This is a genomic window from Fundidesulfovibrio terrae (genome assembly GCF_022808915.1).
GTDB lineage: Bacteria > Desulfobacterota > Desulfovibrionia > Desulfovibrionales > Desulfovibrionaceae > Fundidesulfovibrio > Fundidesulfovibrio terrae.
On the sequence record NZ_JAKZFS010000004.1, the window covers coordinates 115,343 to 170,945 of the forward strand.

A 55,603-nucleotide genomic window follows, 5' to 3' on the forward strand; every position below is an offset into this window, starting at 1 on the left:
ACGAGAGCATCCGCGGGGTCATCAACTTGCGCGGGCGCGCCGTGCCCGTGGTGGACGTGCGCCTCAAGTTCGGCATGGCCGAGACCCAGCGCACCGTGGACACCTGCATCATCATCGTGGAGGTGTCCCTGGGCGGCGAGGACACGGTCCTCGGCGCCCTGGCCGACTCGGTGAAGGAGGTCATGGACATCGAACCGGGGGACATGGAACCGGCTCCCCGGATGGGCACGTCCATCAAGGCCGACTTCATCCGGGGCATCGGCAAGCAGGGTGACGAGTTCATCATCGTGCTGGACATCGACAAGGTGTTCTCGGAAGAGGAAATCGGCGACGCCGTTGCAGTGGCGGGGGACGCCCGCGCCGAGGACTGACGGCACTGACCGTGCGGACCGAGGGAGCTGGCAGGCGACGGAGTCTGCCTCCTGCGCGCGTTGCGGCGCGTCAATGAGAGCCGCTTCGACCGTTTCATTGCCGGACCCTAAACTCCCGGGGCGAAACTGCCGAAAGGACAGGTGACGTGTCCGGCCTCTGCGGCCCCTGAGGCCGCGGAGGCCGGGCATGAAACCATAGACGCGGCCCACGGCCGCGCATGAGGCGGATCATGACCAGCCCCAGCGAACCACCCAGAATTCCGGACGCCATCGAACTCAACAAGGTCATCCTGGAATTCATGATCGCCAGGTCGCACAAGCGGACCGCGGAGATAGACGCCTTCGTGAACGGCTCCAACAGGACGGACATGCTCGTCATGGAGGTCTTCAAGGGCCTCATCGCCAGCGCCAAAGCCTAACTTTCCGCCGGACCGGTCCGCACGGGACTCGCCCGGTCGCATCCTCAAGAAATCCCGTCCCACGAATATCGCGCCCTGGCCCTAGCCGGTCAGGGCATTCCTGTCCTGGACGCCCCGGCGTCCCCCGCCTCCCGCAACTCATACGGATTAGAGCTATCCGGCCGACGGTTTCCGGAAACCGCCCCAAACGGGTGGCGCTTGACAGAGGCCCCCCTCGCGTTCATGAGAAATCATCGGCGATTCCCTATCCGCCCGGGCCGGTCACGCTCGGGCGGTCTTTGGAGGTTTCCATGAGTGATCGCAGTGACGGCGGCCTGACCCGCAGAGAGTTCAACGCCCTCGCCGCCTCGGCCGTCGCAGCAGCCGCTTTCGGCGCGTTCTCACCCCAACCGGCCCATGCGCAAGGAGCTCCCGTGTTTCCCATCCCTGTGTTGCCCTTTCCGGAAGATGCCCTGGAACCTGTGATTTCCGCCAAAACCATCTCCTTCCATTACGGAAAGCACACCAAGACGTATTACGACAACATGAACAAGATGCTCGAAGGCAAGCCCAGCGCGGGCATGACCCTGGAGAAGGTGTTCCTGGACGCCTCCAAGGACGCAGCCGCCGTGGGCCTGTTCAACAACGCCGCCCAGGCGTGGAATCACACTTTCTACTTCGCGGGCCTGAAAAAGGGCGGAGGCGGCGCTCCCTCGGGCAAGCTCGGCGACGCCATCAAGGCCGCCTTCGGCGGTTTCGAGGAGTTCAAAAAGGCCTTCATCGACGCGGCCGTCACCCAGTTCGGCAGCGGCTGGGCCTGGCTGGTGGAGGACGCCGGAACGCTCAAGGTGGTCAAGACCCCCAACGCCATGAACCCCATGGTCAACAACCAGAAGCCCATCCTCACAGTGGACGTCTGGGAGCACGCCTACTACCTCGACTACCAGAACCGCCGGGCCGATTACGTCAAGGACGTGCTGGAGAAACTGGTGAACTGGGACGTGGCGGCGAAGAATCTGGGCTAGCCTCCGGACGCTCGGGCGCGCTGCCGTCCGAACGTCCCATGCCGATGGCCGCGGCCATATGAAACGCGTTAAATCGGGCCGGGCCTGGAGCCATCCGGGGCCGGCCAGCCTCATTTTCCCCCTGCTGACGCTTATTTTCGTTGAAACGACGTTGCCCGGCGGCTATATGGAGGCGAGAATCCCAAAAGCCAGGAGACCTCGCCATGAAAATCGACGACATCGCCAAGCTCCTCGGCGGCGAAGCCGCATCGCTGCTGGAACACACCTGCACCACCGTCTCCAAAAAGCAGCTGCATCTGCCCGGCCCCGACATGGTGGACCGCATCTATTCCCAGACCGACCGGCCCGTGCCCGTGCTGCGCAGCCTCCAGGCCCTGTACTCGGCCGGACGTCTCGCCAAGACCGGCTACGTGTCCATCCTGCCCGTGGACCAGGGCATCGAACACTCCGCCGGGGCCTCCTTCGCGCCCAACCCCGTCTATTTCGACCCGGAAAATATCGTGAAGCTGGCCATCGAGGCCGGATGCAACGGCGTGGCCTCCACCATGGGCGTGCTGGGAGCGGTGGCCCGCAGATACGCTCACAAGATTCCCTTCATCCTCAAGATCAACCACAACGAACTGCTCACCTACCCGGCCAAGGCAGACCAGATCATGTTCGCCCAGGTGGAGCAGGCCTTCTCCATGGGCTGCATTGCCGTTGGCGCCACCATCTACTTCGGCGCTCAGGAATCCACCCGGCAGATCCAGGAAGTCTCCAAGGCTTTCAGCCGCGCCCACGAGCTGGGCATGGCCACCATCCTGTGGTGCTACACGCGCAACCCCGGCTTCGTGAAGGACGGCGTGGACTACCACGCCTCGGCCGACCTCACCGGGCAGGCCAACCACCTGGGCGTGACCATCGAGGCCGACATCATCAAGCAGAAACTGCCCGTCAACAACGGCGGCTACACGGCCATCAAGTTCGGCAAGACCGACAAGCGCGTCTACTCCGAACTGACCACCGATCATCCCATCGACCTGTGCCGCTACCAGGTGCTTAACTGCTACTGCGGCCGCATGGGGCTCATCAACTCGGGCGGACCGTCCGGCGGCGCGTCGGACCTGGCCGAGGCCGTCAAGACCGCCGTGGTCAACAAGCGAGCGGGCGGCATGGGACTCATCTCGGGGCGCAAGGCGTTTCAGCGGCCCATGAAGGAAGGCGTGGAGCTTCTGCGCGCGATTCAGGACGTGTATTTGTGCAAGCAGGTGACCGTGGCGTAGCTCCCGGTTTTTTGAGGCGTAGGAGCGAAGGGAAGAAGCAAGACGCCTCCGGCGGCCAAAGGGACCAGTCCCTTTGGAAACCCCTATCGCTTCGCGTCGATCGATGTGAAGTCAGGCGGGTGCGAAAGAAGGCCGGAAGCGCGCAAGGCGCGCTTCCGGCCTGTTTGTTGAGGGGAGGCTACCAGCCGGGGCGGTAGCCGTGGGGCATGTGGTGCCAGGGCCTGCCTTGCTGGGCCGGGATATACGTGTAATGGCCCAGGCGTCCCGGATGGATGTGCGGCGGCAGCGGCCCGAGAACCCACGACCCGTACTGGTACGACCAGTACTGGTGCGCCATGGGGTCCCAGTAGATGTTCCAGGCCGGGTAGTACACGTATTCCACCACCGGAACCTGATAGACGGGCGGCGGCGGAGGAGGGGGCGGCGGAGGCGGCGCCGGGGCGGGCACCACCACGACCGGCGGCGGAGGCGGCGCGGGAACTCCGATGCTTATGGAGATGTCCGGGCCTCCCCGGTACGCCCAGGACTGGGCGCTTACCAGCAGGCAGCATGCAGCCAGCAGGACGGAAACGGCTTTCTTCATGACGGGCCTCGATTCGAAGCTGTGGCCGCGACAGGGGGAACGTCCCCGGATCACGGCCTGTTTTGCCTCGACCCAATAGAGTCATACGGCCCCCATTTCACGTTACAAAATATTCACCTCAAAACACAAAAAATGGGCATGAGGCGCGGTTTTGCGCGCTTCATGCCCCGGCCATCCTCGCATCGATCGGCGCGAAGCCATACAGGATTCCAAAGGAACGAAGTTCCTTTGGCCGCCGGAGGCTCTTAAACGCTTTCCTCTTGGTCTTCTCTTCCGATCAATCTTCTGAACATGTCCTCGATCTTCCCGTGGTGCGACCCGGCCCAGTAGACCTTGCCGCAGCCGGGACAGCGGGAGAACTCCTCAAAATATCTCTTGGTCCTGGGTTCGAGCAGGTGCATGACGTCGGCCTTGGACGTGCTTTCGAGCAGCCCGTTGCAGCGCAGGCAGCGCCTGAAAGCCTCAGCCTTGCGTGCGAGCCCAAAGAACCGCACCACGTCGCGGGCCTGCTCCACGGGGTCGTTGGCGCGCACCAGGCGTCCCCAAACCACGATCCTGCGCCGCAGCACCCCCCGGTCCCGGGTGAGCAGGATGCGCGCCTGACTTGCGGCCAGTCGGGCCACGTCGGCGTCCTGGAAATGGCGGTCATAGAGCGTGTCGAAGCCCAGGAGGCGCAGGTAGGTGGCCAGGCGTCCCACGTTGGCGTCTGCGATGAAGCGAACCTGCGCGAGGGCGGGGCGTTCCAGGTGCGCCATGGTGACGTCCACCGGAGGCATCGCGGGGAAAATGTCGACGGCTTCGCCGCCGGCCGGAATGTGGCCGAAACCGGCGGGTTGCCCATTCACGCCTAGTCCGTATACTTCGGTGTGCGGCACGCCGAGCGATTCCACCGCGTCCTTGACGGACGCCCGGCGCGCCGTGGGAAAGTCCACGCGGCCGCTTCCCGCCAGGGAGGCGAGTTCGCCGTGAAAATGGAGTGTGGCCGTGTTCATGAACGGTTTCGTTGTTGCGATCCTGGTTTCGATGTTCGTTGTGTCCGCCATAACAGGGCTGGCCCGTTGGCTCAACGTGCGCGGGCTGACGGGCGTGATGCCGTGCGAGTTCGAGGGGGTGTTTCCCGAACAGGAGTACGTCCGGTCACGCGAGTACCTGCGGGCCGGGGCCGGCCTGGAGTGGGCGCGCGAGGGTTTCGATCTGCTGGTGGTGGCCGCATTCGCCATGGCCGGGGGCTTCGGCTGGCTGGACGCCTGGGTGCGCACGCTCGGATTTGGCGAACTGGGTTCGGGCCTGGTGTTCCTGGGCGCTTTGGCGGCCGCGCAGGGCGTGCTGGGCCTGCCTTTCGACGTCTACGGGACGTTCGTGCTGGAAGCCCGCTTCGGCTTCAACGCCACCACGCCGGAAGTGTTCATCCTGGACAGGATCAAGGGCGCTGCGTTGGGTGCGGTGCTCGGGGGCGGACTGCTTGCGGCGGTGTTGTGGGCCTACGGGCGGATGGGGAGCTACGCCTGGCTTGGCGCGTGGGCGGCTATCGCCGTGTTCACGGCGGTGCTGATGGTGGTGGCCCCGGTGTGGATTCTCCCGCTCTTCAACCGTTTCTCGCCGCTCGAAGAGGGATCGCTTCGCCGGTCCATCGAAGAGTACGCCGCGGCCAAGGGTTTCAGCCTGGACGGCATCTTTGTCATGGACGGCTCCAAACGGTCCTCCAAGGCCAACGCCTTTTTCACGGGCCTCGGCAAACGCAAGCGCATCAGTTTGTATGACACTCTGGTTGACAAGCTGTCTACGGACGAAGTTGTGGCCGTGCTGGCTCACGAAATGGGCCATGCCCGGCTCGGGCACATCCGCAAGGGGTTCATGCTGGCCATGCTGAAGATGGGGCTGACGCTCTGCGTGCTGCAGCTTTTTCTGGGCGCGTCCGGGATGCAGGAGGCGTTCGGGGTGGGGAGGCCGTCGGCCTACGTGGGGCTTGCGCTCTTCGGGCTGGCCTACCAGCCCCTGGCCCTGGCGCTGGGGGTGGTTGCCAACTGGTTCTCGCGGCGTTTCGAATTCGAGGCGGACGCCTATGCGGCGGACGCACCGGGCGGGGGGGCGGCCCTGGCCTCGGCGCTCAAGTCCTTAAGCGTGGCCAACCTCTCCAACCTGACGCCGCACGCGCTCACGGTCTGGCTGCACTACAGCCATCCGCCGGTGCTTCAGAGGATCAGGCGGCTTACGAACTCTTGCGGGTGAAGGAGGCGGCGAATTCCATGGCCTGGGAATAGCTCTCGGCGGCCAGTTCGGCGGGGATGTCCAGGGCGACGAGGGCGCGCTCCAGGCCGGCCCAGTCCCCATGCTCGAAGCAGTGGGTCATGGTAAGCCAGGGCGCGAGGGGGCCGGTGCGGGCAAGCAGGGCCTCCTTCACGCGGGCGTCCAGGGGCAGATTGCCCAGAAGCTCCTCAATGGGCGACTGGAGCATGGCGTCCAGCAGGGAGAAAAGTCCCAGGGTGAAGAGGTTGTCGACCTGTTGCTGGTCCAGGCCCTGCCCTGTGCCCGCCAGTTCGAAGAACCGGGCCCGCTGCAGGGACAGGAAGGCCAGCTCCCCGGCCTTGCCGGAGGGCGAGATGTCCGTGAGGGCGATGACCCGCAGCCAGTGCCGGAGCTGGGTCCAGCCCAGGTACATGATGGCCCTGGGGATGGAGAGCTTCTCCATGCGCTGCCCGTGCAGGGGTGAATTCAGATAGCTGAGCAGGCGGTAGGTGAGGGACACGTCGGAGCGGATGGCCTCGGCCAGTGAGTCGGCATCGGGCTGGTCGGACTGGGTGAGGCGCAAGAGCTTCAGCCGGGCGATCTCGTTGGAGGCCAGGCGCCGTCCGGCCACTACCTCGGGTTTCTTGAAGAAATATCCCTGGAACAGGCTGAATCCCAGCTTTTTGGCAGTGGCGAAGGCGTCTTCGTCCTCGACCTTCCTGGCCATGGCCGTGATCTTGCGGTCGTGCAGGGGCTTGAGGATCGGGGCGAGGCTTTCCGGCGTTTTGCCCAGCACGTCCACAATGGCCAAATCGGCCAGTTCCAGCAGCGGAGCCGCATCCGGGCGGGCCTGGAAGCCATTGACGGCGATCTGAAAGCCCTCGGCCTTGAGGGCGTCCAAGGCGGCCAGCAGGGGATCGTCCAGGAGGATGCCTTCCTCCACCTGCACCACGGTCTTGTCCGCGGGTAGGGCGTAGGGGGCCTTGTCCAGGATGGTCCTGCGCCCGAAGTTCACCAGGATTTTCTGGCTGCCGGAGAGATCTCCGGGCTGGAGCTGGAAGGCTCCGGCCACCACGGTGAGGGTGGCGGCGTCCAGGTCGGCGAACACGGCCTGGGTGGAGGCCAGACCCTGCCGATAGAGCAGCTCGTGCCCGAAAACGCGCAGATCGGCCGTGAAGACCGGTTGGCGGGCGAAAAGGGGTGGGGCGGCCAGGGCCTGGTATCCAAACATCGTAGGCGTACCCTATCCGGCTTGGCACGGGGTTGCAACAGCGCGGGGCGGTCCTGCGGGCTCAGTCGATCATGCAGAACCCGTCGGTGATGGATTCGCACTCCTTGAAGACCTTGGCTTCGCAACGGCAGCAGATGGAGTAGTCGATGTTTTTCAGCACCTCGCGGATGGCCTCGGCCTTGGTGTCGAACACGGAGTCCTTGCCCAGGCCCTGCATGCAGCCGCACAGGCGCAAGGTGTCCAGCACCTCCTGCTTGAGCGAACACAGGTAGAGCCTGCGCCCCTCCTTGCCCAGGGTGGTCTCCTGCTGGAAGACCATCTGGCAGCCGGTCACGTCGATGAAGTTCACCCCGCTGGCCACCAGGATGACGTGCTTCTGCTCGGTGTCCTGCAGGATGTGGTGCAGCTCCTCGGAGATGTGGTTCACCGCGCCGAAGAAGATGGAGCCGTCCAGGCGTAGGATCTTCACCTGGGGGCATTCCAGCAGGGGCTTGCGGGCGATGTTGGCCAGGTGGCGCTTGCGGCCGGCCGGGTCCGGGGCCAGGGTGATGAAGTGGGGATGCGAGGTGCGGTTCAGGTAGAACAGAAGCGACAACATGACCCCGGAGAACAGGGCGAACTCCAGGTTGACCGCCAGACACGACACCGCCGTGATGCCCATGACCACGGCCTCGTGGCTGCTGGTGCGCACGATGCGGTGGATGTCCCGGCCGTGGATGAGCCCGCCGGCCACCACCATGAGCACCCCTGCCACCCCGGCCATGGGCAGGTGGGCGGTCAGCGGGGCCACCAGCACCCCGGCCAGGGCCACGGCCACGGCCGAGAACACCGCCGCCAGGGGCGTCTTGGCCCCGGACTGCAGGTTCACCCCGGTCCTGGTGAAGGAGCCGGACGAGGCGTAGCCCGAGAAGAAGCTGCCCACGAGGTTGGAGATGCCCTGGCCCATGAATTCCTGGTTGTTGTCCAGGCGCTGGCCGCTGGCGGCGGCCACGGCGCGGGCGATGGCCACGGCCTCGGCCAGCCCGAGCATGGCCACGGCCAGCGCGCCCGGCACCAGGTCGCTTATGGACGAGGGCTCGGCCAGGGGCCAGGAGAACGGCGGCAGGCCTCCGGGCAGGGCTCCGGCCATCTTCAGCCCCCGCGCGTCTCCCCCCAGGGCCCAGGCCATCAGGCTTGCGGCCACCATGGCCAGGAGCAGGCCGGGCAGCTTGGGATACTTTTTCCGGAAGAACAAAGCCGTGCCCAGGGCTGTAGCGCCCACGGCCAGGGCGGCCGGATCGGACTCGAGGGAGGCCGCGGGCAGGGCTGCCAGCAGTTTCCATCCGGAGCCCTTGGGCAGGTCCACCCCGAGCAGGTGGCTCAGCTGGCCCAGCGCGATGAGCACCGCGGCCCCGGCTGTGAACCCGGTCATGACCGAGCGGGACACGAAATTGATGAGCGCGCCCATCCTGGCCATGCCCAGCGCCAGCTGGAACAGGCCGGTGAGGAAGGTCAGGGTCAGGGCCAGCTCGATGTAGCGCGGCGAGAAGGGCTCGGCCATGGCCGAGATGTTGGCGAATACCACGATGGAGATGGCCGTTGTGGGTCCGGAGATCAGGTGGAGGCTCGATCCGAACACAGCCGCCAGGATGGTGGGCACGATGGCCGAATAGAGCCCGTACTGCGGCGGCAGCCCGGCGATGAGGGCGAAGGCCAGTCCCTGGGGCAGCACGATGATGGCCCCGGTGAGCCCGGCCATGAGGTCCGCCTTGACGGCCTGGCGGTCGAGCTTGCCGCGCCAGGCACAGCACGAGGGGAGTTGGATGGAGTTTCTGGCCAGTTCGGCGAGGTCGTGCAGTGCGGACATGGTTTCTCCGGGAAGGATTGCCACCAAGCATACGCCCCAGGGGGCGTTATTGGCAACACTCGGGCAGTCCTGGACAATCCCTCTTCGGTGGCTGCCCAGGTTCCATCGAGCCTGCGATGACGAAGAACAATGCTCAACGCCGATGAGCACGGCCCAGTATCCTCGCCGTTGTTTTAAAGAAGCGTTCCCAGGTCGGGTGGAGCAATGACGGATGGCTCCACGTGGCGCACGATGTCATATCCGGAGGTGCCGCTTTCCGCGCCCAGGCGCAGGGTTTCCACGCGCCTGGGCTTCACGGGCAACCCTTCCGCATTGCGGAAAATGGTCATGAAGGGATTCAAGGGGCGGGCCGGGTCGTGGCCCGTGACCACCGCATAGCAGCCGTTGCGCAGTTGCACCACGCTGGAGGCCGGGTAGACTCCGACGCATTTGACGAAGCGGTCCAGCACGTTCTCGGCGAAGGCCACGCCGCGCTTCTCGAAGAGGGTCTTGAGGGCGGTGTGGGGGCTCAGGCGCACGCGGTACACCCGGTCGCTGGTGAGGGCGTCGAAGACGTCCAGCACCGAGAGGATGCGCGACACGCCGTCCATCTCGCTCCCGGAGATCTGGTTGGGGTAGCCGGAGCCGTCCAGGCGCTCGTGATGCTCCAGGACTCCCCGGGCGGACTGCTCAGGAATGCCCTCCTGGTCCTTGATGTACTCCCAGCCGAGCACCGTGTGGTGCTTCATCACCTCGAATTCCTCGTCGGTGAGCCTTCCGGGCTTGTTCACGATCTCCTTGGGCAGCAGGCACTTGCCTACGTCGTGCAGCAGCCCTGAAAGGCCGAGCAGCTCCAGCTGCCGGTCCGGCAGGCCCATGTGGTTTCCGAAGAGCACGCCCATGGATGCCACGTTGAGGCAATGGGTGAAGGTGTATTCGTCGTAGTCCTTGAGCACCCCGAGCAGGCGCAGCACGTTCTGGTTGGCCTTCACCGAGGAGATGAGCCGGGCGATGAGCGCCCTGGCCTGGGCCAGCTGCACCGGCTTTCCCGCCTCGGCCACGCCGATGACCCGGCGGGTGCACTCCACGCCGTGGTCGAAGAGCTTCTTGGCGAAGCGCATGGTGCCCGCGGAGTCGGACACGGCCGGAACCCTGGGGGGCAGGGGCGGCAGGGGGGCGTTCTCCGGGCGGACATCCTTCTCTTGGCTGACCCTGACGGGGCCTTCCTCGTCCAGTCCCCGGTCCAGGTCGATCTCCACGAAATGCGCGCCCAGGGCCTTGAGCTCGGCCACCGCCTTGTCGTCCTTCAGAATTCCCACCCGGGACGACAGATACGGGTGCTTGAACCAGGACATCTCCAGGCGGCTTACGTACATGCCGGGCCTGAGCCTCTCGGCCGAAACGAGCTTGCGCACGCTCATCGGGCGGCTCCCGGGCGGCGGCGCCGGGCCGGGACGTCGCCCAGCCGGTGCCCGCAGGCGGACGTACGGGTCACGGCTGGCTGTCCTGTTCCAGCACGTTTTGGGCGTCTTCCATGCGGGAGACGAACCGGGCGATCCTTTCCCGGGCGTCCGGGGCCGGGGACGAGAACTCCAGGCCCAGACTCTGGCGGACCTTGCCGCCCTTGCGCCTGTGCACGGAGGCGTCCACGCGCAGGGGGGCGTCTCCCTCGGTGTTCAGGGTGAGCACCACCGGGTCGCCGGTCATGATGTTGAGCACCTTTTCGCTTACGGCCCCGTCCAGGACAATGTGGCAGCCACCCAGGCTGATGTCCGTGACCAGGCCGTCCACGTCCAGGAAGTCGTTGGTGATCCTGGCGGGCAGGAAGCACGTGGCCCGGCGGTGCCTGCGTAGCTGGAGGCGCTCCGCCGAATAGGGGTAGGCCACCACCAGCATGGGCGCGGGCGAGAGGACGGTCTTGAGCACCCTGGACTTGAAGCCCCAGAGGGTGCCTTCGCATTCCAGGCGCAGGGTTATCCCCGGACCCAGGGCGAGCTTCTGCTGGATGCCGGGCACGCCGGGCAGCCGGATGATGAGGAACTGGTAGGGCTCCAGGCCGATGACCGATGACCTGAACCGCTCCTTGTCGCTCTCGAAGGAGAGCACGCACGGCTGGCCCAGCGAGACGTCCAGGTGGAATCCGGGACTGCGCCGGCTTTCGGGCTGTCCGTGTTGGGGGGGCGTTGGCACTGCTGCGCCTTCCTAGGCGATGCCCATGAGCATGGGGGGCGGCAGTTCGCCGGGCTCCACCGGGCGTTCGATCTCGTATTCCTTGCGGGCGAGCTCCCCGCACAGTCGCCAGGTGTCGAGGCGGCGCTTGACCAGGGGCCGGTGCTCCCTGTCGCAGAAGACCATCACTTCGGGGAAGAGCGGTCTTCCCGGCGTCTGGCGCGTGACCACCGCGTAGCAGCCGTTTCTGAGCTGCACCACGCTGAAGGACGGGTACACGCCCAGGCGCTTGATGAACGTGTCCACCATGGCTTCGGGGAACGTCTGCCCTCGCTGGTTGAAAAGCAGGCGCAGGGCGGCGTGGGGCGACATGCGGGGCCGGTAGACCCGGTCGGAGGTCAGGGCGTCGTAGACGTCCACCACGCTGATGATGGAACTGTAGGGGTGGATGGCCCCGTCGGCGAGCCCGCGGGGGTATCCGGAGCCGTCCAGGCGTTCGTGGTGCTCCAGCACGGCCCGCAGCACCTCGCCAGGGATGTCGTTCTGCCGGCTCAGGTAGCCGTGGGCCAGGGCGGGGTGCGCCTTGACCAGATTGAATTCCTCCTCGGTGAGGGGGCCCGGCTTGACGATGACTTCGCGGGGGACCAGGCATTTGCCGACGTCGTGGAGAATTCCCGCCAGGCCGAGCCTCTCCAGGTCGGCCTGCTCCAGGTTCATGGATTTGCCCAGAAGAACCCCCAGCGCCGCCAGGTTCAGGGAGTGGGTGTAGGTGTAGTCGTCGAACGACTTGAGCGACAAGATGATGTGCAGAACGTTTTCATTGTGGTTCACGGCGTCCACGAGCCGGGCGACGAGCGGCTGGAACTCCTCGGTCCTGACCGGCTTGCCCGCGCGGACACTGTCCATGAGCGAGCGGGTGGCGGTCATGGCGTGGTCGAACAGCTTGCGGGCGAACCGGGCGGAGCGTTCGGGATCGCCCTCGGATGGGCAGGGCTGCAAACGCTCCCTGGCGGCCTTTCCCGGCCGGATTTCCGGCGAAGGTCGGGCCTCGTCCGCTGTGCACAAATCTGTATCGATTTCTACATGACTGATGCCGAGCTTCTTGAGCTCGTTGATAAGCCCCTGATCGCGCACGACGCCCAGGCGGGTGCTGACGAACGGGTGCTTGAACCAGGAGAGGTCGAAGGAACTGACGAACATGCCAGGCTTCAGATCCTCCGTGGAGATGCGCTTGATCATGGGCGCCGCCAACTGCACGGGTAGAAAAGGAAATGCCGCCACACGGACAGTATGCTGGGCGCAGGATGGCAACAATACGTGTTCCCCTAATTTTCCAAGGGGGGCTCTCGCAGCGGGCGGAACGCTACGGCTGGGCTGGGCCCCCCTTGAGGAAGTGGGACACGGCCATGATGGTGTTCACGTAAGTCTGGGAGTGGTTGTAGCGGAACAGGGCCTCGCGCAGGGCGGCCTCATCGTCGAGGTTGCCGGTGAAGCCGTGGTTGCGCAGGTAGTTGGCCATGGAGAACACGGCGTCGCGCACGTTGAAGATGTCCACCCGGCCGTCGCCGTCTCCGTCCACGCCGAAGCGCAGGAGGCTGGAGGGCATGAACTGGCTCACGCCGATGGCCCCGTAGATGGAGCCGGGCATGGCGGCCAGGTCCAGGCGGTTCAGGCGCGCGTAGGTGAAGAGCGCCTTGAGTTCCGTATAGGCCCAGGCTGCCTTTTCGGCGGCCTTGGCGTCCAGCCAGGTCTTGCGGTCCGGGGTGACGTTCTCGCCCGCGAACAGGCCCATGACCCCCGAGGCCGTGGCGGAGGCGGCCATGCTGGCCAGGTTGTTCACGGCCAGGTTGTCGCCCAGGAACTTGCCGGTGCGCGTCTCCACGGTCAGAAGCCCCACGGCCACGGCGGGGGGCACGCCGTAGCGGGCGCGCATGTCCTCCAGCAGGGCCTGGTTGGCGTCGAAGAATTCCTTGGCCTCGGCCAGGCGTTCGGGAGCGAGGATGACCTCGTATACGTCGGGCGGCCCCTGGTCGGCCAGGGCCTTGAGCTCGCGGCTGGTCTCGGCCGAGGCCTTCTGCTGCTCCTGGTCGGCCAGGGTGGCCAGATCCAGGCTGTATCGGCCATCGGCCGTGAGGCCGTGATCGCGTTGGAAGGCCCGCACGCCGTTTCTGAACACGAAGTCCAGCCGGCCAGTGTTCTGGCCGAAGTAGTAGCCCAGGGCGGAGAGCCTCCCCTGGAGCCTGCGCACCACGTCGGAGCCGTACTTGGCGGTGTACATCTCCAGGAGCTTCTTGCCCATGGGATCGGGCGTGAAGGCCACGCCCGGCTTGGCGAACACCGCCTGCACCTCGGCCTGGGGCACGCCGTCGGCGACGAGCTTGCCCTTGAGGGCATCGAACTGCCCGGCCCGGGCCGGGAGGGCTGCCAGCGCCAGGAGAAGCGCGGTCAGGATGGTCTTGCGCATGGAATCCTCCGGATGAATCAACCGGCCTGAAGCATTTCGCCCAGATCCAGGAGCACGGCCCGGCCGTCCTCCATGCCGCAGGCCATGTGCAGCCCCTGGGCGCTCCAGCACAGGGCGGACACCGGCGAGCCGGGAACGATCTCCAGGGGGTAGGCCGCGAAACGCTTGAGCTCCGCCAGGAGCACCGTGCCGTCGCTGAAACCCGCTCCGGCGAAGGGGATGCGCGGGTTGGCGGCCAGGGCGCTCATGCGGGCCTCCTCCTGCACGGAGAAGGCCACGGGGGCGGGATTCTCCTGGAAGCACTCGGGCACCGGCCAGCAGATGACCGCCTTGGTGCCGGTGTGCAGCAGGTGGCGTCCGTCGTGGGACCAGTCCAGCCTCCCCGGCTTGGCCGGGAGTCCGGCCAGCCCGAAGACCTTGCGGGACTCCAGGTCGATGATGTGCACGGCGTTTTCCTGGTGCCCCATGGCCAGGTAGCTCCCGTCCGGGGAGAAGGCCGGGGCCAGGTTCATGCCGCGCAGATCGAGCTTTATGGGTTCGCCCTGGCTGTCCAGGTCCCACAGGGTGACGCCGCCGGTGTGGGTGACGGCGAGCACGCCCCCGGCCGGGCTCAGGGCCAGCCCGGACACCGTGCCCGCGTGGGGGCCGTAGTTGGCCAGTGACCCGACCTCAAGATTGAGCAGGATCACCTCGCGCCCGGCCGCCACAGCCAGGGTGCGCCCGTCGCGCGAGGCCGCCATGTGCTCGAGCCACTGGCCCTTGGCCCGCGTCACCTCGGACACGGTGCCGTCCAGGGAGGTGTAGGCCAGCAGGCCGTCGTCGCCGCCCGAGAGGAAGCCTCCGGCGGGGTGCGCGGCGATACCCAGGCAGGAGCCCTGGTGCACTTTCACGAAGCTCGCCTCGCCGCCGGGAATGTCGATCAGGGCGATGCGTCCGTCGCCCAGGGCCAGGGCCAGCTTGTCCGCGCCGGACGAGAAGGCCGCCTGCTCCACATAGGCTTGGAGCTCCCACTGCGTGAGGCCGGGGGATATGGTGACGGGGGCGGCCATCATTTCACCAGGCAGTCGCGGAAGGCGATCTGCAGGGCCAGACGATCCAGGTTGCGGCCGATGAACACCACCTTGCTCACGCGGGATTCGTCCTCTTTCCAGGGCTGGCCGAAGCCCATCTCCACCAGCATGTGCACCCCCTGGAACACCAGGCGCTGGCGCTCGTCGGGGATGGATAGGATGCCCTTGCAGCGGTAGACGTGCTGGCCGTGGTCGTTCAGGTATTCGCCGATCCAGGTCTTGAATTTCTCGAAGTCCACCGGCTTGTCCGAGGTCATGGACACGGACTGCACGGTGTCGTGGCTGTGCTCGTGGGCGCCCTCGTCCAGGAAGTCCGGTTCGATGTCCAGAAGCTTCATGAGGTCGAAGGAGCGGCGCGCCAGCACCTTGTCCAGGGGGACGTCGCAGCGCGAGGAGGTCATGACCTCGGCGCGGGGGTTCAGGCTTTTCACGGCCTCGAGCGCCCGGGCGAGTCCGGCCTCGTCCACCAGGTCGGTCTTGTTGATGATAACCGCGTCGGCGAACACCACCTGCTCGCGGGCTTCCTGGCTTCTTCCCAGCTGGCCTTCAAAGTGGCGGGCGTCCACCAGGGTGACCACGGCGTCCAGGGCGGTGCGTTCCTTGGTCTCCTGGTCCAGGAAGAAGGTCTGGATGACCGGGGCCGGGTCGGCCAGGCCCGTGGTCTCGATGAGCACGCCGTCAAGGCTGCCCTTGCGCCGGATGAGCCCGCCCACCATGCGGATCAGGTCGCCGCGCACGGTGCAGCAGATGCAGCCGTTGTTCATCTCGAAGATTTCCTCGTCGGAGTGGGCCACCAGCTCGTTGTCGATGCCCACCTCGCCGAACTCGTTGACGATGACGGCGTAGCGCTTGCCGTGGTTCTCGGTGAGGATGCGGTTCAAAAGCGTGGTCTTGCCGGCGCCGAGATAGCCGGTCAGGACCGTAACCGGAATGGGGAGCATGAAGCCTCCGTACGAGCGTTCACGCTCCGGGGGGACCGGCGCGCGCCGCTGCGAACGCGTTTGATTTCAGGCCGCAACGCAAGCCGCGCGGCCGGGAAAACCGTAGCTAGTGCCCGGCGGGCACGCTGTCAACCGAACGCAGGGTGACGCGGGTCTGGTAGTAGGGGGTGCCGTTGCCGAGTGCGCTCACCCGGGCCTTGACGATGCGGTTGAGCCCGTGCCCGGCAGCGATCCAGCCGCCCCGGCGGCACAGGCACACGTCGAGGCGCTGGCGCTCGTCGAAGACGACCAGCACCTTCATGCGCCCCAGATCGCTCTCGATCCAGGCCGGGGTGTTGTCCTCGACCCCCAGGGCCCGCCCGGTGCCTGGGTGGACGCGGGCCTCGGGCAGGGGGGCGTGCTCGGCCAGGGTCAGCTCCGAGCATAGGTGCTTGGGGCTGCCGGTGGTCAGGAGCGTCAGGGGATAGTCGTCTTCAGGGGCCTGGGCCTCGGCCAGGCTGTCCAGGAATTCGAAGCGCCCGGAGGGGGTCCGGAACTCTCCGTCGGACCAGGGAGCCATGGGGGCGTCGGGGTCGCGGATGGGCCCGGCGCGCAGTTCCTCCAGGGTGAAACCCTTGTTCAGGAAGGGCCGGCAGATGGTGTCCAGCCAAGAATCCAGGGGGCGGACGTAATCCTCGGCGAAATCGAAGCGCCGGGCCAGGTCCTGGTAGATGTCGAACTGGGAGCGGCACTCGCCCACGGGTTCGACGGCCTTGTTCACCGGCCCCAGGTAATGGTGGCCGTAGGCGGCCACGGCGTCGTCTTCCTCCAGGAAGGTTGTTGCCGGCAGAAAAAGGTGGGCGTGTCGCGCCGTGTCGTCCATGAAATGGCCCATGTACACCACGAACTCGCGGGAGGCGAAGGCCAGGGCCACCTGGGCCGAGTCCGGAGCCATGCACACCGGGTTGCCCGCGCTGACCACCGCCATGCGCACCGGCGGATCGTCCGCGGCCAGCATCTCCGAGCCGATCACCGGCAGGAGGAGCGAGCGGGCGGGCGAGTGCATGTCCTCGCCCCAGACGGAGTGGTCGTAGGGGCCGTATTCCTCGAAGCCCTGGCTCACGCCGCCGCCGGGTACGCCTACGTTGCCCGTGACGGCCGAGAGGGCGTCGATGGCCCGCACGGAAAGGTGGGCGTCCACGTAGCGGTGCATGCCCCAGCCCAAGAGGATGGCGGCGGGCCTGGCCTTGCACAGGGCCTCGGCCAGGGCGCGCACATCCCCCGCCGGGACTCCGGCGGCCCGGGCGTGCTCCCCGACGGTGCTTGAGAAGGCCAGTTCACGGAACGCCTCGAAGCCAAGCGTGCGCCCCGCGATGAAACCCTTGTCCTCCCAGCCGTTTTCCAGCACCCAGCGCGCCGCGCCCAGGGCCAGGCGCAGGTCCCCGCCTGGTGAAAGCTGGATATGACTGTCGCTTACGGCCAGGCTCTCGGTGGCCGCCGGGTCCACCAGCCAGACCCGTCCGCCCTGCTTCCTCACGGCGGACACGATCCGGGTCAGGTTGAACTGGGTAGCCGCCGGATTGCGCCCCCAGAGGACGACGGTGCGACTGTTCAGGTGGTCAAGGGGGTCGTGGGAGACGCGCTCGCCGAAGTCGCGGGCCATGGCCGCGTAGGCCGTGCCGCTGCAGAGCGTCCCGGCCAGGCCCGTGGCCCCGCCCAGGTGGGCGAAGAAGCGCCCGTTCAGAAGCTTCAAGGCCGTGCGCTCGCCGTAGCCCTGGTAGTGCAGAATGGACTGCGGTCCGGACTGGCGGATGAAGAAGGTGAGGCGTTCGGCAAAGAGGTCCAGGGCCTCGTCCCAGCCGATGGGTGTCCAACGGGAGCCTTCCCGGCGCATGGGGTGGACGACGCGCTCGGGGCTGTACACCCGGCGCACGTAGTCCTTCATCTTGGCGCAGCAGCCGCCTTTGTTGAGGGGGTGGTCCGGGTTGCCGGTGAGGGCGGTCAGGCGGCCGTCTTCCACGTGGGCGATCAGGCCGCAGCAACTGGGGCAGTCGCGGGTGCAGGTGGTGACGATACGGCGGGTGTTCACGTGATGCTCCTGGTGGACGGGAGCGAGCCTACAACAAGAGCTTCCGGGTTTCCAGAGGCGGGATCGCGCCCTGCCCTCGCTCGCGCAAGCGCGCGTCTGGCCCGGCGCTTTCCGCAACTGGCGAAGTGCAGGAAAGAGAACTCTTCCGGTCGGTTATGTTAGGCAACGAACTTCTTGACCGGGGGAGGCCTTGGCGTTAGCCACCCCCGATGCCTGATTCCCAGAGAAACGAACCATCGGCCTTCAGCCAGGCCCTGCCCATCGTGCTGGGCTATCTGCCCGTGGGCTTCGCCTATGGCGTGCTGGCGGTGAAGGCCGGGTTGTCCGTGGCCAACACCGGACTGATGTCCATCCTGGTGTACGCGGGCTCGGCCCAGCTGATCGGCGTGGACATGTTCGGCGCGGGCGCGCCCGCCATGTCCATCATCGCCACCACCTTCATCGTGAACCTGCGCCACGTGCTCTTTTCCGCCGCGCTCTCGCCCTTTTTCGGGGCCTGGCCCAAGCGCCGCATCGCCCGGTTCTGCTTCGAGATGACCGACGAGACCTTCGCCCTGCACGCCACGCGCTTCCACAATCAGCAACGATCCACAACAAAGACCCTGGCCATCAACACCTTCGCCCACTGCGCCTGGATCCTGGGCGGCCTGGCCGGGGCGGTGGCCGGAGGTTTCGTGCCCGACGTGAAGCCCCTGGGCCTGGACTTCGCCCTGGCGGCCATGTTCGCCGTGCTCCTGGTGGGGCAGCTCCTTTCGCCCGCGCACATCCTTGCGGCCGCCCTGGGCGGGGGGATCGCCCTGATTCTCTCCCAGACCCCGGCCGCTCCCTACGCCACCCTCACCGCCGCCATCGTGGCGGCGGCCGTCGCATCGGTGACCCCATGGACCAGACAACGATCTTCCTGACCATCGTGGGCATGGCGGCCGTGACCTACGTCCCCCGTGTGCTCCCGGCTCTTTTGTTCGCCTCGCGCCCCATGCCCGAGCCGCTGCGGCGCTTCCTCTCCGTGGTGCCGCCGGCGGTGCTCGGGGCGCTTTTGGCCCAGTCCGTGCTGCTGGAGGGGGGAAGGCTCCGCTTCGGGCCGGACAACGTTTTCCTCTGGGCCTCGCTTCTTACGGGCATTCTGGCCTGGCGCACCAAGGGGTTCTTCGGGCCGGTGCTGGCCGGGATGGGGCTGGTGGCCGCGTCGCGCTTCTTCCTGACCCCCTAGCCTGAGCGCGCCGACCCGTGTATCGTGGCCCCAAACCTTCGGGAGGCAGCGCCATGAGCTACGACGAATTCACCGAGACCGTGATCGTGCGGGGCGAGGAGTGCATGTACGACCCCAAGGCAGGGGTGGCCATCCTGCAATGCGAGAAGTGCGGGCACTTGAACCACGTGGAGATCGAGGTGGTGGACGGTGTGGCCCGGTTTTACGGGTTCACCTGCGAGAACTGCGGCACCTTCAACGCGCCGGACTGACGCTTCGTGCCGGGATCGCGGTTTCCGTTCTTGGCCGTGCTGGCCTTGTGCCTGGCCCTCGCCGCCTGCGGCCCCGACCCCGTGGACCGGCTCAAGGCCGTGCGCGTGGTCCCCGACCCTTCCCGGACTCTCGAACAGGTGCTCGGTTCCTATCCGCATTTCTCCCGCGTGGGCTGGTCGACCTATCCGGGCCGCAACGGCGAATCCATGGCCCGGGTCACGGGCATCTTCAACCTGGACTCCCTGGTGGGCAAGGCCGGAGGCGGGCGGATCTTTTCCGGCCGGGACCGCGCCGTGCTGGACAAGGCGAAGATCAATTTGTGTTACGTTCTGGAATACGCATTCACCAAGGACGCGCCCCAGGGCGTGCGCACCCGGATGGAACTTCTGCTCACGTCGATGGATTGGGACAGGTCGGCCCCGCTCCAGAACGAGGATATCCTTGCGGAGATAGCCAGGGGCGTGGCCGGGGAAGCCACCATCAAGGCCGTGATCGACGCGGCGGACTACTGCCGCTCGCGTCCGGCGTCGGCGCCCGGGCGCCATGGTCAGTAGGGGATGTCCGCCGTGATGTCGTCAGGGGTGCCGAGCTTTCCGTCCGGGCCTGGCGAGACCACCCGCGGCGTGGCCTGGGATGGGACCACGAAGACGTAGGGCGCGCCCCAGGGGTCGGTGAACACCTCGCTGGGGGCATCGACGGGCTTGCCCGGTGCCGGAACGGCGGCCCGGAAGACGGCCTGGGAGCTCTTGTCCCATGCCTGGCGGCACGGATGGTTGGGCAGGATGGCGCGGATGTCGATGCCGGAGCAGTCTCCGGACATGTCCGGGGCCAGTAGTGCCAGGGGCTTGCTTTGCACCGCCTGGGCTTGTCGGGCGGCCGAAGCGATGAGCGACACCGCCTGGGCGGCCCTGTCCCGGCGCGCGGCGTCCATCTCGGCCCGGGCCGCCTGCTGGCGCGACCATTGCCAGCCCCACCACACGGCCAGGAGCAAGGCGCACAGGCCCAGCACCGAAGCGAAGCGCCGCACCGACGCTCGAACGGTCCGGTCCCGGGCCGCGTCAGCGGCGGTCCGCCACGGGCCGGCGCACAACCGGGCGTAATACGCCTGGAGGCGCTCCAGGTCGGCCAACGCTGACCGGCGAAAGTCCTGCAGCGCTTCGCGGTCCGTCCAGGCCCGGTTGTCCGATTCAAGCCTCATTTCCCACCCGGTGAGCGACCGCAGTTCACGCAGCGTTCCCGTGAGGGCGTCGCGGGCCGTCACGGCCGATGCCGCGTCCTCGGCGGACCAGCGCTCGAGCATCCTGCGCAGGGATTCGAGACCGGCGGCGATCCCGGACAAAAGGTCCTCGGCCTGGCGCTTGCGCGCCTCCAGAGTGGAATCGGAAGCGGAAAGGATCATGCGTCGAGGGTTTCCTTCACCTGGCGCAGGAAAGCCTGGAGCACGTGCTCGGTGGCTGGCTTTCCGCCTACGGACAGGGAGGCGAAGCGGGCCACGGTGTTGCCCCTGGGGGTGACGGCCTGGACAAAATGGTGGTCGCTCGTCTGGGAGTTGTGCTCGATGCGCAGCGTCCACTCCTGCCCCTGGCGCAGCCACTGGGAGCGGACCTGGCCCATGCCGCGGGCCCTGTCCGCGAGGAAGGTCTCGAAGCGGGCCAGGGTGACGGGGCCGCCGGACTTGAGCGTCACGCCAAGGAATTCACCCGTGTCGGAGCGCACCACCACGGGCATGTCCAGCAACGCCTGGGGCGGGCGGATTCCGGTTTCGGGAGCGTTCTTGGCGGAAGGGGCGGCCGGGGGGGCGGCTCGGTCGGGCGTGGCGCGCAAGGGCTGCGGGGCTGCGCGGTCTGCGGGAGGTCTGGAAGCTGGAACAGCGGAGGTTTCGGAGTGTGGCGCGCCGTCCAGGCGGTCGGCCAGGGTGTCCAGCTTGGCCACCAGTTCCGCCATGAGCGAGTGGGTCCGGTTCTGGAGGGTGAAGAGCCCTTCCAGCAGGTTTTCCATCCGGGCCAGAGCGTCGGGGGCGGGCGCCTGCGAGGCTGCCTGCCCGGTTTGGCCGGTCTGGCCGGTTGGGGCGCCCGCAGGTTGCGGGGCGACAGCGCGAAATTCATCGCCCAGGCGCTTGCGGGTTTCCTCCACGGAAAGCCCGCGCTTGAAATGCTGGTGGATGCGCCTGCAGAGGTCGAGCGACTCGGGCGGGAAGCGCAGGGGCTTGCTCACGCCCTCGGGGCGCCAGAACTCGGGGAACTTGCGCCGGTAGCTCTTCACCGTGGTCACGGTGACGCCCAGGGCTTTGGCCAGAAGCTCGTGGGTGAGAGTAGGGTCCTTGGGCCGGGTCACGGGATCAGCTCCTTCCCGAGAGCAGAAGCGCCAGGGCGGTGGTCAGCTTCATGACCTCGGCGTTGGAGGATCGCACCATCTCCGCCATGCGCCCGCACAGCGCGGACAGGAGCTTGCAACCGAGCTCGGGCTCGCGCGAGACCAGCCCGTAGAAGCGTTCCCGGTCCGTAACCAGGAAACGCGAGGGCTCGAGGGTCTCAACCGTGGCCGAGCGGGGGCTGTCCGAGACCAGGCCCATCTCGCCGAAAAAGGGGCGGGAGTCGCCCGTGAGCGTGGCCAGCACCTTGCTCGGGTCTTTTCCGGCCAGGGCGGCGATGTCAACCTCGGGCAAAATCATTGATTTGACGATGCGCACCTTGCCCGACACCAGCACGAACATTTCGTCGCCGGTCTCGCCTTCCACGATCACCCGGGTGCGTGCCGGGACGGCGCGCTCGGAAAAGATGGGCTCCACCTGGGCGAGTTCGTCCGCTCCAAGCCCCGCGAAGAGCTTGATGGATTCCAGGCGCAGGGCGCTTGAGGAACTCACTGGCCGCGCTCCAGGGATATGAGCCCGTCGAAGGCGGAGAGGTCCGCGTCAGGGCCGGGATTGAGCACCACCTTGGGTCCCCGGCTGCCCAGGGGGGCGTCCTTGCCCGCGGCCTGGAAGAGCTCCATGATGTAGGAATCCAGGGCCTGGGAGGCGTCCAGCACGTCGGAGAGCTTGAGTTCCCGGGGCAGGCGGCAGGCGGCCAGGGGAAGCTGGCCGGACTGCTCCAGGTTCGCCTTGACGATCTCGGGCCAGCGCCGGGATTTTTCCTCCGGAGTGAGGGCCCGGTAGCGCAGCGAGCCGGCCGCGCCTCCGGCGAGCAGGGCGCCCAACACCTCGTGCATCACCGGGTGCGCGGCCAGAAAGGCCATGGCCCTGCCGGTGAGCTCCTCGCGCGCCAAGGCCTTGGTGACGCCCGCGCGGGTCAGGTGCTCGCGGCTCACGTCGCGCATGGCCTCGGCGTAGAGCGTCACTCTGGGGGCCAGTGAGCGTAGCGTCAGGGCCGTAAGCACGCTTTCGTTGTCGGATTCCTCTGGGGGGACGTCCTCGCGGGGCAGGATGTAGGCCAGTTTCGCCTTGGCGGGGTTGGTCCGCTCAAGCACGGCCTTCTGGGTGGTGTCGCCGCGCACGAAGGACAGATCGGAGCCCAGGCCCAGTGTCTCGGAGAGCTCCTCGAAGCGGGCGGGTTCCATGTCGGCGGCCAGCACCACCGGGGAGCGGGCGAACTCCGGCATGCGGCGCAGCCGCTCCAGGAGCAGCGCTCCGTGCCCGTTCCAGCCCATGATGAGGATATGTCCTTCGGCGCTCACCGGCAGAAGCCCCCGTCTTTTCTGGGCCCGTCTCTCCACCATGGTCGAGGCGAACGAGCCCGTGATGGTGGACACGAGCCCGATGCCCGAAACCATGACGCCCATGCCCAGCAGCCGCCCGGCCGTGGTCCTGGGGACGAAGTCCCCGTAGCCCACGGTGAACAGCGTGACCATGGCCCACCACAGGCCTTCGAACAAACCCACCGGCTCCTGCTGGGTGCCGGATTCGCACGAGACGAACCCCACCGCCGAGGCCGCCAGGATCACCCCCATGAGGGTCAGCGGCCAGGCGAAGGGTTTCTCAGTCCATTTCGTCCAGAGCGTGCGCATTCTCCAGGTCGCCCTGGCGCTTGAGCAGTTCCTCGAAGCGGATGTCCGCGCCCAGCACGCCGGTAATCTCGTCGCGCTCGTTGGCCACGGGCAGGGACACCGTGAGGCAGAGCTTGCCGGTGAACGCGGAGGTGTAGAAGTCGGTGATGTGCAGCTTGCCGTTCTGCATGGGCCGCTGGAACCATTCGCGGTCGGACTGGTCCTTGCCTACGGTCATGGAGGCGAACTTGGGCTTGTCGGCCGGGTTGGCCACCTCGCGGGCCACCAGCTTGCCCTCGGTGTCGGTCAGGTACATGAACTGGATGAAGGGGTAGTCGGAAAGGAACTTCTGCATGCAGAAGGCCGCGTCCTCGGTGATGAGCTGGCGGATGCACAGCTCCTCGGAGAGCTTGACGATGAGCTGGGCCGAAAGGGTGTGGGCCAGCTTCTTCAGGTGGTCGAACTCCGAGGCGAAGAGTTCCGGCATGTAGCGCTTCACCAGGGCCTTCATCTCCTCGTTGGAGAAGGAGGTGTTGCGCCCGGCCTCGTAGGCCTCCATGATCCGGTTGTAGATCTTGTCCACGGCCGGGTGGCGCTTGTCCACCTGGGCGTCGTCCTCCAGGCACAGGGAGGTGTTGATCCAGTAGCTCACGCCCGCTTTGCCGGACTTGTCCGTGATGATGATGGGCACGGGGCGGCCCAGGATCTTCCTGGTGTCGAAGATGTTGTAGATTTCTTCGTTCTTGGCCAGGCCGTCCACATGGATGCCTGCCGAGGTGGCGTTGAAGTCGCGGCCCGCGAAGGGATAGTTGTGCGGGACCACATAGCCCAGCTCCTCTTCGAAGTAGCGCACGATCTCGGAGATTACCGGGGTGTCGGCGGCGTCGTCCTCGCCGGTGAGGGAGATGTACTCCACCACCATGGCTTCCAGGGGGGCGTTGCCGGTGCGTTCGCCGAAGCCCAGCAGGGTGCAGTTGGCTCCGGAACAGCCCGACAGCCAAGCCGTGCCCGCGTTGACCAGCACCTTGTGGAAGTCGTTGTGGCCGTGCCACTCCAGCCACTCCCCGGGCACGCAGGCTTCGTCGGTGAAGGCGCGCACCAGCTTGGCCACGCTGCGCGGCAGGGCGGCTCCGGCGTAGGGCACGCCGTAGCCCATGGTGTCGCACAGGCGGATCTTCACGGGCATGCCCGCTTCCTTGGAGCGCTCCATGAGGGCCTGGGCGAAGGGCAGGCAGAAACCGTAGATGTCGGCGCGGGTCAGGTCCTCGAAGTGGCAGCGGGGAACGATGCCCCACTCCAGGGCCTGGTCCACCACTTCCAGGTAGTCGGCCATGGCGGCCTTGCGGTCCTTACCCAGCTTCAGGTGGATGTGGTAGTCCGACACCGAGGTGAGCATGCCGGTTTCCTTGAGGCCCATGGCCTTGACCAGCTTGAGGTCGTTCTTGTTGGCCCTGATCCAGCCGGTGATCTCGGGGAACTTGACGTCCAGGTTCTGGCAGGCCTCCACGGCGCGGCGGTCCTTTTCGGAATACAGGAAGAACTCGCTGGCCCGGATGAGCCCGGAGCGGCCGCCCAGCTTGTGCAAGAGCTTGTATATCTTGGCGATCTGCTTGACGGTGTAGGGGGGGCGGGCCTGTTGTCCGTCACGGAACGTGGTGTCGGTGATGAACATCCGCTCGGCGGGCCTGGGCATGACGATGGTGTCGTCGAAGGGAACGCGGCTGATCTTGGTATAGGGGAAAAGCTCCCGGTACAGCTCCGGCTTGGCCCTGTTCTCCAGGCGCAGGCGGGGCGTGGTGCGGTTCAAATGCATAAGGGTCATGCGGGAATATCCTCCTTGGCGCGATGCGGGGCCGGGCGGGCTTGCGAGCGGGATCAGGTCTTGATTCTCTCAGCCCAGGTATCAACGATTTGCCTTTCCCGCAATACGCGCTGGTTGACGGGCCCCAGTTCGCACGCCTTGCCTACGGCCTCGGCGGCGTGGGTCATCCAGCCGCCCTGCCTCAGGCTCTGGGAAGCCATGACGTACATCATCTCGGGGGCGTCGCCGTAGATGGCCGCGATGAGCGCGTCGTAGTCCTGGCCGAATATCTTGCGCACCAGGGGGTTCTGTTCGAAGAGGAAGCGCCCCAGCAGCGGGTTCTCGCCCTGGTCCGAGAGGTAGACCATGAGGAGCCTGCGGCACTTCTCGAAGAAGAAGCGCACGCGGGCCGCCTCGCGCCGCAGCGACTCGTTGGTCTGGAGCACGATCTGGAAGAGCTCCTTGGAGACCACGGTTTCGGCCTCCGGCAACTCGCGGTCCAAGAGCTCGCGGAACCAGGGGCCATAGTTCTGCTGCTGGTAGGCGTCTTCCTTGATCTTCATGGTCTCGTGGAAGATGTAGCCGATGCACCAGTCCAGCATCTGTCCGGAAAGGCCCTGGCGGCCGTCGTTGCGGAAGAGGTGGTGGGCGGTGTCCTTGAGGCGCCAGAGCAGGCCCTTGTTCATCTCCTCGCCGAGCAGGTCGTGCAGCACCTCGAAGGAGACCTGGCTGGTCTGATCGAACACAGTGAACTGGCTCTCCAGGATGTCTGCGGCAAGGCAGAAGTCGCGCAGCATGTCGCGCACGAACTCGGGCAGCTTTTCGGTGATCCAGGCTTTGGACATACGGGTCCTCGGGGAGCGCCTTACGGTTCCAGGGTGATGTTGCGTCCGCCCCACTTGGCGGCCATGGCCGCCATGGCCGCGAGCCGGTCGTCCACCAGCCTAAACAGCGTCCCCTCGGGGAATTTGCCGTCCGGGCCGCGGCTGCCTGCGGGCAGGCCGGTCAGTATCTCGATGGCCTCCTCGATGGAGGTGAGGGGGTAGATGTTGAACTGGCCGTCCTTCACGGCCTGGACCACCTCTTCCTTCAGCATGAGGCTGACCACGTTGTCCTTGGGGATCATCACCCCCTGCTTTCCGGTCAGGCCCCGGCGCTTGCACACCTCGTAGAAGCCCTCGATCTTCTGGTTCACCCCGCCCACGGCCATGATGGCTCCGCTCGAGCTCACGGCGCCGGTGAAGGCGTAGGACAGGTCGATGGGCGCGCCCGACAGGGCCGAGAGAAGCGCCGCAAGTTCCGCGCCCGAGGCCGAGTCGCCCTCCACCTCGGCGTAGCTCTGCTCGAAGCACAGGCTGCCGGTGAGCACCACGGGCTTGTCCTGGGCGAACTGGCTCACCAGGTAACTTTTGAGGATCATCATGCCCTTGGTGTGGATGGGGCCGCCGAGCTCGGCCTCGCGCTCCAGGTCCAGGATGCCGCCGTGGCCCACGCCCACGGTGCAGGCGATCTGGTGGGGCAGGCCGAAGGCGAAGTCGCCGTACATGCGCACGGACAGGCCGTTGGCACGGCCCATGGCGGAGCCCGAGGTGGAGACCTTGATGATCTCCCGGTCGTACTCGGCGATGAACTCCTCTTCCAGGAGGTTGGCCCTGAAGAACCGGGCGTCGCGGGCCTGGCGCAGCACGTCCGCGTCCACGACGGACTTGCCCCGGATGCCCGCCAGGGCCGAGGCCTCGCACATGAGCTCGCGCAGGAGCGGCAGGCGAAGCGTCAGGCGCTCCTGGTCGTCGCACAGGGCCGAGGCCTGCTCGATGAGCCCGGCCAGGGCCTCGCGGGAAAAGGGCTTGAGCTGCGCCTCGGCGATGACCCGGCCAAGAAGCGGCAGGAGGCGCGCTTCGTTCTCTCTGGTACGGGGGATGTGGTCCTGCAGGTGGGCCTTCAACTTAAAGAGCTTCTGGAAGCGTTCGTCCCCGTACAGGAGCATCTCATAGGCTTCATCCGAGCCCACCAGGATGACCTTGGCCGTGAGCGGCAGGGCCTGGGGCTCGATGGTGCGGGTGCGCACCTGGTCGCCTTCGGTGGGGTCCTCGATGCGGCACAGCCCGGAGCGCAAGGCGCGCAAGAGGCCCTCCCAGGCCTGGCCGCCGTGGGCCAGGTCGTCGATGCGCAGCACCAGGAATCCGCCCAGGGCCTTGTGGATGGACCCGGCCTTGATGAGGGTGTGGTCGGTGTAGAGCGCGCCGTAGTCGGACTCGCGCTCCACGCAGCCCAGGAGGTTGTGGTGGTTGGGGTGGTCCTCGATGACCACGGGCGCGCCCGCGGTGCGGGAGTTGTCCACGAAGAGGTTGACCTCGTAGCGGGCGATGAGCCCCTCGGCCGTGGTGCCCTGGTCGCCGGGGTGGCCCTGGGGCGCGGCCGGGGCCTCCTTGGCCAGGAAGCCCTCGTACTCCTCGATGACGTCCTGGCGCACGGCGCGCAGGAAGGCGTTGGCGTCGGCGTGCTCCTCGAACTCGCGCAGGAGCGGGGCCAGGTGGAAGTCGGCCACCTCGGCGCTGGTCTCCTGGTCGAGCTTCTTGTCGCGCTCGCGGTATGCGCGGTCCTCGCTTGAGAGCTTTCGCAGGTAACCGCCCATGTCGTTCATGACCTCGTCGCCCTGGGCCTTGAGGATCTTGCGCGTGTCCGGGTCCATGCGCTCGTATTCCTCGTCGCTGACCACCTTGCCCTCGATGAGGGGGTAGAGGGTCATGCCGCCCTGTTCGTCCACGTCCAGGTTGAAGCCTTGCTCCTGGGCGCGCTCCTCCATGGCGGCGAACAGGTCCTCACGGGCGGACTGGAAGGCGCGGGCCAGTCCCTGGCGCTTGGAGAGATGGGCCTCCTGCTCGAAGCGGGTGGGGATCTCCTCGCGGATGGCGGCCACGGCCTTGCAGAGCTCGGCCTTGAGGCGGCGTCCCTGCCCGGCGGGCAGGGTGAGCGCCCGGGGGCGGTCCTCGTCGTCGAAATTGTGCACGAACACGATGTCCGGCGGAGTGGGGGCCTTGGCGGCCACGGGCGTGAGGAAGCTTTTGAGGAAGTAGGTGCGCCCGAGGTACGCGTCGCCCGCCAAGTAGACGTTGTATTCGCGCCCGGTGAGCGAGATGGCGAGCTCCAGGGCCGAGATGGCCCGGGGTTGGAAGGCGGCGGTGAAGGCCTCGCCCGCCGGAATCTCGCGGCTGTCGGCAAAGGGGATGGAGTCGGGCGGGCACACGGCCCGCAGCTGTTCGGGAGCCAGAGGCGAGGGTTTGGGCATGGAATGTCCTGGTATGGTGGAATCTTTGGCCTATTGTAGCGTCGCCGGGGCTTGGCGGCAAGGGGCGGGGAGGTCAAGTTGCGGGCGAGAGGGATCAGGAGGTTAGGCGGGCCCTGTCGTGGGCTTGAACTCGTCGTCCCGGTGTTCGCGCAAACCGGAAAAATCGTAAGGCCACCCGGCGACGGGCGGCTTTCAGGCGGGACAGGGTTAGTTGCCGTAACGTCTTATTATCCCGTAAATGATCCCTATTATTACACCAATGATGAGCAATTCTATAGGTGAAGGCTTCCGTCTTGCCCTAGCCTCCTTTTTGTCAGCCTTTTTGGACTCAAACATATTCGGTTCCCGGCTATTGTGATGAATAATAGTGGTAAGCTTGGCTAGATCTCTAGAAAATTACTCTAATAAATTTAGAATGGAAAGGCCCCTGGGTCAACAGGGGCCTTTCGTAGGCTATTCGCGGCCCTTGGCGTCCTCATACTGTTGACGCAAGGTTTCGCGGCTTATGGTCGGTGGAGGACTGGCCTTGTCGAACATGTCGTAGCCTTTATTGTATCCTCTGGCAGCTCCATAACCGCCAAGGACACCGGTGGCCAACCCGCCAGCGACGGGGCTTGCGCCATAAGCTGGCAGGCTGGCTAAGGCGCCAATGCCACCGCCAATGGCAGCCCCATATTCTCCCATTCGTTTACGGTCATCTTCGGTCCCTCGGACAAGACGATCACGCTGCTCAGGCGTCATGCTGTCCCACTGTTCTTTTGGGATACCCCCGACGAATTCTTTGCTGTCGCCCGCCATGGCCGTGAAAAGCGGGTCTTCTCCGAGCCGTCTGTTGCTTACGGTGTCACGTATCTCCCCCGAAATGGGCGCACGCACCTCGCCCGGGGTAAGGGGCATGGCCACCACGCCGCCGTTGAAGTTCTCGCCCATCGTGTCGCCCTTGCCGTCATTGGTGCGGATATAGCTGTCCGCGAGGTTGTCGGCGTACTCATCCGCCATGTGTCGTCTCCTTGGTTGTGCGCGGGGAGGATGGCCTCCCCGCGCGTTGTCCGGGCTTCGCCATCGAAGCGTGGCATGCTTCGGGCGTGGCTACCGGCTCCTGGCCGAGCGGCGGCCGTGGTAGACCCTGGACGCCTTCGCGGCTCCCGCGCGCATCTCCTTGTAGAACTCCTAGGGCCTCGTGCGGGCAGCGGGCGAACATCCCCCGCACCATGCGCCTAAGCGACGGAGACAGAAGCTCCAGATGGTGCTCCATCATCTGGATGGTTCCCTTGTAGAGCGGATCGCTCTGAGCCAGCTTGCCGAAAAGCGTCTCCACGCGCTCGCGCACGCGGTGCTTCTTGGCGTCCTCGAAGTCGATCCTGTGGCGCTTGTGATGGTGCTCGTTCAGGTCACGCAGGATGTACCAGCGCAGCTGCCCCGTAGGGTCCCCATAGAGCGGTATATGGGAAGAAAGTTGAAAATTGTTCCGCCTGGCGATGTCGGAGGAAAGACAAAAAAGCCGCCCGGAGACGGGCGGCCTCGGTACGGCTTAGGTATGAATGATCCCGAACAACTCGACGGCTCCGGTAACGAAGTGCTCAACGAGACGTACCCTTTTTCTGGGCGCCGAACCTGCTCTTTCGGATATAAACAGAGTCACCCTTGGTCAGCCTGAGGGCTTAGCTGGGACAGCACCAATATGTTAGGCTATTTGAACAGAAAATAAGCCTGAATCATGCCGAATATGAAACCCGCTAGGATGATCCACCAAGGATTAACTGGCAAGTTCTTCTTGATTCTTTTTTTGAATTCGGAATGCTGTGTACGAGTCATACGTTGGCTCGGGAGTAGGTGGTCGTAATTAATATCGTCGACATTAAATATTGAATGCATAAAAATACGAAAAAACGGCCCCTGCGTCAACAAGGGCCGTTCTTTAGGTTATTCGCGGCCCTTGGCGTCCTCATACTGTTGACGCAGGGTTTCGCGGCTTATGGCCGGAGGAGGGGTGGCCTTGTCGAGGAGGTCGTATCCTTTGTACGCCCCCCCAGGTGCCGCCAGCGCCTGCTAGGCCGCCAGTAACGATACCCCCTATCTCTGGGCCAGCGAGAAACGCAGGGAGACCTGCCGCAGCCCCAAGTGCACCTCCCACTCCACCCCCGATGATAGCTGCAGTTTTGCGATCCTCTTCAGTCCCTCGGATAAGACGATCACGCTGCTCAGGCGTCATGCTGTCCCACTGTTCTTTTGGGATACCCCCGACGAATTCTTTGCTGTCGCCCGCCATGGCCGTGAAAAGCGGGTCTTCTCCGAGCCGTCTGTTGCTTACGGTGTCACGTATCTCCCCCGAAATGGGCGCACGCACCTCGCCCGGGGCAAGGGGCATGGCCACCACGCCGCCGTTGAAGTTCTCGCCCATCGTGTCGCCCTTGCCGTCATTGGTGCGGATATAGCTGTCCGCGAGGTTGTCGGCGTACTCATCCGCCATGTGTCGTCTCCTTGGTTGTGCGCGGGGAGGATGGCCTCCCCGCGCGCATCTCCTTGTAGAACTCCAGGGCCTCGTGCGGGCAGCGGGCGAACATCCCCCGCACCATGCGCCTAAGCGACGGAGACAGAAGCTCCAGATGGTGCTCCATCATCTGGATGGTTCCCTTGTAGAGCGGATCGCTCTGAGCCAGCTTGCCGAAAAGCGTCTCCACGCGCTCGCGCACGCGGTGCTTCTTGGCGTCCTCGAAGTCGATCCTGTGGCGCTTGTGATGGTGCTCGTTCAGGTCACGCAGGATGTACCAGCGCAGCTGTCCAGTGGGGTCGGCGGGAGGCGGCCCCATGTCGTGGGGCCTGAACACGTCGTCCCAGTGCTCGCGCAATGTGGCCACGGCCTCGGGGTCGCGCAGGAGTGCCGCGTGCACGTCGTCGTAGCGGGGGAAATCCCCCATGGGCTGCTGGGTGGCGAGGTATTCGCTGGGTTGGGCGCTTCCCGCTTGCTGGAAGTTGTCCGCCCCGGGCGGGTTGGGGTCGTCGGGATGGGTCCCTGCTGGCACCCCGAAGGCGGCGTTGGAGCGCCGCCAGTATCTGGCCTGGTTTTCCTTGAGCTCTTGCTCGGTCCTCATGAAATCCTCCGTGGATGATTTGCCCGGCTCGGCCGGGCGATGACCACGCAGGATATTCAAAAAGGGTCTCGTGTCTCCCCATATAGCGCTATGTGGGAAGAAATTGAAAAAAATCCCAAGCTCCTCGCTCCTCGAAGATCAGGCGGGACGGGAGCTATTGCGGCAATGCCTGCGGACACGGGAGTGGCGAATCGCGGCCGTACCCGTGATTCGGGTGGTCATGGGGAGAACGATTGTTCTTTCAAGAATATAGTGCTGACAGAATTTCTTTTGCGAATATTTCACGGCATATCGCGCTGCCCGAAAGAATGCGCCTCGCGGGAGGGCTTACGGCATCCTTCCTCTTCCTGGCAGGGAAGGTCGCAGGAGACCACATATATTCTTTTTCGAATTTATATCCTTCAGGCGATGCCGGGTTTCCCAAATTTTCGCCAAGGGTCGCTGTCCTTGAGGTCGTGAAAACCCATCCCTCCATGCGGATCATGCAGGACGGGCAGGCGGGTGCAGCCTTGGTCATCCGGTGCGTCCGCCGCCCCTCCCGGTTGCCCTTCGGCATGGTGTTCTGCTAATGATGCCGAACGGCTGATAAGCCGCCAACAAAGAGAGGACTGTATGCTCATTCGCGATTGGATGACCAAGGAAGTGATCACCGTGGGGCCGGAGACTTCCATGATGAAGGCCTCCAAGCTCATGCGCGAACACAAGATCAGCAGGATTCCGGTGGTGGACGACTCCTTCCGCCTCCTGGGCATCGTCTCTGACCGCGACCTCAAGGAGGCCTCACCCTCCAAGGCCACGTCGCTCGACATGCACGAGCTGTACTACCTGCTCTCCGAGATCAAGGTCAAAGACATCATGACCAAGACCCCCCTGGCGGTGAAGCCCACGGAAACCGTGGAAAAGGCCGCCGTGCTCATGATGAACAACCACTTCGGCGGCCTGCCCGTGGTGGACGAGAACCTCAAGGTGGTGGGCATCATCACCGACTCCGACGTCTTCAAGGTGCTGGTGAACATCACCGGCATCACCGAGGGCGGCGTGCAGCTGGCCTTCAGCCTGCCCAACGCCGAGGGCTCCCTCAAGGCCATCATCGACGACCTCAAGGAGTACAACGCCCGCATCATCAGCGTGCTGACCTCCTTCACCCACGCCGACGAGGGACACCGCTCCGTCTACATCCGCATCCAGGACCCGGACAAGGCCGTGCTCAACGACATGGTGGCCAAGCTCTCCAGCAAGTACACCCTGCTCTACTGGGTTCGCGACAACCTGAACCCCATCATTCCCTAGAGACGCAATCCGGCTTCTCGGCCGCGCCGCCATGCACCCGCGTGGCCGCGCGGCCGGGCTTGACACCCGCCGCTTCGTGCCTACTTCACAGGGCACGACGTCTGGTCCATACCGCACCGCAAGGAGTCATCATCATGAGCGAACACCGCTGCTGTCCGCACTGCGGCGTTGAACTGTCCACCTGGCTCGGCCCCCCCGAGTCCGGCTGGGGCGAGATCCTGGTCTGCAACAACAATGAGTGCGTCTATTTCAAGGGGTCTCCCGACACCATCCGCAACACGGAGGAAGGCCAGCCCCTGGGCACCCGCTACGCCGAAGACCCGGACAACAACTACACCCCCTTCAGCCTGGTTTCCTGGCACGGAGCCTGCCGCTAGGCCCAAAGGCCCCGGAGACCCCGCGCCTCGTTTCGCGCCCGCCACCGCATCGCCGGTCGCGGGCGCGAATGCCTTGCGGGGCCTGGTGGGCGTCTGCGCACGGGCAAACACGGGGCCCGCGCGGCGTTCATCCCAGCCGGGGAGTAGGCGTGGTGCGCGCGGGTACGCCCGGCTTCGCGTCTTGAGCATCCCGCCCTGAATTGATACGGTGTCGCCCTCGCGCGACGGCGCGGGACGCAGCTTTCCGAGGATCATCCTAACATGCCTTTCGCGACCCTTCTCGCCATAGCCGTGGCCCTGGCCATGGACGCCTTCGCCGTCTCCCTGGCCACCGGCATCTGCCTGCGCAAGGCCCGCGCCTCCCAGACCCTGCGCATGGCCGGCGCCTTCGGCTTCTTCCAGGCGGCCATGCCCGTCGCGGGCTGGGTTCTGGGGCTTACCGTGCGCTCGTTCGTTACGGCCTACGCGGGCTGGGCGGCTTTCGGTCTTCTGTCCCTGGTGGGCGGCAAGATGATCTGGGAGGGCGCACGCGGCGATGACGCCGGAGAGCACTGCGACCCCAAGGACCCCACCAAGGGCCTGCAGCTGATCATGCTGGCCGTGGCCACAAGCATCGACGCCCTGGCCGTGGGCCTGTCCTTTTCGGTGCTGGGCGAGACCATCTGGTTCCCGGCCCTGGTGATCGGCGTGGTGTGCTTCGTCATCACCGCCGCCGGGGTGAAGATCGGCTGCATGGCCGGGCACGTCTCCGCCGTGAGCCGCTACGCCGAGGTGCTGGGCGGGCTGACCCTGGTGGGCATCGGGCTCAACATCGTCCTGGGCGGGTAGACGCTTGTCCGGCGGGGGCTTTTAGGCTACCTCGCCGCTCATGGACATCCTTTCCGCCTCGCTTACCGTCGCGGGCCTGTGCCTGTTCGAGACCATAAGCTCCATCGACAACGCCATCATCAACGCCGAGGTGCTCTCATCCATGAGCCCCAAATACCGGCGCTGGTTCCTCATCTGGGGCATCATCATCGCGGTGTTCGCGGTTCGCGGCATCCTGCCCTGGCTCATCGTCTGGGGCGTGACCCCGGGCATCGGCCCCCTGGAGGCCCTCACGGCCACCTTCTCCTCCGATCCCAGGGTCATGGAGGCCGTGAACTCCTCGGCGCCGGTGCTGCTCATGGGCGGCGGCATCTTCCTGATCCTGCTCTTTTTCCACTGGATATTCCTGGAGGAGAAGAACTTCGGCCTGCCCGGCGAGCGCTACCTCATGCGCCACGGGGTCTGGTTCTACGCCATCGCTTCGATCCTGCTGACCCTCATCGTGTGGTTCGCCCTCAAGGTGAACGCCCATATGGCCTTCGGCGCGGTGGTGGGCTCCACGGCCTTCTTCATCACCCACGGATTCAAGCAGAACGCCGAGCAGAGCGAGCAGGAGCTCCTGCACTCCCACAAGTCCGACCTGGCCAAGATCTTCTACCTGGAGATCATCGACGCCACCTTCTCCATCGACGGCGTGCTCGGAGCCTTCGCCTTCACCTTGTCCGTTCCCCTGATCCTGGTGGGCAACGGCCTGGGGGCCTTCGTGGTGCGCGAGCTCACCGTGCGCAACGTGGAAACCATCAAAAAATATCGCTTTCTCAAGAACGGAGCCATGTACTCGGTGCTGCTGCTGGGATGGATCATGGTCCTGGACGCCTTCGGCATGCACATCCCCCACTGGGTGTCCCCGGCGGCAACTTTCGGCGTGGTGGGCTACTTTTTCCTGAAGTCGCGCAAGGTGCTCCTGTAGGTGGCCGTCGTCCCGGCGAGATCATATCGCAAATATGGACACAATCGCGCAATGCTTGTATAGTCGAACAAATTTCACCGAGGAGTACCGCATGAAACGCACGATCGCCTGTGTCTTCGCTTTCTCCCTGGTCCTTGGCGCTTCCGGCCTGTCCCTGGCCCAGGACGACGCAGCCGCGCCCAAGGGCGGCAGGGCTTTCTCCCTGCACGACGCCAACGGCGACGGCAAGATCACCAAGGAAGAGTTCCTGGCCGCCGCCCAGAAGCGGGCCGAGGCGCGCTTCGCCAAGCTGGACAAGGACAACAAGGGCTACCTGACCAAGGAAGACTTCATCGCCGCCCGTACCGCCCACGGCAAAGGCCGGAAGGCCGCCGCACCGGCCGCCCAGTAGGCTCCGGGAAATCAGCGCGTTCGACGCCGGGGCGGACCAGCGGGGCCGCTCCGGCATATCCATCAACCCCTTGGATACATTCATGAACCAGACGCCACGCCGCCGCATTCTGGTGGCCGACGACGACCCCGTGAACCGCCGCCTCGCCAGCATGCTGCTCGACCGGGCCGGGCATGACGCCGTGGTGGTGGAAGACGGCCTGGCCGCCGTGGCCGCCTTCCCGGGCGGCTTCGACCTGATCCTCCTGGACGTGGACATGCCGGGCCTGACCGGCCTGGAGGCCGCCACGCGGATCAGGGCCGCAGAAAAAGCCGCAACCCTCCCCCGGACCGTCGTCGTGGCCCTGACCGGCTACTCCGGCCACCACGACCGCCAGGTCTGCCTGGAGGCGGGCATGGACGACGTGCTGGTCAAGCCCCTCACCCCCGAAGTCCTGGACCGGCTGCTCAAGTAGCTTCGCTCCCTCCCTGCGGCGAAACGCCATCCTTCCCTTGCTCCGGTCCCCCGGGCGGGCTACAAACGGGGCAGTCCATCCGGGAGGTTTGGCATGTCCGGCAATTCCAGCTACATGGTGCTCGGCTCTTTCGTGGGCGACAGCTTGGCCCTTGGCGTCCATTGGATCTACGACCAGGAGCGCATCGCCGCCCTGGGCCGCCTGGACGGGCTCAAGGCCCCTCCGCCAGGCTCCCACCACACCGCAAAGCAAGCCGGCGATTTCACCCATTACGGCGACCAGACCCTGGTGCTGCTTGCGTCCCTGGCGGAAAAGGGCGTCTTCGACCCCGCGGACTTCTCCACCCGCTGGCGCGCCCTGTTCTCGGGCGGCTCCACCATCTACGCGGACCGGGCCACCAAGAACACCTTGTCGCAGCTGGCAGCTGGATGGGAACCCGCCGACGCGGGCTCCGCGTCCGACGAACTGGCCGGAGCCTCGCGCATAGCCCCTCTGGTCCACTCCCTGCGCTCCGACGTGGAGGCCATGGTCCAGGCGTGCCGCGCCCAGACCGGGCTGACCCACAACAACGCCAAGATAATGGACTCCGCCGAGTTCTTCGCCCGCACCGCGCATGCGGCCTTAAGCGGCGTCGCGCCCACGGAGGGCATGGCCAAGGCCCTGGAGGGCCGCTTCCCGGGCTCGCCCCTGCACGGCTGGTTCAAGGACGCCCAGGCCGCCGCCGGCGAGGATTCGGTCAAGGCCGTGGCCCGCTTCGGCCAGAGCTGCCACGTGGACGGGGCCTTCCAGTCCACGGTGCAACTCATCTCCCGGGGCCAGGATTCTCCGGCCGAGGCGCTGGTGGATTCGGCCATGGCCGGGGGAGACTCGGCCGCGCGCAACATGCTGGTGGGCATGGTGCTCTGCGCCTGGAAGGGGGAGGGAGCGCTGCCCCAGGGCTGGATCGACGGGATGCGCAAGAAGGGCGAAATCGAGGCACTGCTGAGCAGGATCGGGTAACTACGCGAAGCTGTACAGGATTCCAAAGGGAGGAAGTCCCTTTGGCGGGAGAGTCCAGAGAGGGCGTTGCCCTCTCCGGCCGCCGGAGGCTCTTCAGTACGCGTAGGGCTCTTCCGAGCGCCATTCGTACATCATGCCCGTGCCCGGGACCTTTTCGGATTCCATGCGCCGGGCCGTGAAGCGGTAGTCCGGATTCACCGAGGCGAAGGCCGACCCCTCGATGGTGGCGATCTTGTCGGAATCGGGATCGCCGGAAGCCTCGAGCGCTCCGTAGACCACCTGCCAGGAGCCGTTTTCCGGCAGGGCCGCGCCCTTGGGGGGGCGCACCCTGAATCCCACGGCCGTCGAATCCGCGAAGCAGCAATACAGGGCCAGCCGGTAGAGGACGAATTCGCCCTTGGCGTCGGTCTCCGGGCTTCTGCGCACGAAGCCGCGCACGGCGTAGTTCCCCTGGAGCAGCGGGGACGGACCCTTGCCCGCGATGTCGTAAAGCTCGCCCAGGTTGAGGCGGATGTACTCCTGGCCGCCGACCGTGACCCGGGAGGGCAGGGGGGCCTGCTCCTGCTCCACGGCTTGGGAATCGACTCCCGAGACCGAGAACCAGCGTTGCAGGCCGAGCTCGCTCATCAGGCACAGGCCCAGCACCGAAAGATACAGCGACGCCCGAAGCCAAGTGGCCCCAACGGGCGGACGCGCCGCCGAATAGACCCCGAGCCCGCCCAGCGCGGCTACCGCCGCCCAGGAGAGCCCCCTGAACTTGGGGTTCAGGTACATCCAGTAGTTGCCCGCCACCAGCAGGTAGGCCAGAAATGCGGCCAATCCCACGAGGCACGCCGCCTCAACCAGTCCGGGAATCCTGCCTGCAAGCCTCATGACCCTATCCTCGCGAAAGCACCCAGCAGCATGCAGGCGGAAAAGACGATCACGGCCGGGACGAGGATAAGCCTGCGCACCACGCCCGGCTTGAACGCCCCCTGCCACATGAGCACCAGTTTGAAGTCGAGAATCGGCCCGAGAGCCAGAAAGGCCAGGCGGGCCGCGAAAGGAAAGCCGGTGAAGGAGGCCGCCACGAAGGCGTCCGCCTGGGAGCACAGGGACAGGATCACCGCCAGGGCCATCATGCCCGTCACCGAGAGCAGGAGATCCTTCTCGAGAAGCGCCACCAGCCCGGACGGGGCCAGGGTCTTGAACGCGGCCGCGATCACCGCGCCGATCACCAGGATCTTGAACATGTCCAGGAAATCGGCTTGGGCGTGGCGCAGGGCGTGGTCCAGGCGCGACCCGAGGGAAGGCTGTTCCGCCTCGTCCGGGGGCACGGCGTCGGAAAGCGACCCGAACAGGGGCTCGTCTTCCCCGCAGCCACAGGCGGAGCGGACCGGCGCGGCCTTGGTCAGCAGCAGATCCTCGGGGCGGGCGTTGCGGAAGGAGTAGCCGATCACGGCGGCGATGAGCCCTACCAGGGCACAGCGCAGGCCGACCACCGAGGCGTCGCCCTGGAAGGCCACATAGGTGGAGGCCAGCACCACCGGGTTGATCACCGGCCCGGCCAGCATGAAGGTCATGGCCGTCGCCGGGGGCACGCCCTTGCGAAGGAGCCTGCGGATGAGCGGCACGATGCCGCATTCGCAGCAGGGCATCACCATGCCCAGCACCACCCCGGCCAGCACCCCGGCCAGGGGGGAGCGGGGCATCATGCGCTCCAGGGTCTCGCGCGGCACGAACACCTCGAAGAGCCCCGAGGCCAGCGCTCCAAGCAGCAAAAAGGGCGAAGCCTCCAGAAGGATGGCCACGCACACCTGCGCGAACAATTCGATGGTTTCAAGCTGAAGCATGGTCGGTTGCGTCCCGGCGAGGGCCATACGCCGGGCGGGCAGGGCGGTCAACGGTCTTGACCGATGCGGTCGCCTTTACTACCCAGGCCCTTCATGCGCATCCTGCTGGCGGACAACCGGGACAGCTTCACCCGCAACCTCGAACACCTGCTGCACAGGGTCTGCGGCGTGGCCCCCGAGATCGTTTCCTACCCGGATTTGGACTCCGAGGCTGCCGCCCGCTTCGACCTGACCGTGGTCTCGCCCGGTCCGGGGCACCCGCGCGACTATCCGGCCTACGGCCCCCTGCTTGCCTCGGGGCGCCCGGTGCTGGGCGTGTGCCTGGGGCTTCAGATCGCGACCCTGCACTTCGGGGGCGAGGTGTCGCGCCTGCCCGGCTGCTTCCACGGCCGGCCCAGCCGCTTCGAGATCTTCGGTAGGCAGGTGGACGCCGCGCGCTACCACTCGCTGTACGTGAGCCGTCCGGGACCGGACATGGAAGTGCTGGCCCGCTGCGGCGAGATTCCCATGGCCGCGCGGCACAGGACCCTTCCGGTGCTCGGGTTGCAGTTCCACCCAGAATCGTTTCTCACCCCGCAGGGAGCGGAGATCATCCGTGAGTGCCTACAGATGCTCCTGCCCGGTTGAGGGCCTAGGCTGGCTTGAGGCCCTGGCGCCTCACGCTCCGGACGCCCTGGTCACCCCGCCCATGCCCGGCGTGCCCGCCTCGGGCCTGGTGGGGCTGTGGCCCGTGGCCGAATGGCGCATGGGCAGGGACGGCGGCAAGGAGGAGCTCAAGCGCTTCTGTTTCGCCACTGCGGGATCGGCCCTCGGATTTTTGAGCTACCACGCCGGGTTTGGCGCAATGGGGCTCGACCTTCCCGCGCCGGACTTCCCGGCCGGGGTTTTCCGCAAATACGCGGTGCTCCTGGCCCCGAGCCCGGATGCGCGGCTGGTGCATGTTTTCTCGGACGATAAGGCTCGCGCCCGTGAGGCAGCCGCCCTTGTCCGCCAGGGGCCGGGGCAGGGAGCGGTCAGAAATGACGGAGGCGGCCCGGCGCTGCCTGCGTTTCCGGGAGGGCTGCGGGCCTCCCTGGACCGGCCGGGCTATGAGCAGGCCGTTACCCGGGCGCTTACCCATATACTGGACGGCGACGTCTACCAGCTCAATCTCTCCATCCGCTTCGAGGCGGACCTGCCGGACGGCCTCGCGGCCACGAGCCTGTTCACGGGGCTCATGCGCGCCCACCCGGCCATGTTTTACGGTTTGTACCACGATTCGCCATACGCAGTCGTGTCCACTTCGCCGGAGCGCTTCATCCGGGTGCGCCAGGGAAAGGTGCTCAGCCAGCCCATCAAGGGCACGCGCCGGGTCGGGCAGGACCGAACGGCGGCGTTGCGAGAGCTTCTGGCCTCGCCCAAGGAGGACGCCGAGCTCTCCATGATCGTGGACCTCATCCGGAACGATGTCGGCGCGAACTGCGCCTACGGGTCCGTGGGCGTCTCGAACCACCGGTCGGTGTTCGAGGTGGACGGCCTCCTCCAGATGTACTCCAACGTCACCGGCAGGCTGCGGGGCGGCTCCACCTGCCTGGACCTCCTGTGGGACGCCCTGCCACCGGGGTCGGTCACGGGCTGCCCCAAGCGCCGGGCCGTGGAGATCATCGCGGACCTGGAGCCGCACCACCGCGAAGCCTCCTATGGCTGCCTGGCCGTGGTGCAAGGACCGCGCGACCTGGACAGTTCCGTGGCCATCCGTACCGCCGCGCTGGACTCCAGGCGCGGGGTGCTCGGATTTCACGCCGGAAGCGGGATTGTCGTGGATTCCGATCCCGCGATGGAGTATGAGGAGACGTTGGCAAAGGCTGCGAAATTCCTTGCGCTCACCGGGAGGGCAGACGCATGAAAGCCTGGATAGACGGCCGCATCGCCGGGGACGCGGCCCCCCTGCGCGTAAGCGGCCCGGCCTTCCGTTGCGGCATGGGGGTTTTCGAGACCATCCTGCATCACGGCCATCGCCTGCCGCGCTTCGAGCGGCACCTGGAGCGCATGCGGGCCAGCCTCGAATACCTGGGCATCGGCTTCGAGCTGCCCGGCGAAGAGGACTTGAGGCGCGCCGTGCTGGACGTGGCCCTGGCCAATGGCCTCTCCGGCGAGACCGCCCGGGTGAACCTGTTCTGCTACCAGGACTCCCCGGCCAGCCCGGCCAGCCTGTGCATCACGGCCATCCCGCACGTCCTGGACCCGGACGCCGCGCGCTCCCTGGTCGTATATCCGCATGCCCACGTCTCCCACCTGTGCGCCCACAAGACCATGGCCAACATGCACCAGCGCCTGGCCTGGGAATACGCCCGGAAGGCCGGCGTGGACGACGCCGTGCTGGCCGACGCCGGCGGGAGCGTGCTGGAGGCGGCCTGCGCGGCCCTGGTCTTCTCCGACGGGCATGGGTTCTTCGTGAGCGATTCGCCCTACAAGCTGCCGAGCTTGGCCCTGGAGGCCGCCTCGCGCAGCCTTTCCGTGGAGCCGGTGTACATCGGGCTCGACCAGTTGCCCGGCTTCAAGCACGCCTACTGGCTCAACAGCCTGGGCGGTATACAACCTGTAATACGGATCGACGCGGTGCGCTACGAGCCGGACTGGGACACCTGCCGCCCGCTCCTGCGCGACCTTCTGGGCCTGGACGATTGACACCGGGCGAAAGCCCGAGATAACGCAAGCTGGTCAGGTGCCCCGCAAGGGGAGAATAGGGAATCCCGTGAGAACCGGGAGCGGTCCCGCCGCCGTAAGTTCCAGACAAGTCCGCGTCCTTTGGAGCGCCACTGGGAGATGCTTCCCGGGAAGGCCGAGGCGGACGGAACGAGCCGGAAGACCTGCCTGGCCCCAGTTTGTTGCAGATTGCTGCAATTTGCTGCTTCCAGCACGGCAACGGGCTATTGCCGCGCGTGGATACCCGAAGAGGCGAATACGGGCCGCTTCTTCCCGCATGGGGAGGAGCGGCCTTTTTTGCCTCTTCGCAACAGCCATGCCCCCGGAGTGTTTCCCATGCGCAGTTCCCTCACCAGGCCCGGCCTGCGAAAAATCGCGTCGCTCATTCTTCTGCTCGGGCTGCTGGCCCTGTCCCAGGCGGCCTGGGCCGCTCACGGCGAGGCCCGGCCCGAGAAGCGCGGCGTGCTGCTGGTGGCCTTCGGCACAAGCGTGGCCGGAGCCGACGCGGCCTACGTGAACATCGAAAAGAAGCTGAAAGAGGAGATCCCGGGCGTGGAGGTCCGCTGGGCGTATTCCTCCAAGATCGTCCGGCACAAGCTGGCCGGGGGCGAGAAGCCCGTGAAGCTCGATTCCCCGGCCGAGGCCCTGGCCAAAATGATGGACGAGGACTTCACCCACGTGGCCGTGCAGTCCCTGCAGACCATCCCCGGCCAGGAGTTCCACGCCCTGTCCGAGACCGCGCGGTCATTCTCCGGCATGCCCAAGGGCATGAAGAAAGTGGCGGTGGGCCTGCCGCTGCTGGCCACCACCCAGGACCTCACGCGCGTGGCCGACGCCTTGGCCCAGTCCGCTCCCAAGGAGCGCAAGGTGGGCGAGGCCGTGGTCTTCGTGGGCCACGGGACGAAGCATCCGGCCAACGTCTATTATCCCGGCCTGCAGTACTACCTCTGGAAGAAGGACCGGCTGGCCTTCGTGGGAACCGTGGAAGGCTCCCCCACCCGGGAGGACGTGCTGGCTGAACTCGCCGAAAGCAATGTGAAGAAGGCCTACCTCGTGCCGCTGCTGGCAGTGGCGGGCGACCACGCCCATAACGACATCGCCGGCGATGAGCCGGGCTCCTGGAAAACCGTCCTCACCAAGGCGGGGATCGCCTGCGTGCCGGTGCTCAAGGGCACGGCCGAGTCCGACGCCGTGGCCGCCATCTGGGTGGACCACGTCAAGGCGGCCCTGGCGCAGCTCGGGACGGACAAATGACCGGCGGGCGCGCGGCGGCAAGGGACACGCTCCGGTGAACAGAACCGTCCTCGTCATGCTCCTGGCCCTGGCGGCCCTGATCCTGGCCGCCGCCGGGAGCGGGGCCGTGCCCGTGCCCATGGCCGACGCCGCGCGCGTGCTGGCGGCGAAGCTCCTGGGCCGTCCCGGCTGGCTGGACGGAGTTCCGGAGATGAGCGCGGCCCTGGTCTGGGACGTCCGCCTGCCCCGCATCCTGACGGCGCTGGCCGTGGGGGGCGGGCTGGCCCTGTCCGGGGCCCTGTTCCAGGGCGTGCTGAGAAACCCCCTGGCTGATTCCTACACGCTGGGCGTCTCGGCCGGAGGGGCCTTGGGGGCCTGCCTGTGCCTGCTGGCCGGATTCACGGGCCTTGGCGTGCTGTCCGTGCCCGCCTGGGCCCTGGCCGGCGCGCTTGCGGCGCTGGTCGTGGTGCTCCTCATGGCCCGGGCCGGAGGCGGTTACGACGCCGTGACCCTGGTGCTGGCCGGGGTGATGGTGGCGGCCACGCTCCAGGCGGCCATAGGGTTCGTGAAGTTTCTGGCAGGCGAGAACGTGGCCGGGCTGGTGTTCTGGCTCATGGGCGGGCTCGCTGCCAAGACCTGGGCCGAGGCAGGGGTGGCCTGGGCCGGCGTGTGCCTGGGGCTCCCTGTCGCCCTGGCCCTGGCCCGCGATCTTGACGCCCTGTGCCTGGGCGACGAGCAGGCCGCCGCCCTGGGCGTGTCCGTGGACCGGGTGCGCCTGGCGCTCCTTGGCGCGGGGGCCCTGATGACGGCCTGCTGCGTGGCGGTGTCGGGCATAGTGGGATTTGTGGGTCTCATGGTGCCCCATGTGGTCCGTCTGGCCGCCGGGCCGTCGCACGCGCGGCTCCTGCCCCTGTCGGCCCTGGGCGGGATGCTCCTTCTCCTGGGGGCGGACACCGCCTCGAGGGAGCTTCTGGCCCACGAGGTCCCCGTGGGGGTGCTCACGGCCATGCTCGGCGGACCGTATTTCTGTCTGCTCTTCGTCCGGGGGCGCGCCCGTGATTGAGGCCCCCATGATTGAAGCAAAAGAGATCGGCGTCCTTCGCGGCCGCGAGCGGGTCCCGGTGCTGGACGGGGTGGATCTCGCCCTGAATCCCGGCGAGCTTTTGGCCGTGGTCGGACCCAACGGGGCGGGCAAGACCACCCTGCTGCGCTGTCTGGCCGGGGTGCTCGAGCCCTCCACGGGTGAGGTGAGGCTCGACGGGCGGCCCCTGGCGGGCCTTTCCCGGCGCGAGGTAGCCCGGGCCGTGGCCTATTCGCCCCAGCAGTCCGAGGAGCGGTTCGGCTTCACCGTGCGCCAGGCCGTGCTCATGGGCCGCCATCCCTGGCTTTCGCGTTTCGGCCAGGCGTCAGGCGAGGATGAAGGCGCGGCGGATCGGGCCATGCGGGCATTGGATCTTTCGCACCTGGCCCAGCGGTCCGTCACCAGCCTGTCCGGCGGCGAGAAGCGCCGGGCTGCCCTGGCCAGGACCCTGGCCCAGGGCGGGAGCGTCTACCTGCTGGACGAGCCGGCCGCCGGCCTGGACATCCGCCACGCGCTCATGACCATGCGGGCCTTCGCCGCGCTGGCCCGGGGAGGGGCGGCGGTGGCCGTGGTTCTGCACGATCTCAACCTCGCCGCCATGTTCTGCCCGGCCATGCTCATGCTTGGCGGCGGGCGCATTGCCGCGTATGGACCCACCTCCCGCGTGCTCACAAGCGAAAACGTGGCCCGGGTTTTCGGCGTGCGCGCCCGCATCGAGGACGGGCACGTCCGTTTTCTGGAGGAATGATGTTCAAACGGCTTCTTGTCGCCGTCCTGTTGATCTGTCTGAGCCCCCTGGCCGCGTGGTCCGGGGAGAAGGCCTACTCGCGCGTGGTCAGCCTCTACGCGGCCCACGCCGAGAACCTTGCGGCCATGGGGGCCGCGAACGTTCTGGTGGGCGTGAACGAACCCATGAACGGTCTTCCCGTGGTGGGGGCACGCGACAGCGCCGAGGCCATCGCGGCCTTGAGGCCCGACCTGGTGCTGGCCCGGCCTATGCACCGCGCCACCCAGCCGGGACTCATCGAGCAGCTCACGCGCCTGGGCGTCACGGTGGTGTGTCTCCAGCCCGCGTCCGAAGCCGGTCTCGACGAGTACTGGCTGGAACTGGGACGCCTCACCGGGCACGAACGCGAGGCCCGGGCCATGTGCGAAAACTTCCGCCGGGACCTGGACGCCGTGCGCGCCACGGTGGCCAAGGCCGCGGGAGCCGGGCGCAAGCGAGTGTTCTTCGAGTCCATCCACCGCCAGATGAAGACCATAAGCCCGGGTTCCATGGCCGACTTCGTGCTCCAGGCCGCCGGAGGCGACAACCTGGCCAGGGACGCCGAGCCGGTTTCCGGCACCAACATCGCCTCGTTCGGCCTTGAGCGGGTGGTGGCCCTGGGAGACTCCCTGGATGTCTACCTGGCCCAGAAGGGAACCATGAACCCGGTGAGCCTGGAGGAGATCGCCGCGACTCCCGGGCTTTCGGCGCTCAAGGCCGTGCGGGAAGGGCGGGTCTTTCTCGTGGACGAGGCCCTGGTCAGCCGGCCCACGCCCAGGCTCCTGGAGGGCGTCAGGGCCGTGGCCGCCATCCTCTATCCCGAAGTTTTCGCCCAGGAGGCACACAAGTGATTCGCCCCGGTATTCTGCACGCTGTCGGGGTCGGCCCCGGCGACCCCGACCTGCTCACCCTCAAGGCCGTGAAAGTGTTGAGCGCCGCCGAGGTGGTGTTCGCCGCCGCCTCCAGCAAGAACGACTATTCCCAGGCCTTGTCCATCGCCTCGCCGCACATGCGCCCGGAGACGCCGGTCGTCCGGCTGGATTTCCCCATGACCCGTGACCGGGCGGTGCTCGAGGCCGCCTGGCACGCCAACGCGCGGGCCGTGCTGGAAACGCTCGCACGCGGCGCAGACGCGGCCTTCATCACCCTGGGCGACCCCATGACCTACTCCACATTCCTTTATCTGTGGCGCACCATGAGGGAGATGGACCCGGGGGCGCGGGTGGAGATCGTGCCCGGGGTGAGCTCCATCCAGGCGGCGGCCGCCGCTGCCGGGTTCGGGCTGGCCGAATCCGGGCAGAACCTGGCCGTGCTCTCCGGGGTGGACGACCCCGAACGCCTGCGCCGGACCTTGGACGCCTGCGACAGCGCGGTCATCCTCAAAGCGTACAAGGGATTCCCCGCGCTGCGGGAGATCCTCGAGTCCATGGGGCTCGCGGACCGGGCCATCCTGGTGAGCCGATGCGGGCTTTCCGGACAGGCCATCACGCGCGGCTTGCGGGACTGCCCGGAGCGGCCGCCGTATTTCTCGCTCATCCTCGTAAAAAAGTAGTTTTATAAAAAGAGAGTTATTGCGGGCTCTTGTCGGATGTTCTCCGACAGGGGCCCGCTTTTTTTGCGTGCCGCCTCATACCCGGGCCTAAAGTTGGCCTCGCCGTAAACGATAAGTACGCCAGAAAGGGTGCAGTAGAGCGCGGCGCCCTTCCGGGGGGAGGGGAGAGAGCCGCGCACGGCAAGGATGCCACCGAAATTCAAGGAGGAAGAATCATGTCCGGCTTAGTTATCAACCACAACCTTATGGCCATGAATGCGGCCCGGAACCTGTCCACGTCGTATTCAGCCCTTGGCGTGTCCACCCGTCGCCTGTCTTCAGGCCTGCGCGTGGGTACCGCGGCCGACGACGCCGCCGGCCTGGCGACCCGCGAGCTCATGCGCGCGGACATCGCCTCCCTCAACCAGGGCGTGCGCAACGCCAACGACGCCGTGTCCATGATCCAGACCGCCGACGGCGCTCTGGGCGTCATCGACGAAAAGCTCATCCGCATGAAGGAGCTGGCCACCCAGGCGTCCACGGGCACCTACACCTCGGATCAGCGCCTGATCATCGACTCCGAGTACCAGGCCATGGCTTCGGAGATCACCCGTATCGCCAAGGCCACCGACTTCAACGGCATCTACCTGCTCAACGGCAACCTGTCCGGCGCGACCCACAACGGCACGTCGCTGACCTCCACCGGCAAGCTGAAGGTGCACTTCGGGTCCGGCAACCTGTCCGCCGAGGACTACTACTACGTGCAGATCAACTCGGCCACGGCCTCGGCCCTGGGCGTGGGCATGGGGTCGGCGAGCGCCAACGGCAAGTCCATCTCCACCCAGGACCTGGCCCAGAAGGCTTTGGACCAGCTCAACAAGGCCATCGTGTCCAAGGACAAGATCCGGGCCAACCTGGGCGCGCTCCAGAACCGCCTGACCAACACCGTGCAGAACCTGCAGATCCAGGCGGAGAACCTGCAGGCCGCCGAATCGCAGATCTCCGACGTGGACGTGGCCTCGGAAATGACCCAGTTCGTGCGGTCGCAGATTCTGACCCAGTCCGCGGTGGCCATGCTTTCCCAGGCCAACAGCCTGCCCAAGATGGCCATGCAGCTCATCGGATAGTACCCAAGGCGAGGCGAACGAGACCGCCTCTCCTCCGTGGGCCGGGCCGCTTTCGCGGCCCGGCCTTATTTGTTCCGGAGAAGTGATCACGCCCCCCTAAAGGAAATTCCCAGGAGGACGATATGTAGGTCAACGGCGCCGCGCCACTCCCGAACCAGGGGTCCGGGAAGACGGGAAAGGTTCCCGGCGCGGCCGCCAGGCAAGGATGCCAATTTATTTCACGGAGGAAGAACCATGTCCGGTCTCGTTATCAACCACAACTTGATGGCAATGAATGCGTCTCGCAACCTTTCGCAGTCGTATTCAAGCCTTGGCGTGTCCACCCGTCGTCTGTCTTCCGGCCTGCGCGTGGGTACCGCGGCCGACGACGCCGCCGGCCTGGCGACTCGCGAGCTCATGCGCTCCGACATCGCCTCCCTCAACCAGGGCGTGCGCAACGCCAACGACGCCGTGTCCATGATCCAGACCGCCGACGGCGCTCTGGGCGTCGTGGACGAAAAGCTCATCCGCATGAAGGAACTGGCCACACAGGCGGCCACGGGCACCTACACCTCCGACCAGCGTCTGATCATCGACTCCGAGTATCAGGCCATGGCCTCGGAAATCACCCGTATCGCCAGCGCCACCGACTTCAACGGCATTTACCTGCTCAACGGCAACCTGTCCGGCGCGACCCACAGCGGCACCGGGCTGAACTCCACCGGCAAGCTGAAGGTGCACTTCGGCACCGGCAACCTGTCCGCCGAGGACTACTACTACGTGCAGATCAACAACTCCACGGCTTCGGCCCTGGGCGTTGGCCTCGGCGCCGCCGGAAGCGCGGGCCGTTCCATCTCCACGCAGGACCTGGCGCAGAAGGCTCTGGACCAGCTCAACAAGGCCATCGTGTCCAAGGACAAGATCCGGGCCAACCTGGGCGCTCTCCAGAACCGCCTGAGCAACACCGTGCAGAACCTGCAGATCCAGGCGGAGAACCTGCAGGCCGCCGAATCGCAGATCTCCGACGTGGACGTGGCCCAGGAAATGACCAGCTTCGTGCGGTCGCAGATCCTGACCCAGTCCGCGGTGGCCATGCTCTCCCAGGCCAACAGCCTGCCCAAGATGGCCATGCAGCTCATCGGCTAACGACAGACAGGGTAGGGGAAACAACAACGGCCGGGTCGCACCAGCGGCCCGGCCGTTTCCCGTCACGGCGCGATGATTGCTTACTTCCGGTCAAGGCGTAAAGCCCAGGCAAAAATTTCCTAGGGGACAGCCATGGCGATCGGAGATGCCACTTCAGGCACGAGTTTAGCGGGCCAGATCAACTTCCAGGGCCTCGGCAGCGGGACGGACTTCGGTGCGCTCATCGACAAGCTGGTCCAGGTCGAGCAGGGCCGCGTCACGACCTACCAGACCTGGAAGCAGTCCTGGCTGGACAAGAACACGGCCTTCAAGGACCTGAACTCCAAGATGCTCACCCTGCGCACCACGCTGCAGGGCATGGACACCGTCGGGGAATTCCTCAAGAAGAGCGCCGTTTCCTCCAACACCGCGACCCTCACCGCCACCGCCGGAGGCGACGCCGAAACCGGCTCCGTCAGCTACTCCGTCCTGCAGCTGGCCCGCAACAAGATGATGGTCACCAGCTCCGGCTACGCCACCCTCACCCAGAACATCAACACCCTGGGCACCGCGGCGAAGTTCGTCTACACCTACAAGGGCGTCACCGTCTCCAACTCGGTCCCGTCCACGGCCACGCTCACCGACCTGGCCAACATCATCAACGCCAACGGCGCCAACAACGGCGTGCGCGCCTCCACTCTCTACGATGGGACCAACTATTATCTCCAGATCAGGGGGATGGACACCGGGGCTGCGTCCAGCCTGGTCATTTCCAACGCCACCACGATCCCGGGATTCGGGGGCGGAAATTTCCTGACCACCCAGAACAATCAGGACGCCAAATTCAAGATCAACGGTTGGCCGCTCTCCAACGCCTACATGTCCCGGTCCACCAACACGGTCACCGACGCTGTGACGGGCCTGACGCTCAACCTGCTCTCTTCCGGGGCCGGCACCATCACCGTGAACACGGACATCGACGCCGTGGTGCAGAACGTGAAGACCTTCGTCAACCAGGTCAACGTGGTGCGCAAGCAGATCCAGAACCTCACCAAGTACGACAGCACCACCAAGCAGGGGTCGATCCTCACGGGCAACTACGGTCTGCAGATCATCGGCACCATCATGGACAACATCACCGCGGCGCCGGGTGTCGGTTTCGCCCAGGGGCGGGACCTCTACACCTCGCTTGCCCCGACGGGGCTGTCCACAGACGCCACGCAGGGCTCGCCCACGGAAGGCCAGATACTGCTGGACGAAACGGTTCTCAGAAACGTCCTGGCCTCCAACGCCGCCTCCGTGGGAAAGATTTTCGCCGCGCAGTATGTCGGTGACACCGACAGCGGCGACATCACCTACAATTCGTACATCAGCGGGATCACCAAGGCCGGAACGTATGACGTGAAATACACTGTCGCCGGCGGCAAGATCACGTCGGCCTCGATCGGCGGATATGCGACGACGTTCAACTCCAACTCGTCGTATCTCACCGGAGGGGCCGGAACCCCGATCTCCGGCCTTGTCGTGCGGGTCAACAACCTCACGGACGGATCCTATGCCCATACCGTCAACCTCAGGGTGGGCAAGACAGGTGAACTGTACAACGAACTCGGCGACTTGACGAATGCCCAGACCGGTCCGCTGAATATCCTGCAGACGAACTACCAATCGATCGCGGATAATATCCAGAAGAAGATTGACGACGAGAACGTCCGCATAGCGAACATGGCGGCTCACTTGAAGGACCAGTATTCGAAGCTGGATGCCTTGCTGGGACAATACAACCAGATGCAGACCCAGCTCAGTTCCCAGATTACGCAGCTGGCCAAGAGTTAGCCGCGGGAGTGACGAATCATGCAAAAGGCAGCGCAAGCATATCTCCAGACGCAGGTCACCACCACCACCCAGGGGGACCTGCTCATCATGCTCTTCGACGGAGCGCTCAAGTTCCTGGCGCGGGCCAAGGAGAGCATGGCGGCCAAGGATTACGCCCAGAAGGGCATCCTTATCTCCAAGGCCCTGGACATCCTGGCCGAGCTGCAGGGCAGCCTGAACTCGCAAAAGGGTGGCGATCTCGCGGAGAACCTCAAGAAAATTTACCTGTTGTGTTCGTCGAAGCTGCTCATGGCCAACCTGAAGATGGATCCGAACCTGGTGGACGAAGTTGTGCGCATCCTCACCGGCATCCGCGACGCCTTCTCCCAGATCAATACCCCCGAGTTCGCGCCGCCCTCGCCGGGCCCCGTGCAGCAGGCCCGGGCCACCGGGACCGTGCCCAACCTCACCGGCACGGCCGCTCCCTCCGCCGGAGCACCCGTCCACAAAGCCTTCGCGGCGTATTCCCTGGCCAAGAGGGAGGCCGGGTAAAAAGCTCCACAGTATCCTCCGCAGCCTGGGCGGGCCCGTCCGGACCGGCGCTCCCCCTGGACGGGCGCCGGGTTTCCGGCAATACTGCCGCCATGACTGACAGTCAGCCAGCCCGCGTGCTGCACGTGGTCAAATCCCTGGGGATCGGGGGGACGGAAAAGGCCGCGCAGCTCCTGGCCGTCCACCTGGACCGCTCCCGTTTCACGCCTTTCGTCTACAGTTCCGCCGACGGCGAACGCCGGGAGCAGCTCAAGGCGGCCGGCATCCCGGTCATCGCCGGGGGGGACCTCTTCACCGCCCTGGAACGCCTCAAGCCGGACCTTGTTCACATCCACCGGGCCGGATGGCCCGAGCCAGAACTGCTGCGCCCCGTGAAACGCTTCGGCCCCAGGGCGGTGGTGGAAACCAACGTCTTCGGGCGGTTTGACGACACCCCCCTGGGCGCGCTCATCGACATGCACCTGTTCGTCTCGCACTTCTGCCTGGACCGCCTGGTGGAGCACCTGGGGCCGCGCCTGGACCTCACCCGCTGCCGGGTGCTCTACAACCCCGTGGACACCGACCTCTTCCGGCGGCTCGCCTCCGACCGGGATTTCTCCCGGCCCTTGGCGGCCCGTCTCTCCAGGCCCGACCCCGGCAAGTGGTCCCGCCTGGCCTTCGATTCCCTGCCCATCCTGAAAAAACTTGAACCAGGGTTCATCCTGCGGGTGATCGGGGCCACGCCCGAGTTTGAAGCCTTCGTGCGCGACCAGGGCCTGGCAGGGAACGTCGAGATTCTGCCCCCGGTGGCCCTCGACCAGGACCTGGCCGCATTCTTCGGCCAGGCCACGCTTCTGGCCCACTCCAACGACACGGGGGAGTCTTTCGGCATGGCTATTGCCGAGGCCATGGCCTCTGGCCTGCCCGTGGTGACGCACCGGGCCTCGGGGGAGCGCGACAACGCCCAGTTGGAGCTGGTGGAGCACGGCGTCACGGGGCTGGTGGCGGATACCGCCGAGGACTACGCGCAGGCCATGGCCTGGCTGTGGCGCAATCCGGACGCGGCCAGGCGCATGGGGGAGGCCGGACGCGAAAAGGCAGCCAGGCTCTACCGCGTCCAGGTGGTCACCCGCCAGCTGGAGGAAATCTATTCGCGGCTGCTGGGGCTCTCCTGATGCACGCCTTCGAAGCCTATTCCCGCGCCGTGCTGGCCTATCGCCTGGGCGACGGCGGCGGCACCTACAGAACCCGTCCCGCCTCTCCGGAGTCCATGGCCGTCATCGTCCGACAGGCCGCGCGGGCCGGGCATTGCGTGCTGTTGGGGGTCGGTTCCGGACAGGCTGCCCGATACCTCGCCGAAAGCCTGCCGGAAGGCGTGGGGTTCACCGTGTGCGAGCTGTTTCCCGAGCAGGCCCGCGCGTTCGGAGACGGGTTGCCTCTTCTGGCGGACGATTCCGCCGTGGCCCTGGCCTGGATGTTGTTTTCCGTTGGACTTTGTTGCGGTAGGGCGGCCTGCGCCCTCAACCCGGAGCTGGACGACACCGGCGCCCGGATGCGGTTCCAGGCCATGCAGAAGCTGCACGCCGCGTTCTCGCCTCTGGAAGCGCCCGCCGCGCCGTCCGGCAAATCCATGAGCGTCGCGGCCATCCTGCGCCCGGACGAACCGGACCTGGAAGGATTCTTCGCCGCCCTGCCGGGCTGCGCAAGCGAGGCCGTGGTGGTCTGGGACGCCGACCGCGTCCCGGAGAACCCTCCCACTGCGTCCATGCCCGTCACGCATCTTGCGCGCAGGCTGGGCAACGATTTCGCCGCCCAGCGCAACCGCATGCTGGACGCCTGCCGGGGAGACTGGGTGCTGTACCTGGACGGGGACGAACGCCTGGACCCGGCCTTGGCCGCGCTCCTGCCGTCGCTTCCGGAGCTTGGGGGATGCGGCTCCTTCGCCTTCCCGCGCCTGGGCCTGACCCCGGCCGGGGTCAAGGTGGGCTGGGGGCTCTGGCCGGACCTGCAGGTCCGCCTTTTCCGCCGCGCTCCGGACGTCCGCTTCGTGCGGCCGGTGCACGAGCGCCTGGAGGGCGTGAGCGGTCCCACCGGTTTGGTGGTGGGTGCGTCCATCCGCCACCTGTCGGACCTGACGGCCACGCCTGAATCCCTGGCCCGCAAGCACGCTGTCTTCGACGCCGCGGGCGGTTTCAGCGGCCTGCACCGGCGCAACCCGGAATATCCCGTGCTGCCCGAGGCGTTTTTCGCGTCGCTCTCGCCGCGGCCCGTGGTGGGCATGTGGCCGCAGAAGGTAGGGTTCGCCCCGCTTTGACGTTGATTTGCGGGGCGAGGCGGGCTAAAGGCAAGCGAGCCTTACGCCTACGACAGAAGGGTCACTGATGCGCATCGTCTGCCCGCAGTGCGGATACAGCCGGGACATCCCCACGGATAAGGTCCCGTCCCGCTCAAGCATAGCCACCTGCCCCAAATGCCAGTTCCGTTTCCGGTTCAGGGGCCACCAAGCGCCGTCCAGGCCGGACGAAGCGCTCGACGAGCCCGTGTATCCTCCGAGGCCGTCGCGTCCGGCGGTTCCCGTCGAGGACGCCACCGGCTACCAGCCCCATACGCCCTACGAGCCCCGTTCGCAGCGCCTCTACATGCCCGAGCCGGCGCCTGAAGCCGGACCCCGGCCCGAAGCGGAGCCCGAGCACTACGGGCACATGCCGCCCCGCCCCCAGGCCCGCTGGCTGCCCGATCCCGAACCGGGCCAGGAACCGCAGGCCCCTGCCGGGGCGCGCCAGCCGTGGGTGTCCAGGCAGCCCCTCGAAGAGGAAGGACCCGGCGTGGACGTCTTCGGCCGCCTGGGAGAGTCCCTGGCCCCCCGCCCGAGTGAGGCGGAAACGGCCGCGCCGCCGGTGATCGAGAGGACCGCCCCGGTCTCCCACGCTTCGCCTGTCCAGCCGGAAGAGCTGGCCTCGCACGGCGCGTCGCGGCTTGGCGAACCCGTGGAGCCCGGCTACGCCATGCCCGGGCCCGCCCCCTCCGAGGACGTCCAGCCCTCCGAGGCCGTGGCCGGAGAGGACTCCGTGCGCGACATCTGGGCCAGGCTCCAGGCCATGGGCGGAGAGACCAAGGCCGCGCCCAGCGTTCCCCGCCAAGCCGAGGGCGAACCCGCCGCACCGTCCGCGTCCGTCCACCCGGACACCGTGGCCCCCTGGGAGCAGCTCGAGCACTACGGCGTGGTCCCGGCCTTCCTGAACACGGTCAAGAACATCCTGGCCAGGCCGGGCGACTTCTTCGAGCAGCTGCCGCCCGTCTCCGGCAAGCTGCGCCCGCTCATCTTCGCGCTGGTGGTCAGCGTGCTGGCCATGCTGGCCGGGGTGGTCTGGAATTATTTCGGCCTGGGGCCCAACCTCTCGGAGCTCGGGCGCACCGACGGCTTCCAGGGCTTGGGCTCCGGGGCCATCGGCGGCCTGGCCCTTCTCGGGCTGTCGCCCATCGCCCTGATTGCCTTTGTGTTCCTGGATTCGGCCCTGACCCACCTGCTGCTCGGGCTTCTGCGCTCCGCCGCCCGGCCCTTCGAGGACACCTTCCGCATCATCTGCTACGCGGGAGCCCCCTGGGTGCTGGCGGCCTTGCCAGTGCCGTATTCGTATCTTATTCCTGTTGTGCTGATATGGCACATGACGCTCCAGGCCATCGGCCTCAAGAAGCTGCACCAGGCCGGATATCCCCAGGTGCTCGCATCCGTGCTGGTGAAATGGTCGCTCTTCTTCATGGCCTCCTTCGCGTTTCTGCACGTGCTCATCACGCGCAGATAGGAGGGTCCGCATATGTTCGGTTGGATCAGGCGAGGCATCGCCAATGCGCTCGATCGCAGGCGCAATTCCCGCGACACCGCTCCCAGGGCCTTCCAGGACCTCTCGCGCGAACTGCGCGAACTGGCCGAGATCGCCTCGCGGGTGTGGCCGGAGGAAAAGTCCTTCCAGAACAGGATCCAGAATATCCGGGATGAGATGGACCAGTTGGACGAACTGACCTCCAAACCCGAATTCAGGCTGCTGCCGCTCAAGAAGCGCCTCGAGCTGCGCGAAAGCCTGCTGCACTCCAAGACGCAGCTCATGGACACCGTGTCCACTGCCCCGCCGCCCACCACGCGGCCCCAATAGCGGCAGGCGCGCTTCTTGCTCAACGCCATGGAAAACCGCCCGCGAGGCTTTTTTATGAAACCGATCGTCGTGATTTTGGCGCTCTTGACGCTTGTGTCCGCCTGCGCCGTGGACCCCAAGCTGGCCGAACAGAGCGTGCTCTACGTGGACGTGGACGTGAAGCGCAACAACCCCACCGTGTTCGTGCAGCCCATGAACGCCCCCACCAGGCCCTTCAAGGCAGTGGTGCTGCCATTCGCCGTGCAGCAGGACGTGGTCAACGCCCGCCACCTCTCCAAGCAGCTCACCGAAATCTTCGCCAACACCTGGATGCAGGACAAGGTCTTCCCGACCGTCTTCTACGAGCCCACCCAGGAGGGCCTCACCAACGAACAGGCCATCCTCGTGGCCCGCGACCGCGGCGCGGACTGCGTGGTCACAGGGCGCATCGGCTACATCCTGGCGGGCGGAACCCGCTCGGATTCGGCCATTTCGCTCTCCTTCGAAGTCTTCGACGTGAACTCCGGCCAGCGCATCTGGTCCATGACCCAGGCCGGGCGCATGGACCCCGACCGCAGCTCCGACTTCATCCTCTTCAAGCGCGAAAACCGCATGCCCCAGGACCCCCTCTGGGCCATCATGGCCACCCTGGCCCACGACACCGGCGGCACCATCCGCAAATGGAACATGGGACAGCAGTACCAAAGCCCGGGCGCTTCCTCCGTGCCGGTCTCCATCCCCCAGGACCACGCCCCGCCTCCGCCGCCCAAAAAGCCGCTCCAGAGCTCCAACCTGGACAACTAGGAATCTTGCGAATCAGGCCGCCGGACTTATTTCTAGGTCCGGCGGTTTTTTGTATGAAGAGTGAAGATGCCTCCGGCGGCCAAAGGAACTTCGTTCCTTTGGAATCCTGTTCCGCTTCGCTTCCGGGCCCGGCAATATTGCCAAGGGCGGGGCGGGGATGCGGGACGGCTGTCTCGTGCCCGGCGGCGACGGATCGTCTTCAAATCGGTCCTAGCCGTCGGGCAGAGGCGGACGGCACGCACTCCCGCCCCGCCCGAACGACCGTCCCCCCGCCCGGGTAAAATGTGATCCAGGTCCTTTCGCGCCGGGGGGAAATCTGCTAGCACCCCCCCACACAAGCACAATCGAGGTCATAGCATGATCGGCATCTCCAAGCTTTACTGCGGCACCGTGGAGGCCTCCGACGCCCTGCGCTACG

Annotated in this window: 58 protein-coding genes and 1 riboswitch (2 of these 59 cut by a window edge); of the genes, 34 read left to right on the plus strand and 24 right to left on the minus strand. The window is 66.3% G+C overall.

Features of this window, described 5'->3' with window-relative positions; translation table 11 throughout:
- The 4 genes from ML540_RS13340 to ML540_RS13355 form a co-directional block, all read left to right on the plus strand.
- Positions 1-371 carry the 3' portion of a chemotaxis protein CheW gene (locus ML540_RS13340; RefSeq protein WP_243361926.1) on the plus strand. It extends 121 nt beyond the left edge of the window, so 371 of the gene's 492 nt are visible here — the last part of the coding sequence; the start codon falls outside the window, past its left edge; it ends in the stop codon at positions 369-371.
- Between the two features lie 230 nt (positions 372-601).
- The gene (locus ML540_RS13345; protein WP_243361928.1) at positions 602-790 is read left to right on the plus strand and encodes a hypothetical protein; all 189 of its coding nucleotides are present in this window, start codon (positions 602-604) and stop codon (positions 788-790) included.
- Positions 791-1,080: 290 nt separating this feature from the next.
- The gene (locus ML540_RS13350) at positions 1,081-1,794 is read left to right on the plus strand and encodes a superoxide dismutase (RefSeq protein WP_243361930.1); all 714 of its coding nucleotides are present in this window, start codon (positions 1,081-1,083) and stop codon (positions 1,792-1,794) included.
- 203 nt (positions 1,795-1,997) lie between these two features.
- Positions 1,998-3,056: a class I fructose-bisphosphate aldolase gene (locus ML540_RS13355; RefSeq protein WP_243361932.1), complete on the plus strand. Its 1,059-nt coding sequence runs from the start codon at positions 1,998-2,000 to the stop codon at positions 3,054-3,056.
- A gap of 178 nt (positions 3,057-3,234) precedes the next feature.
- Here the strand turns inward: ML540_RS13355 and ML540_RS13360 are convergent, their stop codons facing one another.
- A complete protein-coding gene (locus ML540_RS13360; protein ID WP_243361934.1) occupies positions 3,235-3,639 on the minus strand; it encodes a hypothetical protein in 405 nt (134 codons plus the stop codon).
- Positions 3,640-3,884: 245 nt separating this feature from the next.
- Positions 3,885-4,631, minus strand: a complete 747-nt coding sequence (locus tag ML540_RS13365; RefSeq protein ID WP_243361936.1) for a Mut7-C ubiquitin/RNAse domain-containing protein — start codon at positions 4,629-4,631, stop codon at positions 3,885-3,887.
- Here ML540_RS13365 and ML540_RS13370 point away from each other — a divergent pair.
- On the plus strand, positions 4,630-5,868 hold the full coding sequence (locus ML540_RS13370) for a M48 family metallopeptidase (protein ID WP_243361938.1): 1,239 nt from the start codon (positions 4,630-4,632) through the stop codon (positions 5,866-5,868). The genes ML540_RS13365 and ML540_RS13370 overlap by 2 nt on opposite strands.
- On the opposite strand, the gene ML540_RS13375 is transcribed toward ML540_RS13370, so the two are convergent.
- The 9 genes from ML540_RS13375 to ML540_RS13415 form a co-directional block, all read right to left on the minus strand.
- A complete protein-coding gene (locus ML540_RS13375; protein ID WP_243361939.1) occupies positions 5,849-7,096 on the minus strand; it encodes an EAL and HDOD domain-containing protein in 1,248 nt (415 codons plus the stop codon). The two genes, ML540_RS13370 and ML540_RS13375, sit on opposite strands and share 20 nt — an antisense overlap.
- Positions 7,097-7,157: 61 nt before the next feature.
- A complete protein-coding gene (locus ML540_RS13380) occupies positions 7,158-8,942 on the minus strand; it encodes a SulP family inorganic anion transporter (protein WP_243361940.1) in 1,785 nt (594 codons plus the stop codon).
- Between the two features lie 173 nt (positions 8,943-9,115).
- Positions 9,116-10,342 carry an HD-GYP domain-containing protein gene (locus ML540_RS13385; protein ID WP_243361942.1) on the minus strand — a complete coding sequence of 409 codons (1,227 nt, stop codon included), beginning with the start codon at positions 10,340-10,342 and terminating at the stop codon, positions 9,116-9,118.
- A gap of 70 nt (positions 10,343-10,412) precedes the next feature.
- Entirely contained in the window at positions 10,413-11,111 is a 699-nt protein-coding gene (locus ML540_RS13390) for a flagellar brake protein (protein WP_243361944.1), read from the minus strand.
- Positions 11,112-11,123: 12 nt separating this feature from the next.
- Positions 11,124-12,329, minus strand: a complete 1,206-nt coding sequence (locus ML540_RS13395; RefSeq protein WP_243361945.1) for a cyclic di-GMP phosphodiesterase — start codon at positions 12,327-12,329, stop codon at positions 11,124-11,126.
- 124 nt (positions 12,330-12,453) lie between these two features.
- On the minus strand, positions 12,454-13,554 hold the full coding sequence (locus ML540_RS13400) for a lytic murein transglycosylase (RefSeq protein WP_243361947.1): 1,101 nt from the start codon (positions 13,552-13,554) through the stop codon (positions 12,454-12,456).
- A gap of 17 nt (positions 13,555-13,571) precedes the next feature.
- Positions 13,572-14,603 (minus strand): WD40 repeat domain-containing protein, encoded by a 1,032-nt coding sequence (locus ML540_RS13405; protein WP_243361949.1) that lies wholly within the window; start codon positions 14,601-14,603, stop codon positions 13,572-13,574.
- On the minus strand, positions 14,603-15,565 hold the full coding sequence (locus ML540_RS13410; RefSeq protein WP_243361951.1) for a CobW family GTP-binding protein: 963 nt from the start codon (positions 15,563-15,565) through the stop codon (positions 14,603-14,605). The genes ML540_RS13405 and ML540_RS13410 overlap by 1 nt, the downstream gene beginning before the upstream one ends.
- 106 nt (positions 15,566-15,671) lie before the next feature.
- A complete protein-coding gene (locus ML540_RS13415; protein WP_243361953.1) occupies positions 15,672-17,633 on the minus strand; it encodes a molybdopterin-dependent oxidoreductase in 1,962 nt (653 codons plus the stop codon).
- Between the two features lie 209 nt (positions 17,634-17,842).
- On the opposite strand from ML540_RS13415, the gene ML540_RS13420 reads away from it, so the two are divergent.
- From ML540_RS13420 to ML540_RS13435, 4 genes are read left to right on the plus strand one after another with little or no spacing between them, the layout of a single operon-like run.
- Positions 17,843-18,538, plus strand: coding sequence for an AzlC family ABC transporter permease (locus tag ML540_RS13420; protein WP_243361955.1), 696 nt, complete (start codon positions 17,843-17,845; stop codon positions 18,536-18,538).
- Positions 18,514-18,843 (plus strand): AzlD domain-containing protein, encoded by a 330-nt coding sequence (locus ML540_RS13425; RefSeq protein WP_243361957.1) that lies wholly within the window; start codon positions 18,514-18,516, stop codon positions 18,841-18,843. Before ML540_RS13420 ends, ML540_RS13425 begins: the two co-directional genes overlap by 25 nt.
- A gap of 53 nt (positions 18,844-18,896) precedes the next feature.
- Positions 18,897-19,094, plus strand: coding sequence for a hypothetical protein (locus ML540_RS13430; RefSeq protein WP_243361959.1), 198 nt, complete (start codon positions 18,897-18,899; stop codon positions 19,092-19,094).
- A gap of 6 nt (positions 19,095-19,100) precedes the next feature.
- Positions 19,101-19,649, plus strand: coding sequence for a hypothetical protein (locus ML540_RS13435; protein WP_243361961.1), 549 nt, complete (start codon positions 19,101-19,103; stop codon positions 19,647-19,649).
- Here the strand turns inward: ML540_RS13435 and ML540_RS13440 are convergent.
- The 11 genes from ML540_RS13440 to ML540_RS13490 all read right to left on the minus strand — a co-directional run bounded on the left by ML540_RS13440 (position 19,643) and on the right by ML540_RS13490 (position 31,258).
- Positions 19,643-20,494 (minus strand): type II secretion system protein GspG, encoded by an 852-nt coding sequence (locus tag ML540_RS13440; RefSeq protein WP_243361963.1) that lies wholly within the window; start codon positions 20,492-20,494, stop codon positions 19,643-19,645. The genes ML540_RS13435 and ML540_RS13440 overlap by 7 nt on opposite strands.
- The gene (locus ML540_RS13445; RefSeq protein WP_243361965.1) at positions 20,491-21,429 is read right to left on the minus strand and encodes a hypothetical protein; all 939 of its coding nucleotides are present in this window, start codon (positions 21,427-21,429) and stop codon (positions 20,491-20,493) included. Before ML540_RS13445 ends, ML540_RS13440 begins: the two co-directional genes overlap by 4 nt.
- Positions 21,430-21,433: 4 nt before the next feature.
- Positions 21,434-21,958: a Crp/Fnr family transcriptional regulator gene (locus ML540_RS13450; RefSeq protein WP_243361967.1), complete on the minus strand. Its 525-nt coding sequence runs from the start codon at positions 21,956-21,958 to the stop codon at positions 21,434-21,436.
- The gene (locus tag ML540_RS13455; protein ID WP_243361969.1) at positions 21,955-23,097 is read right to left on the minus strand and encodes a potassium channel family protein; all 1,143 of its coding nucleotides are present in this window, start codon (positions 23,095-23,097) and stop codon (positions 21,955-21,957) included. The genes ML540_RS13450 and ML540_RS13455 overlap by 4 nt, the downstream gene beginning before the upstream one ends.
- Positions 23,069-24,898 carry a triose-phosphate isomerase gene (locus ML540_RS13460; RefSeq protein ID WP_243361971.1) on the minus strand — a complete coding sequence of 610 codons (1,830 nt, stop codon included), beginning with the start codon at positions 24,896-24,898 and terminating at the stop codon, positions 23,069-23,071. Before ML540_RS13460 ends, ML540_RS13455 begins: the two co-directional genes overlap by 29 nt.
- A gap of 53 nt (positions 24,899-24,951) precedes the next feature.
- Positions 24,952-25,722: a hypothetical protein gene (locus ML540_RS13465; protein ID WP_243361973.1), complete on the minus strand. Its 771-nt coding sequence runs from the start codon at positions 25,720-25,722 to the stop codon at positions 24,952-24,954.
- A gap of 20 nt (positions 25,723-25,742) precedes the next feature.
- A complete protein-coding gene (locus ML540_RS13470) occupies positions 25,743-28,166 on the minus strand; it encodes a Lon protease family protein (RefSeq protein WP_243361975.1) in 2,424 nt (807 codons plus the stop codon).
- A gap of 453 nt (positions 28,167-28,619) precedes the next feature.
- A complete protein-coding gene (locus tag ML540_RS13475) occupies positions 28,620-29,165 on the minus strand; it encodes a hypothetical protein (RefSeq protein ID WP_243361977.1) in 546 nt (181 codons plus the stop codon).
- A complete protein-coding gene (locus ML540_RS13480) occupies positions 29,155-29,496 on the minus strand; it encodes a hypothetical protein (protein WP_243361979.1) in 342 nt (113 codons plus the stop codon). The genes ML540_RS13475 and ML540_RS13480 overlap by 11 nt, the downstream gene beginning before the upstream one ends.
- Positions 29,497-30,111: 615 nt before the next feature.
- Positions 30,112-30,636 (minus strand): hypothetical protein, encoded by a 525-nt coding sequence (locus ML540_RS13485; protein ID WP_243361980.1) that lies wholly within the window; start codon positions 30,634-30,636, stop codon positions 30,112-30,114.
- Complete coding sequence (locus ML540_RS13490; protein ID WP_243361982.1) at positions 30,626-31,258, minus strand: hypothetical protein; 633 nt, start codon at positions 31,256-31,258, stop codon at positions 30,626-30,628. The genes ML540_RS13485 and ML540_RS13490 overlap by 11 nt, the downstream gene beginning before the upstream one ends.
- A 612-nt stretch (positions 31,259-31,870) precedes the next feature.
- Between ML540_RS13490 and ML540_RS13495 the strand changes: the two genes are divergently transcribed.
- From ML540_RS13495 to ML540_RS13525, 7 genes are all read left to right on the plus strand, one after another.
- A complete protein-coding gene (locus ML540_RS13495) occupies positions 31,871-32,548 on the plus strand; it encodes a CBS and ACT domain-containing protein (protein WP_243361984.1) in 678 nt (225 codons plus the stop codon).
- Positions 32,549-32,682: 134 nt separating this feature from the next.
- On the plus strand, positions 32,683-32,925 hold the full coding sequence (locus ML540_RS13500; protein WP_243361986.1) for a hypothetical protein: 243 nt from the start codon (positions 32,683-32,685) through the stop codon (positions 32,923-32,925).
- A 261-nt stretch (positions 32,926-33,186) separates the two neighbouring features.
- Complete coding sequence (locus ML540_RS13505; protein WP_243361988.1) at positions 33,187-33,753, plus strand: manganese efflux pump MntP; 567 nt, start codon at positions 33,187-33,189, stop codon at positions 33,751-33,753.
- Between the two features lie 40 nt (positions 33,754-33,793).
- Positions 33,794-34,702 carry a DUF475 domain-containing protein gene (locus ML540_RS13510; RefSeq protein WP_243361991.1) on the plus strand — a complete coding sequence of 303 codons (909 nt, stop codon included), beginning with the start codon at positions 33,794-33,796 and terminating at the stop codon, positions 34,700-34,702.
- Between the two features lie 91 nt (positions 34,703-34,793).
- Positions 34,794-35,093 carry an EF-hand domain-containing protein gene (locus ML540_RS13515; RefSeq protein ID WP_243361993.1) on the plus strand — a complete coding sequence of 100 codons (300 nt, stop codon included), beginning with the start codon at positions 34,794-34,796 and terminating at the stop codon, positions 35,091-35,093.
- An 82-nt stretch (positions 35,094-35,175) separates the two neighbouring features.
- Positions 35,176-35,547 carry a response regulator gene (locus ML540_RS13520; protein ID WP_243361995.1) on the plus strand — a complete coding sequence of 124 codons (372 nt, stop codon included), beginning with the start codon at positions 35,176-35,178 and terminating at the stop codon, positions 35,545-35,547.
- A gap of 93 nt (positions 35,548-35,640) precedes the next feature.
- The gene (locus ML540_RS13525; protein WP_243361997.1) at positions 35,641-36,546 is read left to right on the plus strand and encodes an ADP-ribosylglycohydrolase family protein; all 906 of its coding nucleotides are present in this window, start codon (positions 35,641-35,643) and stop codon (positions 36,544-36,546) included.
- 93 nt (positions 36,547-36,639) lie between these two features.
- Here the strand turns inward: ML540_RS13525 and ML540_RS13530 are convergent, their stop codons facing one another.
- Entirely contained in the window at positions 36,640-37,419 is a 780-nt protein-coding gene (locus tag ML540_RS13530; protein ID WP_243361999.1) for a TIGR03943 family putative permease subunit, read from the minus strand.
- Positions 37,416-38,378: a permease gene (locus tag ML540_RS13535; protein ID WP_243362002.1), complete on the minus strand. Its 963-nt coding sequence runs from the start codon at positions 38,376-38,378 to the stop codon at positions 37,416-37,418. Before ML540_RS13535 ends, ML540_RS13530 begins: the two co-directional genes overlap by 4 nt.
- A 93-nt stretch (positions 38,379-38,471) precedes the next feature.
- Between ML540_RS13535 and ML540_RS13540 the strand changes: the two genes are divergently transcribed.
- The 18 genes from ML540_RS13540 to ahbC form a co-directional block, all read left to right on the plus strand.
- On the plus strand, positions 38,472-39,005 hold the full coding sequence (locus ML540_RS13540; RefSeq protein ID WP_243362004.1) for an aminodeoxychorismate/anthranilate synthase component II: 534 nt from the start codon (positions 38,472-38,474) through the stop codon (positions 39,003-39,005).
- Positions 38,974-40,263: a chorismate-binding protein gene (locus ML540_RS13545; RefSeq protein WP_243362005.1), complete on the plus strand. Its 1,290-nt coding sequence runs from the start codon at positions 38,974-38,976 to the stop codon at positions 40,261-40,263. Before ML540_RS13540 ends, ML540_RS13545 begins: the two co-directional genes overlap by 32 nt.
- Positions 40,260-41,045, plus strand: a complete 786-nt coding sequence (locus ML540_RS13550; RefSeq protein WP_243362007.1) for an aminotransferase class IV — start codon at positions 40,260-40,262, stop codon at positions 41,043-41,045. Before ML540_RS13545 ends, ML540_RS13550 begins: the two co-directional genes overlap by 4 nt.
- A gap of 18 nt (positions 41,046-41,063) precedes the next feature.
- Positions 41,064-41,249: riboswitch (cobalamin riboswitch) on the plus strand.
- A gap of 150 nt (positions 41,250-41,399) precedes the next feature.
- Positions 41,400-42,317 carry a sirohydrochlorin cobaltochelatase gene (locus tag ML540_RS13555; protein ID WP_243362009.1) on the plus strand — a complete coding sequence of 306 codons (918 nt, stop codon included), beginning with the start codon at positions 41,400-41,402 and terminating at the stop codon, positions 42,315-42,317.
- A gap of 34 nt (positions 42,318-42,351) precedes the next feature.
- A complete protein-coding gene (locus ML540_RS13560; RefSeq protein WP_243362011.1) occupies positions 42,352-43,359 on the plus strand; it encodes a FecCD family ABC transporter permease in 1,008 nt (335 codons plus the stop codon).
- A 7-nt stretch (positions 43,360-43,366) separates the two neighbouring features.
- Complete coding sequence (locus ML540_RS13565; protein ID WP_243362013.1) at positions 43,367-44,125, plus strand: ABC transporter ATP-binding protein; 759 nt, start codon at positions 43,367-43,369, stop codon at positions 44,123-44,125.
- Positions 44,125-44,994, plus strand: a complete 870-nt coding sequence (locus ML540_RS13570; protein ID WP_243362015.1) for an ABC transporter substrate-binding protein — start codon at positions 44,125-44,127, stop codon at positions 44,992-44,994. The genes ML540_RS13565 and ML540_RS13570 overlap by 1 nt, the downstream gene beginning before the upstream one ends.
- A complete protein-coding gene (gene cobI, locus ML540_RS13575) occupies positions 44,991-45,695 on the plus strand; it encodes a precorrin-2 C(20)-methyltransferase (RefSeq protein ID WP_243362017.1) in 705 nt (234 codons plus the stop codon). The genes ML540_RS13570 and cobI overlap by 4 nt, the downstream gene beginning before the upstream one ends.
- Before the next feature lie 215 nt (positions 45,696-45,910).
- Entirely contained in the window at positions 45,911-46,801 is an 891-nt protein-coding gene (locus ML540_RS13580; protein WP_243362019.1) for a flagellin N-terminal helical domain-containing protein, read from the plus strand.
- Positions 46,802-47,035: 234 nt separating this feature from the next.
- A complete protein-coding gene (locus ML540_RS13585) occupies positions 47,036-47,926 on the plus strand; it encodes a flagellin N-terminal helical domain-containing protein (protein WP_243362022.1) in 891 nt (296 codons plus the stop codon).
- A gap of 132 nt (positions 47,927-48,058) precedes the next feature.
- A complete protein-coding gene (gene fliD / locus ML540_RS13590; protein ID WP_243362024.1) occupies positions 48,059-49,741 on the plus strand; it encodes a flagellar filament capping protein FliD in 1,683 nt (560 codons plus the stop codon).
- Positions 49,742-49,759: 18 nt separating this feature from the next.
- A complete protein-coding gene (gene fliS, locus ML540_RS13595) occupies positions 49,760-50,272 on the plus strand; it encodes a flagellar export chaperone FliS (protein WP_423747894.1) in 513 nt (170 codons plus the stop codon).
- A 92-nt stretch (positions 50,273-50,364) separates the two neighbouring features.
- Complete coding sequence (locus tag ML540_RS13600) at positions 50,365-51,426, plus strand: glycosyltransferase family 4 protein (protein WP_243362026.1); 1,062 nt, start codon at positions 50,365-50,367, stop codon at positions 51,424-51,426.
- Positions 51,426-52,565, plus strand: a complete 1,140-nt coding sequence (locus ML540_RS13605; protein ID WP_243362028.1) for a glycosyltransferase family protein — start codon at positions 51,426-51,428, stop codon at positions 52,563-52,565. Before ML540_RS13600 ends, ML540_RS13605 begins: the two co-directional genes overlap by 1 nt.
- 67 nt (positions 52,566-52,632) lie before the next feature.
- Positions 52,633-54,054 carry a YIP1 family protein gene (locus tag ML540_RS13610; protein WP_243362030.1) on the plus strand — a complete coding sequence of 474 codons (1,422 nt, stop codon included), beginning with the start codon at positions 52,633-52,635 and terminating at the stop codon, positions 54,052-54,054.
- Positions 54,055-54,066: 12 nt separating this feature from the next.
- Positions 54,067-54,402, plus strand: coding sequence for a hypothetical protein (locus ML540_RS13615; RefSeq protein ID WP_243362032.1), 336 nt, complete (start codon positions 54,067-54,069; stop codon positions 54,400-54,402).
- 54 nt (positions 54,403-54,456) lie between these two features.
- Complete coding sequence (locus tag ML540_RS13620; RefSeq protein WP_243362033.1) at positions 54,457-55,185, plus strand: hypothetical protein; 729 nt, start codon at positions 54,457-54,459, stop codon at positions 55,183-55,185.
- 357 nt (positions 55,186-55,542) lie between these two features.
- Positions 55,543-55,603, plus strand: partial view of a 12,18-didecarboxysiroheme deacetylase gene (gene ahbC / locus ML540_RS13625; RefSeq protein WP_243362036.1) — the beginning only. Its footprint extends 1,121 nt past the window's final position; only the first 61 of its 1,182 coding nucleotides appear in the window; it begins with the start codon at positions 55,543-55,545; the stop codon falls past the right edge of the window.

Bases quoted from the DNA above. Each gene is read 5' to 3' on its own strand.
- ML540_RS13490 (WP_243361982.1), bottom strand. From the start codon at position 31,258: ATGAGGACCGAGCAAGAGCTCAAGGAAAACCAGGCCAGATACTGGCGG.
- ML540_RS13540 (WP_243362004.1), top strand. From the start codon at position 38,472: ATGCGCATCCTGCTGGCGGACAACCGGGACAGCTTCACCCGCAACCTC.
- ML540_RS13470 (WP_243361975.1), bottom strand. From the start codon at position 28,166: ATGCCCAAACCCTCGCCTCTGGCTCCCGAACAGCTGCGGGCCGTGTGC.
- ML540_RS13405 (WP_243361949.1), bottom strand. From the start codon at position 14,603: ATGGCCGCCCCCGTCACCATATCCCCCGGCCTCACGCAGTGGGAGCTC.
- ML540_RS13420 (WP_243361955.1), top strand. From the start codon at position 17,843: ATGCCTGATTCCCAGAGAAACGAACCATCGGCCTTCAGCCAGGCCCTG.
- ML540_RS13465 (WP_243361973.1), bottom strand. From the start codon at position 25,722: ATGTCCAAAGCCTGGATCACCGAAAAGCTGCCCGAGTTCGTGCGCGAC.
- ML540_RS13370 (WP_243361938.1), top strand. From the start codon at position 4,630: ATGAACGGTTTCGTTGTTGCGATCCTGGTTTCGATGTTCGTTGTGTCC.
- fliS (WP_423747894.1), top strand. From the start codon at position 49,760: ATGCAAAAGGCAGCGCAAGCATATCTCCAGACGCAGGTCACCACCACC.
- ML540_RS13605 (WP_243362028.1), top strand. From the start codon at position 51,426: ATGCACGCCTTCGAAGCCTATTCCCGCGCCGTGCTGGCCTATCGCCTG.
- ML540_RS13350 (WP_243361930.1), top strand. From the start codon at position 1,081: ATGAGTGATCGCAGTGACGGCGGCCTGACCCGCAGAGAGTTCAACGCC.
- ML540_RS13620 (WP_243362033.1), top strand. From the start codon at position 54,457: ATGAAACCGATCGTCGTGATTTTGGCGCTCTTGACGCTTGTGTCCGCC.
- ML540_RS13565 (WP_243362013.1), top strand. From the start codon at position 43,367: ATGATTGAAGCAAAAGAGATCGGCGTCCTTCGCGGCCGCGAGCGGGTC.
- ML540_RS13615 (WP_243362032.1), top strand. From the start codon at position 54,067: ATGTTCGGTTGGATCAGGCGAGGCATCGCCAATGCGCTCGATCGCAGG.
- ML540_RS13570 (WP_243362015.1), top strand. From the start codon at position 44,125: ATGTTCAAACGGCTTCTTGTCGCCGTCCTGTTGATCTGTCTGAGCCCC.
- ML540_RS13380 (WP_243361940.1), bottom strand. From the start codon at position 8,942: ATGTCCGCACTGCACGACCTCGCCGAACTGGCCAGAAACTCCATCCAA.
- ML540_RS13455 (WP_243361969.1), bottom strand. From the start codon at position 23,097: ATGCGCACGCTCTGGACGAAATGGACTGAGAAACCCTTCGCCTGGCCG.
- ML540_RS13400 (WP_243361947.1), bottom strand. From the start codon at position 13,554: ATGCGCAAGACCATCCTGACCGCGCTTCTCCTGGCGCTGGCAGCCCTC.
- ML540_RS13460 (WP_243361971.1), bottom strand. From the start codon at position 24,898: ATGACCCTTATGCATTTGAACCGCACCACGCCCCGCCTGCGCCTGGAG.
- ML540_RS13430 (WP_243361959.1), top strand. From the start codon at position 18,897: ATGAGCTACGACGAATTCACCGAGACCGTGATCGTGCGGGGCGAGGAG.
- ML540_RS13530 (WP_243361999.1), bottom strand. From the start codon at position 37,419: ATGAGGCTTGCAGGCAGGATTCCCGGACTGGTTGAGGCGGCGTGCCTC.
- ML540_RS13500 (WP_243361986.1), top strand. From the start codon at position 32,683: ATGAGCGAACACCGCTGCTGTCCGCACTGCGGCGTTGAACTGTCCACC.
- ML540_RS13515 (WP_243361993.1), top strand. From the start codon at position 34,794: ATGAAACGCACGATCGCCTGTGTCTTCGCTTTCTCCCTGGTCCTTGGC.
- ML540_RS13610 (WP_243362030.1), top strand. From the start codon at position 52,633: ATGCGCATCGTCTGCCCGCAGTGCGGATACAGCCGGGACATCCCCACG.
- ML540_RS13600 (WP_243362026.1), top strand. From the start codon at position 50,365: ATGACTGACAGTCAGCCAGCCCGCGTGCTGCACGTGGTCAAATCCCTG.
- ML540_RS13360 (WP_243361934.1), bottom strand. From the start codon at position 3,639: ATGAAGAAAGCCGTTTCCGTCCTGCTGGCTGCATGCTGCCTGCTGGTA.
- ML540_RS13535 (WP_243362002.1), bottom strand. From the start codon at position 38,378: ATGCTTCAGCTTGAAACCATCGAATTGTTCGCGCAGGTGTGCGTGGCC.
- ML540_RS13555 (WP_243362009.1), top strand. From the start codon at position 41,400: ATGCGCAGTTCCCTCACCAGGCCCGGCCTGCGAAAAATCGCGTCGCTC.
- ML540_RS13525 (WP_243361997.1), top strand. From the start codon at position 35,641: ATGTCCGGCAATTCCAGCTACATGGTGCTCGGCTCTTTCGTGGGCGAC.
- ML540_RS13440 (WP_243361963.1), bottom strand. From the start codon at position 20,494: ATGATCCTTTCCGCTTCCGATTCCACTCTGGAGGCGCGCAAGCGCCAG.
- ML540_RS13475 (WP_243361977.1), bottom strand. From the start codon at position 29,165: ATGGCGGATGAGTACGCCGACAACCTCGCGGACAGCTATATCCGCACC.
- ML540_RS13495 (WP_243361984.1), top strand. From the start codon at position 31,871: ATGCTCATTCGCGATTGGATGACCAAGGAAGTGATCACCGTGGGGCCG.
- ML540_RS13375 (WP_243361939.1), bottom strand. From the start codon at position 7,096: ATGTTTGGATACCAGGCCCTGGCCGCCCCACCCCTTTTCGCCCGCCAA.
- ML540_RS13550 (WP_243362007.1), top strand. From the start codon at position 40,260: ATGAAAGCCTGGATAGACGGCCGCATCGCCGGGGACGCGGCCCCCCTG.
- ML540_RS13355 (WP_243361932.1), top strand. From the start codon at position 1,998: ATGAAAATCGACGACATCGCCAAGCTCCTCGGCGGCGAAGCCGCATCG.
- ML540_RS13510 (WP_243361991.1), top strand. From the start codon at position 33,794: ATGGACATCCTTTCCGCCTCGCTTACCGTCGCGGGCCTGTGCCTGTTC.
- ML540_RS13425 (WP_243361957.1), top strand. From the start codon at position 18,514: ATGGACCAGACAACGATCTTCCTGACCATCGTGGGCATGGCGGCCGTG.
- ML540_RS13385 (WP_243361942.1), bottom strand. From the start codon at position 10,342: ATGAGCGTGCGCAAGCTCGTTTCGGCCGAGAGGCTCAGGCCCGGCATG.
- ML540_RS13485 (WP_243361980.1), bottom strand. From the start codon at position 30,636: ATGGCGGATGAGTACGCCGACAACCTCGCGGACAGCTATATCCGCACC.
- ML540_RS13520 (WP_243361995.1), top strand. From the start codon at position 35,176: ATGAACCAGACGCCACGCCGCCGCATTCTGGTGGCCGACGACGACCCC.
- ML540_RS13585 (WP_243362022.1), top strand. From the start codon at position 47,036: ATGTCCGGTCTCGTTATCAACCACAACTTGATGGCAATGAATGCGTCT.
- ML540_RS13505 (WP_243361988.1), top strand. From the start codon at position 33,187: ATGCCTTTCGCGACCCTTCTCGCCATAGCCGTGGCCCTGGCCATGGAC.
- ML540_RS13395 (WP_243361945.1), bottom strand. From the start codon at position 12,329: ATGATCAAGCGCATCTCCACGGAGGATCTGAAGCCTGGCATGTTCGTC.
- ML540_RS13410 (WP_243361951.1), bottom strand. From the start codon at position 15,565: ATGCTCCCCATTCCGGTTACGGTCCTGACCGGCTATCTCGGCGCCGGC.
- ML540_RS13580 (WP_243362019.1), top strand. From the start codon at position 45,911: ATGTCCGGCTTAGTTATCAACCACAACCTTATGGCCATGAATGCGGCC.
- fliD (WP_243362024.1), top strand. From the start codon at position 48,059: ATGGCGATCGGAGATGCCACTTCAGGCACGAGTTTAGCGGGCCAGATC.
- ML540_RS13365 (WP_243361936.1), bottom strand. From the start codon at position 4,631: ATGAACACGGCCACACTCCATTTTCACGGCGAACTCGCCTCCCTGGCG.
- ML540_RS13345 (WP_243361928.1), top strand. From the start codon at position 602: ATGACCAGCCCCAGCGAACCACCCAGAATTCCGGACGCCATCGAACTC.